This is a genomic window from Enterococcus raffinosus (assembly GCF_019175485.1).
In the GTDB taxonomy this organism is placed as follows: Bacteria; Bacillota; Bacilli; order Lactobacillales; family Enterococcaceae; genus Enterococcus_A; species Enterococcus_A raffinosus.
This window is the reverse complement of the sequence record NZ_CP072888.1, coordinates 57,672-115,342: the sequence shown is the minus strand read 5'-3', so window position 1 is coordinate 115,342 and position 57,671 is coordinate 57,672. Positions and strand designations below refer to the sequence as shown.

At 42.0% G+C, this 57,671-nt stretch carries 60 protein-coding genes and 1 pseudogene (2 of these 61 cut by a window edge); 11 read left to right on the top strand and 50 right to left on the bottom strand.

All coding sequences use genetic code 11. From position 1 onward, the window contains the following. From J9537_RS00575 to J9537_RS00565, 3 genes are all read right to left on the bottom strand, one after another. Window positions 1-377 carry the start of an SWIM zinc finger family protein gene (locus J9537_RS00575; protein ID WP_218256335.1) on the bottom strand. 448 nt of this gene lie to the left of the window's left edge, so 377 of the gene's 825 nt are visible here — the first part of the coding sequence; the start codon lies at window positions 375-377; its stop codon lies off the left edge, out of view. An 87-nt stretch (window positions 378-464) separates the two neighbouring features. After that, window positions 465-758 carry a hypothetical protein gene (locus tag J9537_RS00570; protein WP_245001266.1) on the bottom strand — a complete coding sequence of 98 codons (294 nt, stop codon included), beginning with the start codon at window positions 756-758 and terminating at the stop codon, window positions 465-467. Between the two features lie 852 nt (window positions 759-1,610). Beyond that, window positions 1,611-2,693 (bottom strand): glycosyltransferase family 1 protein, encoded by a 1,083-nt coding sequence (locus J9537_RS00565; RefSeq protein ID WP_218256334.1) that lies wholly within the window; start codon window positions 2,691-2,693, stop codon window positions 1,611-1,613. A 307-nt stretch (window positions 2,694-3,000) separates the two neighbouring features. On the opposite strand from J9537_RS00565, the gene J9537_RS00560 reads away from it, so the two are divergent. Next, window positions 3,001-4,008 carry a thermonuclease family protein gene (locus J9537_RS00560; protein WP_218256333.1) on the top strand — a complete coding sequence of 336 codons (1,008 nt, stop codon included), beginning with the start codon at window positions 3,001-3,003 and terminating at the stop codon, window positions 4,006-4,008. Between the two features lie 83 nt (window positions 4,009-4,091). On the opposite strand, the gene J9537_RS00555 is transcribed toward J9537_RS00560, so the two are convergent. The 4 genes from J9537_RS00555 to J9537_RS00540 all read right to left on the bottom strand — a co-directional run bounded on the left by J9537_RS00555 (window position 4,092) and on the right by J9537_RS00540 (window position 8,844). Further along, window positions 4,092-5,756, bottom strand: coding sequence for an SWIM zinc finger family protein (locus J9537_RS00555; protein ID WP_218256332.1), 1,665 nt, complete (start codon window positions 5,754-5,756; stop codon window positions 4,092-4,094). Window positions 5,757-5,897: 141 nt separating this feature from the next. After that, a complete protein-coding gene (locus tag J9537_RS00550; protein WP_218256331.1) occupies window positions 5,898-7,442 on the bottom strand; it encodes a zinc ribbon domain-containing protein in 1,545 nt (514 codons plus the stop codon). Between the two features lie 149 nt (window positions 7,443-7,591). Beyond that, window positions 7,592-8,359, bottom strand: coding sequence for an SDR family NAD(P)-dependent oxidoreductase (locus tag J9537_RS00545; protein WP_010747312.1), 768 nt, complete (start codon window positions 8,357-8,359; stop codon window positions 7,592-7,594). Between the two features lie 107 nt (window positions 8,360-8,466). Beyond that, window positions 8,467-8,844, bottom strand: coding sequence for a carboxymuconolactone decarboxylase family protein (locus J9537_RS00540; protein WP_218256330.1), 378 nt, complete (start codon window positions 8,842-8,844; stop codon window positions 8,467-8,469). Between the two features lie 99 nt (window positions 8,845-8,943). Between J9537_RS00540 and J9537_RS00535 the strand changes: the two genes are divergently transcribed. The 6 genes from J9537_RS00535 to J9537_RS00510 all read left to right on the top strand — a co-directional run bounded on the left by J9537_RS00535 (window position 8,944) and on the right by J9537_RS00510 (window position 13,614). Beyond that, the gene (locus tag J9537_RS00535; protein ID WP_218256329.1) at window positions 8,944-9,309 is read left to right on the top strand and encodes a MerR family transcriptional regulator; all 366 of its coding nucleotides are present in this window, start codon (window positions 8,944-8,946) and stop codon (window positions 9,307-9,309) included. Between the two features lie 135 nt (window positions 9,310-9,444). Next, complete coding sequence (locus tag J9537_RS00530; protein ID WP_010747315.1) at window positions 9,445-9,645, top strand: DUF4177 domain-containing protein; 201 nt, start codon at window positions 9,445-9,447, stop codon at window positions 9,643-9,645. A 267-nt stretch (window positions 9,646-9,912) separates the two neighbouring features. After that, window positions 9,913-10,860, top strand: coding sequence for an ABC transporter permease (locus J9537_RS00525; RefSeq protein ID WP_245001265.1), 948 nt, complete (start codon window positions 9,913-9,915; stop codon window positions 10,858-10,860). Beyond that, the gene (locus J9537_RS00520) at window positions 10,857-11,825 is read left to right on the top strand and encodes an iron chelate uptake ABC transporter family permease subunit (RefSeq protein WP_218256327.1); all 969 of its coding nucleotides are present in this window, start codon (window positions 10,857-10,859) and stop codon (window positions 11,823-11,825) included. Before J9537_RS00525 ends, J9537_RS00520 begins: the two co-directional genes overlap by 4 nt. Next, the gene (locus tag J9537_RS00515; protein ID WP_218256326.1) at window positions 11,822-12,580 is read left to right on the top strand and encodes an iron ABC transporter ATP-binding protein; all 759 of its coding nucleotides are present in this window, start codon (window positions 11,822-11,824) and stop codon (window positions 12,578-12,580) included. The genes J9537_RS00520 and J9537_RS00515 overlap by 4 nt, the downstream gene beginning before the upstream one ends. 65 nt (window positions 12,581-12,645) lie before the next feature. Further along, window positions 12,646-13,614, top strand: a complete 969-nt coding sequence (locus J9537_RS00510) for a siderophore ABC transporter substrate-binding protein (protein WP_218256325.1) — start codon at window positions 12,646-12,648, stop codon at window positions 13,612-13,614. A 37-nt stretch (window positions 13,615-13,651) separates the two neighbouring features. Here the strand turns inward: J9537_RS00510 and arr are convergent, their stop codons facing one another. The 7 genes from arr to J9537_RS00475 all read right to left on the bottom strand — a co-directional run bounded on the left by arr (window position 13,652) and on the right by J9537_RS00475 (window position 18,915). Beyond that, the gene (gene arr, locus J9537_RS00505; RefSeq protein WP_218256324.1) at window positions 13,652-14,062 is read right to left on the bottom strand and encodes an NAD(+)--rifampin ADP-ribosyltransferase; all 411 of its coding nucleotides are present in this window, start codon (window positions 14,060-14,062) and stop codon (window positions 13,652-13,654) included. Between the two features lie 65 nt (window positions 14,063-14,127). Beyond that, window positions 14,128-15,702: a hypothetical protein gene (locus tag J9537_RS00500; RefSeq protein ID WP_245001264.1), complete on the bottom strand. Its 1,575-nt coding sequence runs from the start codon at window positions 15,700-15,702 to the stop codon at window positions 14,128-14,130. A 91-nt stretch (window positions 15,703-15,793) separates the two neighbouring features. Then, window positions 15,794-16,684, bottom strand: coding sequence for a sulfite exporter TauE/SafE family protein (locus J9537_RS00495; RefSeq protein ID WP_218256323.1), 891 nt, complete (start codon window positions 16,682-16,684; stop codon window positions 15,794-15,796). Window positions 16,685-16,870: 186 nt separating this feature from the next. Then, window positions 16,871-17,236, bottom strand: coding sequence for a VOC family protein (locus J9537_RS00490; protein ID WP_218256322.1), 366 nt, complete (start codon window positions 17,234-17,236; stop codon window positions 16,871-16,873). Next, on the bottom strand, window positions 17,229-17,579 hold the full coding sequence (locus J9537_RS00485; RefSeq protein ID WP_218256321.1) for an iron chaperone: 351 nt from the start codon (window positions 17,577-17,579) through the stop codon (window positions 17,229-17,231). Before J9537_RS00485 ends, J9537_RS00490 begins: the two co-directional genes overlap by 8 nt. A gap of 74 nt (window positions 17,580-17,653) precedes the next feature. Further along, on the bottom strand, window positions 17,654-17,962 hold the full coding sequence (locus J9537_RS00480) for a hypothetical protein (protein ID WP_010747325.1): 309 nt from the start codon (window positions 17,960-17,962) through the stop codon (window positions 17,654-17,656). Continuing rightward, window positions 17,962-18,915 (bottom strand): helix-turn-helix domain-containing protein, encoded by a 954-nt coding sequence (locus J9537_RS00475; protein ID WP_218256320.1) that lies wholly within the window; start codon window positions 18,913-18,915, stop codon window positions 17,962-17,964. Before J9537_RS00475 ends, J9537_RS00480 begins: the two co-directional genes overlap by 1 nt. Window positions 18,916-19,093: 178 nt before the next feature. Here J9537_RS00475 and proC point away from each other — a divergent pair, with 178 nt between their 5' ends. Further along, on the top strand, window positions 19,094-19,906 hold the full coding sequence (proC, locus tag J9537_RS00470) for a pyrroline-5-carboxylate reductase (RefSeq protein WP_218256319.1): 813 nt from the start codon (window positions 19,094-19,096) through the stop codon (window positions 19,904-19,906). Between the two features lie 42 nt (window positions 19,907-19,948). Here the strand turns inward: proC and lpdA are convergent, their stop codons facing one another. The 11 genes from lpdA to J9537_RS00415 all read right to left on the bottom strand — a co-directional run bounded on the left by lpdA (window position 19,949) and on the right by J9537_RS00415 (window position 31,616). Then, complete coding sequence (gene lpdA, locus J9537_RS00465) at window positions 19,949-21,340, bottom strand: dihydrolipoyl dehydrogenase (protein ID WP_218256318.1); 1,392 nt, start codon at window positions 21,338-21,340, stop codon at window positions 19,949-19,951. Window positions 21,341-21,352: 12 nt separating this feature from the next. Next, the gene (locus tag J9537_RS00460; RefSeq protein WP_218256317.1) at window positions 21,353-22,567 is read right to left on the bottom strand and encodes a dihydrolipoamide acetyltransferase family protein; all 1,215 of its coding nucleotides are present in this window, start codon (window positions 22,565-22,567) and stop codon (window positions 21,353-21,355) included. A 12-nt stretch (window positions 22,568-22,579) separates the two neighbouring features. Further along, on the bottom strand, window positions 22,580-23,557 hold the full coding sequence (locus J9537_RS00455; protein WP_010747330.1) for an alpha-ketoacid dehydrogenase subunit beta: 978 nt from the start codon (window positions 23,555-23,557) through the stop codon (window positions 22,580-22,582). A 22-nt stretch (window positions 23,558-23,579) separates the two neighbouring features. After that, a complete protein-coding gene (locus J9537_RS00450) occupies window positions 23,580-24,584 on the bottom strand; it encodes a thiamine pyrophosphate-dependent dehydrogenase E1 component subunit alpha (RefSeq protein WP_010747331.1) in 1,005 nt (334 codons plus the stop codon). A 16-nt stretch (window positions 24,585-24,600) separates the two neighbouring features. Then, a complete protein-coding gene (locus J9537_RS00445) occupies window positions 24,601-25,557 on the bottom strand; it encodes a sugar-binding transcriptional regulator (protein WP_010747332.1) in 957 nt (318 codons plus the stop codon). Between the two features lie 636 nt (window positions 25,558-26,193). Continuing rightward, window positions 26,194-26,466 carry a PTS sugar transporter subunit IIB gene (locus J9537_RS00440; RefSeq protein ID WP_218256316.1) on the bottom strand — a complete coding sequence of 91 codons (273 nt, stop codon included), beginning with the start codon at window positions 26,464-26,466 and terminating at the stop codon, window positions 26,194-26,196. Window positions 26,467-26,476: 10 nt separating this feature from the next. Continuing rightward, window positions 26,477-27,214 (bottom strand): SDR family NAD(P)-dependent oxidoreductase, encoded by a 738-nt coding sequence (locus J9537_RS00435; protein WP_218256315.1) that lies wholly within the window; start codon window positions 27,212-27,214, stop codon window positions 26,477-26,479. Window positions 27,215-27,312: 98 nt separating this feature from the next. Continuing rightward, the gene (locus tag J9537_RS00430; RefSeq protein ID WP_010747335.1) at window positions 27,313-27,591 is read right to left on the bottom strand and encodes a PTS sugar transporter subunit IIB; all 279 of its coding nucleotides are present in this window, start codon (window positions 27,589-27,591) and stop codon (window positions 27,313-27,315) included. Then, window positions 27,584-28,996 (bottom strand): PTS galactitol transporter subunit IIC, encoded by a 1,413-nt coding sequence (locus tag J9537_RS00425; protein ID WP_218256314.1) that lies wholly within the window; start codon window positions 28,994-28,996, stop codon window positions 27,584-27,586. Before J9537_RS00425 ends, J9537_RS00430 begins: the two co-directional genes overlap by 8 nt. Before the next feature lie 21 nt (window positions 28,997-29,017). Beyond that, on the bottom strand, window positions 29,018-29,482 hold the full coding sequence (locus J9537_RS00420) for a PTS sugar transporter subunit IIA (RefSeq protein WP_218256313.1): 465 nt from the start codon (window positions 29,480-29,482) through the stop codon (window positions 29,018-29,020). Beyond that, window positions 29,475-31,616 carry a BglG family transcription antiterminator gene (locus tag J9537_RS00415; RefSeq protein ID WP_218256312.1) on the bottom strand — a complete coding sequence of 714 codons (2,142 nt, stop codon included), beginning with the start codon at window positions 31,614-31,616 and terminating at the stop codon, window positions 29,475-29,477. Before J9537_RS00415 ends, J9537_RS00420 begins: the two co-directional genes overlap by 8 nt. A 188-nt stretch (window positions 31,617-31,804) precedes the next feature. Between J9537_RS00415 and J9537_RS00410 the strand changes: the two genes are divergently transcribed. Next, a complete protein-coding gene (locus J9537_RS00410; RefSeq protein WP_218256311.1) occupies window positions 31,805-32,836 on the top strand; it encodes a zinc-binding dehydrogenase in 1,032 nt (343 codons plus the stop codon). 123 nt (window positions 32,837-32,959) lie between these two features. On the opposite strand, the pseudogene J9537_RS00405 reads toward J9537_RS00410, so the two are convergent. From J9537_RS00405 to J9537_RS00360, 10 genes and pseudogenes are all read right to left on the bottom strand, one after another. Next, a pseudogene (locus J9537_RS00405) lies at window positions 32,960-34,504 on the bottom strand (IS1182 family transposase); the annotation flags it as partial. 181 nt (window positions 34,505-34,685) lie between these two features. Then, window positions 34,686-35,333, bottom strand: coding sequence for a class II aldolase/adducin family protein (locus tag J9537_RS00400; protein ID WP_218256309.1), 648 nt, complete (start codon window positions 35,331-35,333; stop codon window positions 34,686-34,688). Continuing rightward, window positions 35,333-35,839, bottom strand: coding sequence for a hypothetical protein (locus J9537_RS00395; protein WP_010747341.1), 507 nt, complete (start codon window positions 35,837-35,839; stop codon window positions 35,333-35,335). Before J9537_RS00395 ends, J9537_RS00400 begins: the two co-directional genes overlap by 1 nt. A gap of 29 nt (window positions 35,840-35,868) precedes the next feature. Continuing rightward, a complete protein-coding gene (locus J9537_RS00390) occupies window positions 35,869-37,242 on the bottom strand; it encodes a PTS galactitol transporter subunit IIC (protein ID WP_010747342.1) in 1,374 nt (457 codons plus the stop codon). A 38-nt stretch (window positions 37,243-37,280) separates the two neighbouring features. Continuing rightward, complete coding sequence (locus J9537_RS00385; protein WP_010747343.1) at window positions 37,281-37,565, bottom strand: PTS sugar transporter subunit IIB; 285 nt, start codon at window positions 37,563-37,565, stop codon at window positions 37,281-37,283. A gap of 13 nt (window positions 37,566-37,578) precedes the next feature. Further along, the gene (locus J9537_RS00380) at window positions 37,579-38,052 is read right to left on the bottom strand and encodes a PTS sugar transporter subunit IIA (protein WP_218256308.1); all 474 of its coding nucleotides are present in this window, start codon (window positions 38,050-38,052) and stop codon (window positions 37,579-37,581) included. Next, window positions 38,053-39,996: a BglG family transcription antiterminator gene (locus J9537_RS00375; protein ID WP_218256307.1), complete on the bottom strand. Its 1,944-nt coding sequence runs from the start codon at window positions 39,994-39,996 to the stop codon at window positions 38,053-38,055. A gap of 318 nt (window positions 39,997-40,314) precedes the next feature. Beyond that, on the bottom strand, window positions 40,315-42,039 hold the full coding sequence (locus J9537_RS00370; RefSeq protein WP_218256306.1) for an ABC transporter permease/substrate binding protein: 1,725 nt from the start codon (window positions 42,037-42,039) through the stop codon (window positions 40,315-40,317). After that, window positions 42,032-43,231, bottom strand: a complete 1,200-nt coding sequence (locus tag J9537_RS00365) for a quaternary amine ABC transporter ATP-binding protein (protein ID WP_010747347.1) — start codon at window positions 43,229-43,231, stop codon at window positions 42,032-42,034. The genes J9537_RS00370 and J9537_RS00365 overlap by 8 nt, the downstream gene beginning before the upstream one ends. 221 nt (window positions 43,232-43,452) lie before the next feature. After that, entirely contained in the window at window positions 43,453-44,091 is a 639-nt protein-coding gene (locus J9537_RS00360) for a GntR family transcriptional regulator (RefSeq protein WP_010747348.1), read from the bottom strand. Between the two features lie 470 nt (window positions 44,092-44,561). Here J9537_RS00360 and J9537_RS00355 point away from each other — a divergent pair, with 470 nt between their 5' ends. After that, window positions 44,562-45,737, top strand: a complete 1,176-nt coding sequence (locus J9537_RS00355; protein WP_218256305.1) for a NupC/NupG family nucleoside CNT transporter — start codon at window positions 44,562-44,564, stop codon at window positions 45,735-45,737. A gap of 57 nt (window positions 45,738-45,794) precedes the next feature. Here the strand turns inward: J9537_RS00355 and J9537_RS20560 are convergent, their stop codons facing one another. From J9537_RS20560 to rbsR, 14 genes are all read right to left on the bottom strand, one after another. After that, on the bottom strand, window positions 45,795-46,613 hold the full coding sequence (locus J9537_RS20560) for a PTS sugar transporter subunit IIA (RefSeq protein ID WP_280640430.1): 819 nt from the start codon (window positions 46,611-46,613) through the stop codon (window positions 45,795-45,797). Continuing rightward, window positions 46,561-47,652 carry a BglG family transcription antiterminator gene (locus J9537_RS20555; protein WP_280640429.1) on the bottom strand — a complete coding sequence of 364 codons (1,092 nt, stop codon included), beginning with the start codon at window positions 47,650-47,652 and terminating at the stop codon, window positions 46,561-46,563. The genes J9537_RS20560 and J9537_RS20555 overlap by 53 nt, the downstream gene beginning before the upstream one ends. Window positions 47,653-47,735: 83 nt before the next feature. Further along, complete coding sequence (locus J9537_RS00345) at window positions 47,736-49,040, bottom strand: PTS sugar transporter subunit IIC (protein ID WP_218256304.1); 1,305 nt, start codon at window positions 49,038-49,040, stop codon at window positions 47,736-47,738. Window positions 49,041-49,046: 6 nt separating this feature from the next. Further along, on the bottom strand, window positions 49,047-49,337 hold the full coding sequence (locus J9537_RS00340) for a PTS sugar transporter subunit IIB (RefSeq protein WP_028020403.1): 291 nt from the start codon (window positions 49,335-49,337) through the stop codon (window positions 49,047-49,049). 43 nt (window positions 49,338-49,380) lie between these two features. Further along, window positions 49,381-50,775, bottom strand: coding sequence for a glycoside hydrolase family 1 protein (locus J9537_RS00335; protein ID WP_010747353.1), 1,395 nt, complete (start codon window positions 50,773-50,775; stop codon window positions 49,381-49,383). Continuing rightward, window positions 50,775-51,104, bottom strand: a complete 330-nt coding sequence (locus tag J9537_RS00330) for a PTS lactose/cellobiose transporter subunit IIA (protein WP_010747354.1) — start codon at window positions 51,102-51,104, stop codon at window positions 50,775-50,777. The genes J9537_RS00335 and J9537_RS00330 overlap by 1 nt, the downstream gene beginning before the upstream one ends. Before the next feature lie 157 nt (window positions 51,105-51,261). After that, the gene (locus tag J9537_RS00325) at window positions 51,262-51,576 is read right to left on the bottom strand and encodes a hypothetical protein (protein WP_218256303.1); all 315 of its coding nucleotides are present in this window, start codon (window positions 51,574-51,576) and stop codon (window positions 51,262-51,264) included. A 9-nt stretch (window positions 51,577-51,585) separates the two neighbouring features. Next, on the bottom strand, window positions 51,586-51,915 hold the full coding sequence (locus J9537_RS00320) for a hypothetical protein (RefSeq protein ID WP_218256302.1): 330 nt from the start codon (window positions 51,913-51,915) through the stop codon (window positions 51,586-51,588). A 192-nt stretch (window positions 51,916-52,107) separates the two neighbouring features. Then, complete coding sequence (locus J9537_RS00315) at window positions 52,108-52,410, bottom strand: DUF5960 family protein (protein WP_010747357.1); 303 nt, start codon at window positions 52,408-52,410, stop codon at window positions 52,108-52,110. A gap of 59 nt (window positions 52,411-52,469) precedes the next feature. Next, window positions 52,470-52,871: a hypothetical protein gene (locus J9537_RS00310; RefSeq protein ID WP_218256301.1), complete on the bottom strand. Its 402-nt coding sequence runs from the start codon at window positions 52,869-52,871 to the stop codon at window positions 52,470-52,472. 159 nt (window positions 52,872-53,030) lie between these two features. Next, a complete protein-coding gene (rbsU, locus tag J9537_RS00305; protein WP_218256300.1) occupies window positions 53,031-53,918 on the bottom strand; it encodes a ribose/proton symporter RbsU in 888 nt (295 codons plus the stop codon). A 24-nt stretch (window positions 53,919-53,942) separates the two neighbouring features. Then, entirely contained in the window at window positions 53,943-54,338 is a 396-nt protein-coding gene (gene rbsD / locus J9537_RS00300) for a D-ribose pyranase (protein ID WP_010747360.1), read from the bottom strand. Window positions 54,339-54,354: 16 nt separating this feature from the next. After that, window positions 54,355-55,260 (bottom strand): ribokinase, encoded by a 906-nt coding sequence (gene rbsK, locus J9537_RS00295; RefSeq protein ID WP_218256299.1) that lies wholly within the window; start codon window positions 55,258-55,260, stop codon window positions 54,355-54,357. 108 nt (window positions 55,261-55,368) lie between these two features. Beyond that, window positions 55,369-56,361: a ribose utilization transcriptional repressor RbsR gene (gene rbsR / locus J9537_RS00290; RefSeq protein WP_218256298.1), complete on the bottom strand. Its 993-nt coding sequence runs from the start codon at window positions 56,359-56,361 to the stop codon at window positions 55,369-55,371. A 227-nt stretch (window positions 56,362-56,588) separates the two neighbouring features. On the opposite strand from rbsR, the gene J9537_RS00285 reads away from it, so the two are divergent. Beyond that, on the top strand, window positions 56,589-57,515 hold the full coding sequence (locus tag J9537_RS00285) for an alpha/beta hydrolase (protein ID WP_218256297.1): 927 nt from the start codon (window positions 56,589-56,591) through the stop codon (window positions 57,513-57,515). 32 nt (window positions 57,516-57,547) lie between these two features. On the opposite strand, the gene J9537_RS00280 is transcribed toward J9537_RS00285, so the two are convergent. Next, on the bottom strand, window positions 57,548-57,671 hold the 3' portion of the coding sequence (locus J9537_RS00280; RefSeq protein WP_010747364.1) for a sugar-binding transcriptional regulator. 839 nt of this gene lie beyond the right edge of the window; 124 of the gene's 963 nt are visible here — the last part of the coding sequence; its start codon lies beyond the right edge, outside the window; it ends in the stop codon at window positions 57,548-57,550.

Genomic DNA, 57,671 nt, shown 5'->3' with positions numbered 1-57,671 from the left:
TTTTTATCTTTTTTTAAAAGGTCAATTAGAAAATCACGAACCACTTGCTCTTCTGCATTCGATACTAATTGTTCGATTTTTTTCGAAGCAACTCGTATATCTTGCCATTGATCTTCGTTTTTTCCATCTTCATACTCGTATAAAACCGCTGCCATATGTTTGCAATACTTATCTACACCTGCATAAGGACAATCACAATAAAACCTCGGAAAATCATATTTGATACCTTCAATCACAACTTCGTAATCATCCGTTCCGGCAACAGCTGCCTGAATCAAATCGTCTTGTACCTGAATATCAACAACGCGTTCTTCTAAAAAATATTCGTATCCCCGATCTAAAATATGTGGTTTAAACAGCCTTTCCCAATTCTCCATATTTTTCTCCTTATGTAACTCTTTTTATCCAATCCTTATGCAGCCTTGTCGTAATACCTTGTATCGTTCCCGGTTTTTCGTGCCTTTTCAGTTGAAAAATCTCTTCATATCGTTCGTCTTCATCTGAAAAATCTCTTCATATCGTTCGTCTTCATCTGCGACTCCTTCCCATAATCGGTTCAAGACCTCATGCCAACTAATAAAATTAGACCATAAAATCATTTTTTTGTAGTAAGCTGCAGGGACTTCAAAGGTGAAAAGAGCATGTCTCGAAAAATCAATGTCACTTTTTTCTGAAAGATACGCATAGATATCCGGCCAAACCCAGATTAAATCACGATCTAAAGGCATGTCTATCCGTTTTATAAATTGCCTTTTCATCCATTCTAATGCCCACAGACAATTTTCTCCTTCTTCGTCATCCGTAAAGATAGAGTATTCTGGATCTCTTTTAGGAATTATAAATCCTTGTGAATCAGTATATGTCAGAAAATCTCTCTCACCCTCTTAAATTCAATAATTCCGTTCGTTTTTACTATTCAATTACTTCTTAAAACAGTTTTCGCATTAAAAAAGTATTTATGGAAATCATCTTATTATTTTAGATATAAGATTTACATTTAAAACTGCTCTAGCCACAAAAAATCGTTTCTACTTTTTTAGATTTGAACAAGAAGAAAGTTCCGCAAACGTGATCAATAGCATATTTACATTCCACTATTTTTAGATTTGAACCGAGCAAAATCAATATTTAAGATCCAATCATTCACCATTTACACTCCACTATTTTTTAGATTTGAACGATTACGGAATCGTACACGGTCAGCCGAACTTACTCGAATTTACATTCCACTATTTTAGATTTAAACCCCACCCTAAATTATACCTGTTGCCACTAGGTCTTAGAAGCACTTTTCTGTCGATCACAGGGTTACACCCTCATAGCCGGACAATCATAACAACGATTTCCAGTACAATCTCTTTGATTTCAATCATTTTGTGCTACTGTCGTAACTATGGGGATTTCTAAATTTTTCGGGGCGACAGATTTTTTCTACTACCCACTCAAGTTTTCACTGATTCGGCTTCAATTGAATGTGAAATAGCCATCCGCATTGTTTAAAAAAACGGATGGCTGTTTAGTTATTTCATTCCATGACAAATAAACCTTCAAAAGGGGATTTTTTTAATTTTGCAGTTTGAAGAGAGTGTCTCTAGATGATTGTAAACAATTTATTTTCGTTTGCGTTTCCTCTTTTTATCTTCTTTAGCTTTCTTCGTCCCTTTTTTGGCTTTCCTGATCAGTCCGTCCTTATATTCGCGTTCTTTTTGCTTCTCGCTTTTCGGCTTCTTGTAGCTCTCATAAGGCAGCTTCTTTGCTGCAGAAAGTGCCATGGGTCTTGGTGTAGAGGATTTCTGGGATTTAGTCTTGGGTGGTTCTTTTACTGTGGCAGTTGCTAAATCGCTGATTGATTCGGCTTTTTGCGTTGTCTCAGCAGGAATTTCAGTAGGGGCTTCTTTTGCTTCATCCTTTTTAAGTTCTTCCATCCGAGTATCAGTCAATACAATTCCTTCTGGCAATAATGCCTTTACTAAGTTCAATTTTTCGTCTTCTGTCATATGGCTAAAGTCAAACTCTGTTAGCGCTTCCTCTTTTGAGCGGACGGTCTCAACTTTTACAGACTCCTCCACGACTTTGCCTTTTCTGATTTTTGGATGACGGGTGCAGTTTTGAATATCAGAATTTTCTAGCTTAACAAAACGGCGAATGCCTTCTTTCTCAAAAATAGTTAACGAACTCATTAACTCTAAGACGGCATCAATCTTCATCCCAGAGGAATTTGAGTCCGCATCCCGTAAGCTCCATGTATGAAGCTTGCCAACTGCATCTTCAAATGTGGAAAGAATTTTGTATTGCTGACCATCGGTTTCCTCCACAGGTGTTGTTGGGGTGAATAAGTATTTTTTGCAGTCGCTCAAGCGATTGTTAAAACGATGGTATTCATTTTTATTTTTGTATAAACGGTTTTTGACCTGTGTCCACTCTTTCTCCTCTTTAAAGTAATTCTGGAACAACGGACCACATTTGCGCAGAACATCTGTTGGCTCCGCAAATAGAAGAAGTTCTCTGACTAAATCACTGCAGAAATCAGAAAAATCACTGATGCACAAAGAATGCCGGATCAGCACCGCGACCAAGTATTGAATAACAGTATCTGAATCAGATGAATCTGCATAAAATTTTGAAATTCGTTTTTCAAGATTTTCTCTTCCCATAGTATAGATAGTTATTTGTGATAATGGCTTTGTTAACATCGTTTTTCTCTCCTTCTACTTCTAATTTATACATACTCTTTTTTGTTTCCTTTTAACTTCACCTCTATATTATATAACAAGAACAATCTTAAAAAGTTGCCAACATTTTTATTTTTTCAATAGGAAAAGAGTTTTTTGAGTTCCGTTTTACGTTTTACTTCCACACAAAAAACCGTTTGTTTTCCAGAATGACAAAACAACTATTTTAGTTATTTGTTTAATTTATTTTTAGATATATAGTATTATTTAAGTACACACATATTTATTAATCATTATTTTCAAACAATAGGGAATTGGAGGGATCTTAGTGAAAAAGAAGATTGGGGTAAAGCTAGGTATTACATTCGCTGTCTTGTTTAGCTTTCTGTTCGCTTCACCAACGCAACAATATCAGGTAGAAGCAGCGAAAACAAAGACCGAGAAGAAAGCGAGCATTAAACGAACAGCAAACAAAAAAGTAACGGTAAAAGTGAAGAAGTATATTGATGGGGATCGAACACGTTTTAAATTGAAAAATGGCAAGACGGTCACAGCAAAATATTTATTGATCACGGCACCTGAGCTGAAAAAGGAAAATCCTTATGCACAAGAGGCGAAGGAACGCACCAAAGAATTGTTGAAAAATGCCGAAAAAATTCAGATTGAATACGACAAAGGTGCGAAACGCGATAGTAAAAAACGTGAGTTGGTTTATGTTTGGGCTGATGGAGAATTAGTGCAGGAAACGTTGGCAAGCGAAGGTTTGGCAATGATGACGAGCACCAAAGGCAAGAATACGAAATACCTCGATAAAATTAAAAAGGCCGAAAAACAGGCAAAAGATCAAAAACGAAATATCTGGAGTATCGAAAATTATGCTCAAGGTGATAAAGGGTACAGTCAAGCCGCGGCAGATGAGTATAAAAAGGCTCAGTCAGAAGCGTTAGCGGCAAAAAAAGCGGAAGAAGAACGGCTGCAAAAGGAACAGGCTGCAAAAGAAGCGGCGGAAAAGCAAGCCGCAGAACAAGCGGAAGCGGCTAGAAAAGCCGAACAGAAACGACTCGCTGAGGAAGCAGAAGCAGCCAAGAAAGCCGAGGAGGAACGGCTTGCCCAAGAGGCAGCTGCTCAACAAGCAGCAGCACAGGCGCAAGCAGAGGCAGAAGCGCAAGCCCAGCAGCAAGCACAAGCGGCGGAAGCCGCACAGGGGCAGACCGTCTATGTCACTCCAACCGGTAGTAAATACCACACCCATAAATGCGGCAATGGCACTTACTCGCCTGCCACACTAGAAGAAGCACAAGCTCGTGGGTTAACGCCTTGTGCCAAGTGTTATTAAAAGCGATCTTTTAATAAGGAACATTAATAAACGGCCAAATCCGATAGACTCCATCGGATTTGGCCGTTTCTCTTTTTTTCTGTTTAATACAGAGATTTTAGCTTACTTAGTTCATCCAGCATCGCTTTTCTTCTCGGATAATTCGTCTTGAATTCCTGCATCAGCCGCTTTCCTCGAAGATTTCCGCCAGAAATCTTCGTCATCCCCTTCATTAGATTAGCGATCGCACGATACTTTTGACGATTCGATACAGGGGCTGCTAATTGCCGTAATTCTTTCTCATATTTATCTAGCATTCTTTCAGGAAATCTGTCTTTCAATAAGTCAAAATGCTCACGTACCTTATACAATTCAAAGGAATCTTCAACATACGTCATTAATCGCTCATAATCTTTTTCTTCTAAATAGAGACGATCCATAAAGTCTTTTCCTTCTAACGCTGAATAAATTCGTTGCCTAGCAGCTGGCCATTCTTCTTTTGTATAATTTGCCTTTAATTCACGGAAAATTTCGATATTCCCTGGGTCATCGGTTAGCAAAAGCTGCCACAATTGGTCAAGATAGCGATCCTTATCGCCTAAGGTATTATAGATTGCTTTCAGCACATGGCTATATTCACTGACCAACCCTGGATAAGAATGATCCAATTTAATGCTTTCTTCCAATGTCTTGATGGCCGTTGAATAGTCCTTTCGAGCGAGTGCATTTGCGATATATTTTTTACGAACTTCGCTAAACGCCCAGTAGCGAGTATACTGTTTCCTTACCTCTACTTCATATTTTCCCTCTTGTTCCATCATTTCTATAAGGAAAACAGCCCACTCAGATAACTGAAACTCCCTTCGCCAGCCTTCCATCGCCTCTGCTTCTTCAATCATTTTTTTAGCGAACCGCAGCTTAACCTCTACGAAGCTAGCTTCAGGAAACCCAACACGAATAATTTCCTCAACATATTCCTTTGAGTACTCATTATCAGAGGTCGTCAGTTGCTTAGTGAACCAATCAAACATTCGTTTCTTTTTGTTTAGCTTCACCTCTGCTAAAATCGTTTGCCATCTTTCAAAGCATTCTGACAGGATCATGGTGATCTCTCCACCAGAATCATCCATTTCAACAGTGTCGACTCGATTAACCAAATAGCCGAGAACCTCAAAAGCAGCTGAATAGTCGTTCGCTTCAATCAGCGGATCGACTTCATTTGTTAAGAGCCCTAAAATATCCCCGCCAAAGGTAAAAGCGTTATGATAATCAATAAACCCACTATAGTCTTCATAGGTATCAAAAATATCAGCGATTTGATTTATAATATAGCGGACACTTTCCGCTGAATAATTAGACAAAAATTCTCGAGCAAATTGATGAGCTAATTTTTCATCGTTAACGATTGCGGACAATAAAAAAGAGCGAATCATTGTTTCATCTGCCGTCATCACAATTTTTTCTAATTCCTCTGCTGTATCTGAACGTTGAGCTGAATTCTGCCCATGAAAAACATTTCGTTCCTCACACATGAACAAAACAGCCACCATATGTTTACAATTATTTCCCTCAGCCGCATAGGGACAATCGCAATGCAGTTCAGTGATTTGATCTTCTGTATGTTCTATCGTTACTACATAATGCTCTGAACCTTCAACGACCGCATTGACTATTGCTTCACGAACCTCAAAATCATCGACTGCTCCCGCCATAAAATACTCATATCCCCGTTCAAGGATGCGCACAGGGAAAAGATCTTGCCACATCATTTAGCTCACACTCCTTTACCATCAGTCTAAAATAAATCTGAATAAAAAGCACGAATACTTTTGATGCTATTTTCCTCCAGCACGAAAAAAGAGGCTTCTTAAATTAAAAGCCTCTTTTTCGTGTATTGACATTGAAAAAGCTTAAGCATCGCCACTGTCCACTGTCTCGAAGTTCTCCGCGCCTCCAAGATTATCGATTTGGAAGGTTGCATCGTCTTCGTTATAACGTAAGGTGGCCTTTTTATAGCGGAAAACTTGACTCACGTCATCCGTGTCGTCGGTGTAGACCGTGTCATAATAGATCAGGTATTGGACCGTATAGACGTCTTTGCCTGTCAGACTGACCGATTCGACCTTCGCTTTTGCATTGACCCGTGCTTTTTTATCACTGGTACGGATATCGGCGATAAATTTCTCAAAGTCCTTTTCGTCTGCATTGCCCAGCCCATCGACAAAATACGCTGCTAGTTCGCTTCTTTGTGAGGAGCCAAAGCTGCCGTATCTAGACGTATAGCCTGACAGATCACTATATAAATTATCTAAGAAATTCTGCACATCTGCTTCCGATTGGACATGATCAAAGTTCAGGTTAATCTCTGAGGCATAGCTGTCTGCGTTATAGTCATCCGCCAAAAACTCGTTGGCTGCGATTTGATACGTATCACTTTTTAATGAATCACCGGCTGTCTTAAAGAGCAGCTGAACCTCCATCCCCTGATGCCAAACGACATCCTTGATCTCCGCTTGCCCTTTTTCGATCGTGGCGACCTCCTTGTTATTCAGCAGAACCTTTGCCCCATCGATATTCGAGGTAACCTTGAAGGAAATTTTGTGGAGATTCATCGCTACATGGCTATCGGTTTCAAATTCAGGATTGTGATAGCGGATCAGCGATTGCTTCGAAACGGACTTCTCGCTGTCTAATTTTCCTTCCACCTGATAACTTCCCGGAGTCAACGGACCCCAAGTCGTCTGATAATTGGTGCCCTTTGACGTCGCCAGCTTTTTATCATCTAAAGATAAATCCATCCCTGCTTGATCTGTCGTGACCGTCAAGTAGACCGGCTGAATCACTAGCTGATAGCGAGGAAACAGACCAAGATATTTTCCTTTCGTTTTAACGGAAAAGTCTTCTAAATGTCCGGGATTATGTTTTAAGTCCGCCAAAAAATCAGCGAAATCGGCCTTGTGGCTGCTTTCTTGGTAATAACTGATAAATTTTTTCAAATTTGCCGCAGATACCTTATAGTTGGGATCTTCCGAGGTGATGACCTCCGCCATTTTTTCAGGATCTTGTGTTTTGAAGGTTCGCTCCAAACGGCTCAGCTGCTGAGGATAGCTGTAATAATAGCGACTAAACATAAAGCCGCCCACTAATAATACGATGAGCGCTAATCCCGTGCCGATCCCGATTTTTTGCTTCTTTGACAACGGCTTTTTAGCTGCAGGGGTTTTTACCACCGTGGCTTTTAACCGATGCCCGCAGTTCGGACAAAAATCAGCGTCTTTCGGAACTGATTCGCCACAGTTTGGACAGAAGCGGTCGTTTTTCGATTGTAGTTGCTGTTCTTCTTCAGTGAAAATTTCCGATGTTTCAACGCTTTCTGACGCAAAAGGATGCCCACATTCCTCGCAAAAACGCGCATCTTCCAAATTTTCATGACCACAATTTGGACAATTCTTCATTTGTACCCTTCCTGTTCTGTTGGTTTTCACCATTGATTCAAGTCTTTGTCTTTCCTATTGATTGTAGCAAAGATCCCAATAAATGAGGATAGTAATTTAAAAAGCAAAAAGCACTTCCTCGATTTGAGAAAGTGCTTCGACTATTATCCTTATACGATCGACATGCCGCCGTCAACAACGATGAATTGACCGTTGGTATAGCTTGACGCATCGCTGGAGAAGTATAGGATCGTCCCGTTTAATTCCCCATGCTTGCCTGGACGGCTCATTGGGTTCAAGCCTTGATATAGATTTAAGAAGTCATCGGATTTGAATAAGGTATTTTCGGTCATTTCAGACTCAAACAGTCCTGGTCCGATGGCATTGGTTGTGATATTGTATTTCCCATAGCTGGCCGCCATTCCTTTAGTTAGCCCTAAAACTGCCGCTTTGCTGGCATTGTATGAATGACGAATGAACACGTCCTCTTTATCTGCCATGATCGCGTTAATGGACGCCACATTGACGATTCGCCCATAGTTATTGTCCATCATATGCTTAACAACATACTTGCTAACGAGGAAGATTCCCTTCACGTTAACGTCCATTGATTTGTCGAAGTCTTCTACCGTTAAGGAGTCGACACCGCCCCCTACTGCGATCCCCGCATTGTTCAGTAAAATGTCCAGATGTCCAAAGTGGTCAAATGCTTGTTGGATTCCAGCCTTGACGTTCGCTTCGTCTGTTACATCCATCTTAATTGCTAGAACATCACGGCCCATCTTTTTGATTTCTTCCGCTAATTCTTCCAATCTTTCCAAACGTCTAGCTAATAACACCACATCCGCGCCAGCTTCCGCATACGCAATTGCCGCGTCACGACCTAACCCGCTGCTGGCACCTGTTACTACTGCTACTTTTCCATTTAAATCAAACATATCCTTACCTCCTCCTTTTTGTTAGCGCATTCATCCGTGCTATCCTAACGGTACCGAAGATGGTAGGGTAATGTCAATAGCTTGTTAAAAAAGAGCGGATTTACTCATTAAAGCTTTCTGGTTTCGAAAATTTCCTTAGCAATCATAATCGCGTTTAGTACCTTAGGAAAGCCAACATAAGGAATACAATGGGTAAAAACCTCGATGATTTCTTCTTTAGTGATACCGACATTCAATGACCCGTTAATATGGACGATCAATTGATTTTTCGTGTCGCCTTGTGTTAACAGACTTGTAATGGTGTTGATTTCCCGTTCTCTAAAGGAAAGAGTATCCTTTTCATAAATATCCCCAAAGGCAAATGCCAAAATGTAGCGGCCAACATCTGGGGCGATCCCTTCCAGCGTCTGGATGACACGTTCCCCAGCCTCACCATCGATCGCCTTCAAATTTTTCATTCCCTGTTTCAATCTTTTATCATACATAGCAGCTTTCGCCTCCCTTATGGTAAAGTACTATAAACTATCAAGTGGACTTTATAGCAAGGGATTAAGTAAAAAAAAATCGAACGAAGGAGAGAACAGATGTATAAAATCAGTGAGGTGTCGAAAATGATCGGCTTCAGTGTGCCGACACTACGTTACTATGAGGAACTGGGAATCAGTGCTCCCGCCAAAAATAAAAGCGGCTATCGTGAATACAGTGAGGCCAATATCGAGTGGCTACGTTTCATTCACCGCCTAAAACAAACCGGGATGGATTTGGAGTCGATCAAAAAATATTCTCAGTTGCGCAGCCAAGGCGATCAAACCATCGAGAAGCGTATGAAGCTTCTGGCTGCCCAAAGGAATCGCCTGCTAACGGAAAAAAGAAAAATTGAGCAGCATCTGACCTTTTTAGAAGAGAAACAAAAGACTTATAAAGAAATGCTGGCAGACAGAGACCGCTGATAGGAAACTATAGTTTCTTATCAGCGACGAAAATAGTCTCACTTTCGTTCCCAGCGCTTCTTTTGAAACAATTCTTTCGATTTTTCTTCTCATTGTTCTTTTATTTTATAATGGAAGAAAAGGAGGCATTTAATTATGTGGGTATACAAAAGCGAAGTATTGGAAACATCGATAAAATGGTTTAAGGATAGTGCAAGTGTGGAAGATCTGGATCGGTTAGATGATCTAATCAATACTCGATCAGCAGAAGGATGGGAATTTGTTACCCATTCTTATATGCCGAATGTGATTGCGACAAGAAGCGCGATCCTCGTAACATTTAGAAAAGAAAAATAGCAGCTTGGACTTAAAGACTGGGAAAAATCCTAGTCTTTTTTTCTATGACTAAATTCAGTTTTACACAATCCTTCTCAAACAAATTTCTCCCTCCCTAGCTTCGTTTGTACACCCGTAGGAATAAGAAAATGAGTACTGTCCTTCCTTGACAAAGTTATTTTTACAATAATTATTCTTAAAAATTAACTTGCATTTGTTTTACTTTTCACCTAAACTTTATAAACAGAGAGAATGAGAATCATTATCACTTATCTAAGGGGTGAGTTCTTGAAAAGAAAAGGAATTATACTTGGTCTACTTTTGTTAAGCGCTCTCTCTTTATTTATCGGAGTCAAAGAGTTGATGCTGCAGGGGTTGCTTCGAGGCGATTCTGAGCAATGGCTGATCCTAGCCACTACGCGTGTTCCGCGAACCGTCAGCTTGCTTTTAGCCGGCGCGACAATGAGTATTTGCGGTCTGATTATGCAGCATCTCACACAAAATAAATTTGTTTCACCAACAACAGCGGGCACGATGGATAGTGCTCGATTGGGGATTTTACTGGTAATGCTTTTTCTGCCAAATGCCTCTACCAGTGTTCGAACGCTTGCCGCCTTTGTTTTTGCTTTTCTCGGAACCTTAATCTTTTTAGGACTAAGCCGGCTGCTTCCAAATAAAGATCCAATATTTTTGCCTTTGCTGGGTGTGATGTTCGGCAATATCGTTGGTTCTGTCGCGACCTTTTTTGCTTATCAGTTTCAACTGATCCAAAATATGTCCTCCTGGCTGCAGGGAAACTTTTCGTTAGTCGCCAAAGGCAGCTATGAGCTGCTCTATCTGACGATTCCTTTATTTTTCATCATTTATCTATTTGCCTATTCCTTCACAATTGTTGGCTTAGGGGAAGATGTGGCGGTGAATTTAGGTGTCAATTATCGGTTGATGCAAATGCTTGGGATCGGTTTGGTCGCTGCCGCCAGTGGATTGGTATTGATCATGGTAGGGACAGTGCCTTTTTTAGGCGTGATCGTTCCAAATATCGTTTCCCTGATCTATGGGGATCATGTAAAGCAAAATCTATGGATTACCGCGTTGAGCGGCAGTCTGTTTTTAATGGCCTGCGATATTATTTCCCGCATCGTCATCGCCCCCTATGAAGTGCCTGTCAGTCTAACGGTAGGGATTTTAGGTAGTCTGATATTTATTTATCTATTGGTTAGGAGGAGACGTGCATGAAACGATCTCTGCCAAAAAAGGAGCTGCTTTTAGCTAGTCTTGTCCTGATCGTTCTGCTCTTGTGCGGTCTTTATCTGACATATAACACCTATGGGAACTTTCAGTTTGCATGGATGCTGCGAGGGAAAAAAGTGGCGGCCTTTTTACTTGTTGCCCTGGCGACAGGAATGGCGACCATCAGCTTTCAAACTATGACACAAAATCAATTTTTAACCCCAAATATTTTGGGCCTGGATTCCTTATACGTGTTGATTCAAACCTTGCTGTTTTTCATTGTCGGCGGGGTCAACATGCTGTCGCAGGAGCAGACCTCCACCTTTTTGATCAGCATTCTTTTGATGGCGCTGTTGAGCTTACTGCTAGCGAAGGTCTTGCTGAAGCGGCAGCAAAACGATCTATTCATCCTACTGATGCTGGGGATGATCTTTGGAACCTTATTCAGCAGCACCAGCAATTTTTTACAGGTCATGATGGACCCCAATGAATACGATCTGTTGCAGGGACGGCTCTTTGCCAGCTTTGGAAATATCAATACGACGCATTTAGGCTTGGCGGCTGGAATCATTATCCTAGGGTCCCTCCTTTTATTTGCTGCCAATCGTTACCTGGATGTCTTGCATTTAGGGGGGGATCAAGCGACCAATCTAGGAATCTCACTAAACAAATTTCAAATTCTGATCTTATTTTTAGTCAGTCTCTTGACTGGAACCGCGACGGCATTGGTGGGCCCTATTACCTTTTTAGGCTTTATTGTCGCCAACATCAGCTATCAGCTGATGCCCACCTATCGCCACAGATATCTGTTCCCGACCGCCGTTTTACTAGGAATGATCTTTTTGATCGGCAGTCAATTTTTAGTCGAACAGGTCTTCCAGTTAAAGACGACGGTCAGTGTGGTGACACAATTTATCGGCGGCTTGTATTTTATCTGGAAAATCATTTATGAGAGGAGACGGCAAAAATGATCGAGCTAAATGACGTATCAAAGAATTACGGGATGAAGAAAGTCATCTCTGAAGTGAGTTTACCCATTAAAGAAGAGAAGCTGACGGCTTTTATTGGACCAAACGGTGCTGGCAAAAGTACCCTGCTGTCGATGATCAGTCGGTTGATCTCCATTGATGCCGGGCAAATCTATCTCGATCACAATGAGGTAAAGGCTTGGCGTTCCAATGAGCTATCGCAAAAATTATCGATCTTAAAGCAAAGCAATGGCGTCAATCTGCGGATCACTGTCCGTGAGCTTGTAGGCTTTGGCCGCTTCCCCTATTCAAAAGGCCGCCTAACGAGAAACGACCTGGAGATGATCGATTACGCCTTAGAAAAACTAGGACTAGTGGAAATGGCGGAGGAAAAAATTGATACGTTATCTGGCGGGCAATTACAGCGAGCCTATATCGCGATGATTCTAGCCCAAGATACGGAATACATTCTATTGGATGAACCTTTGAATAACTTAGACATGAGTCATGCGGTACAGCTGATGAAAACCTTGCGTCGCTTAGTAGAAGAAGAACACAAGACCATTTTATTGGTGATCCATGACATTAACTTTGCGGCGACATACGCGGATGAGATCGTTGCGATGAAGGCGGGAGAAATTTTTGCCCACGGAACGATGGAGGAGATGATCCAGCCACAGATTTTGAATGCCCTATACGATATGGAGATCAAAATCTGCGAGCTAGATGGTAAGCGCTTCTGTATGTATTTTAATTAGACATTTTTTAGGTATCAAACTCATCAACCTTGAGTTTTTTAACAATAAATTAGGAGGAAGAAGGAATGAAAAAATATATAGTTGGTTTATCATTGGTATTGTTAGGGGCAGGTTTGGCGGGCTGCGGCTCAACGAACGGTGAAAGTACCAGTGCTTCTACCGACAAAGACGCGACAAGCAGTACGGTTAAAGAGGCAAAGACGATGGAGGTTCAAGATTCGAACGGCAAAGTCACCGTACCAAAGAATCCTGAAAAGGTCGTTGTTTTCGATAATGGCTCGCTGGATACTCTGGATGCTCTAGGTGTCGGCGATAAGGTGGTAGGCGCAGCTACGGACAACTTGCCTGAATATTTAGCAGACTACAAAAAAGTGGACTCTGCTGGCGGAATCAAGGAACCCGATCTAGAAAAAATCAATCAAATGAAGCCAGACTTGATCATCATTTCTGGTCGTCAAAGCGACTTTTTAGATCAGCTGAAGGAAATTGCTCCAACAATGTATCTGGCGGTAGATTCTTCTGATACCTGGAACTCTATCAAGCAAAATGTCGAAACGCTAGGAAAAATCTTCGGCAAAGAAAAAGCCGCCAAAGAACAATTAGCTGAATTAGAAACTAGTATAAAAGAAACCAAAACAAAAGCTGAAGAGAGCAAAGACAAGGCCTTGACCGTTTTAGTAAATGAAGGGCAGCTTTCAGCTTACGGAAAAGATTCTCGCTTCGGCATTGTTTACGATACCTTTGGATTTGCACAAGCCGATGATGCTATCAAAGCTTCTACCCATGGTCAAAGTGTTTCTTACGAATATGTGTTAGATAAAAATCCAGATGTACTATTCGTCGTTGACCGTACAAAAGCAATCGGTGGTGACGACAGCAACAATAATGTCGCTGATAACGAACTCGTCGCTCAAACAACTGCCGGCAAAAATAAAAAAGTGATTTCTTTACAGCCAGACGTATGGTACCTAAGCGGCGGCGGTCTGGAATCAGTCAAAATGATGCTAGAGGACGTTAATAAAGTCTTTGAATAGCAGCAAAAAAGCCTTGAGATCAAGGCTTTTTTTATTGCTATTCATTGATTGCTTCAATTCCTTGCTGCTTCATGTTCTCTACGTGAGCCATCATCGCTTTCAATTGTTCGGGTGAATGACCAGACCATTCTGCAACCTCGCCGACAATTTTCAACGGCTGCTGCGTCCGATAGGAGCGTGTCGGATTTCCCGGAAATTTTTTATCCGTCAGATTCGGATCATTTTCAAATTCGCCTGTCGGCTCTACTTGATAAATTCGTTGCCGATTCTCACCCAGCGCCAATTCAGCGCCCCAGATTGCCGCCTCCATTGTTCCGGTAAAATAGACAAAATTTGCTTTGACTTGTTTGCCGTAATTGGAGTTCTTTCCTGCTGTGATCAACTCACCTATCTTTAGATCCGCTTTGGTTCCGTGATAAAAAGGGCCTTTGTCCAATCGTTTTTCCATCAAATCACTCCATCTTCGTTTTTCCTGTAACGGAACAGTGTAGCAATAAAAACGTTGCCTGTAAACTATTCCGTCGACTGAACCTGCGACAACTGCTCCGCAAATTGCCAGGTCTCGCCATTGTCGGAAGAACGATAGAGACAAGCGAACATCTTGCCTTGATCGATTCCCTTCATTTTCAATAAGTAAAATTTCGTCTCCAATTGATTGGTACCGACCTGTGTCACCTCGTTGGGGGATTGGAACAGATCCAGCCCGCCAGTTTGATACTCCGCGGGAATGGTTACGATCGCCTCCTTGAAGGAGCTGCCGCTATTATTGGTGTAATACAATTTTTCTCTTGTTGAAACAAACCCTAAAGCCGGATTCACAAAGCTGACATTTTGGACCGGTTGACTGATGGTCGTGCCATTACTTCTAAACCATGTCTTGCCGAAATCATTGGTTTGGTAGATTTCCAAGCCTTCAGAAGAGACCTCCGGCGATGCATTCGAATAAACGAGTACGCCACTGCCGTCAGCGAAAAACTGCGCCTTGCGATAACGCATTCGTTGCGCATTTTCTGAGACAAGTGATTTCTGCCACGTCTTACCATTGTCACTAGAGAATAAGAAATACAATTCCTTTTCATTCTCCGAATAGATAAACCAAGAGAAATCCGATGAGACATTGTACGTCTTATCCATCCAATACCCCATGGGAATCTCCCCACTAGTCAGCAAATAGCTGCCTGAACGCAGCCATTCTGGTTTTAATGGGACAAATGACCATGCGCTGCCGCCATCCGTCGTCAGGTACAATTCCTGCGTCTGCTCATTCAAATCCAATTGATTGGTCTGGCTGGTTTTTTTAGTCGGTGCCGCGCCTTGCTGCGTCAGTAAATCTTCACTCGTTAGCGGAGCCGCTTCACTGGAACTGGTAACAGTTGAACGCCTCGGCTCATCAGTCCCGCCATAAAGCATTTGATGCCGTGTCATTCCATCGTAAGCAAACACTCCTACTCCCGCAAAAAAGAGCACGCTAATCAATAGGAAAGATCCTTTTCGATTCATTCCCTGTGTTTTTGGAAAATGGACGGGCAGTCGTGGCGGTTCCTCATTCAGGACAAATAATTGAATCCCGGAAAATCCCCAGAACTCTTGCCGTTCACCTAAGAAGACCTTCGCGCCGTCAAATGTCGTGGTCAATTCGACACAAGCCGTCTTCAATAGCCGCAGCGCCGGTTTTCGTGCTTCTTCCGCTAAGTAATAGGCTTCGCGATCCTGATAAACAATCGGATACTTGGCCGCCCTCTTAACATGGTGTGCTAAAAAACGTTGAAAGGATTGCCGCAGTCGGACCTCTTGAATGCCATTCATTATAAAGAAGGTCACTACTGCGATGACACTGAGGATTCCCAGCACTAATGAAAAATGATAAAATCCCCGCAGCCAATAGCCGCTGTCGATCGAGTAGACACGCATTTCCAACCGCTGATAGACAAAGGTACCGATTCCGAAAAATACTACCAAAGCAGCAATTAAAAACAAAAATGCTGTGCGCAAATTTCGCTGTCGATTTTTTCGAACACGCTTATAGATCGCCTCGCCTGCCGAAAGCAAATCGATGATTAATAACTCCTGATCCATAAATTCTCCCATCTGATAAACTCGTTTCACTTATTATCCGTTAAAAACAAGCAGGTGAATAGACCGTTGCCACTATCTTAAAAAAAGTCCTAGAGATTGCTCTCTAAGACTTTTTCAACGTGCCTGTTACTTCATGCATTCCTTTACGGATATACGTAAATCCTGAATAAAGAACCACTACGATAACGATCCATGTCAATACCGTCATGTTCAATCCTGTAACAAAACGGGTCGCGATAATCACACCGATGACTCCCCCGATCGTGATCCCTAAGCTGACTTTGCGCGAATAATCACCAGATTTGATAAAGTTTGTCCCCGCCACAGGCATTAATCCTGCACAAGAAGCCATCATAATTGGAAAGGCCACTAGCGGACTTAATCCCAGCATATACACCAATGCCATACACGGCGCGTATAAGCCAACACCAATCGTCATCAATGCACCTAAAATGAAGTTGCCGACAATTCCGATGATCAATTTCACACCCGTCAAGCCAGTTAAATGATTGCCTGTTCCTAATAGATCAAGCATCCCTAATTGTTTCAACGCCATCAATGCGGCTGTAACGATCAAAGCGATTCCCATATAGAATTGCACTTTTTTCTCAGGCAGCTTGCTGACTGTTTTCGAACCAATGTAAGACCCGACGATTGCCGCAATAACTAATGAGAATAACGTCAGCGGCGCTACTTTTACAACGGTAATAAAAATAAATGCTTCAATAATAACCGGAACAGTATGAGAAACGTTCAAGGTTCCTGGTAATTGACGGTCGTTGTCCAGCTGCTTTGTCATCTCCAGCAGCATTGTCGTCGGCGCAAAACTGCCGATTCCCAGCGTATCCATCGCGTCCGTGATAAAACCGATCACACCCGAAACAACCATATTTCCGCCGCCCCAATTGCCACGTTCAGCGAGCAAATCGCGAATAAAATAAAACAGATAATAAACCAATAGGACACCTAACAGTCCCAACAAAATTTGTACCATAGTTCTCTCCTCTAAAAAAATAATCAATGAAAGCTCTTTTTCCTTTTAAGATAATACAACAATTCACAAGGATTTTGACTTAAATCACCTAACAGTTTGATGATATTCGTCCTATAAACAATAGAGGATTCTATGAGTAGCATTCAGAAACCGCGCAATAAAAAAATAACCCTCAATTCATGAAGGTTACTCACTCAAAACAAAATAATGATTTTCAGGATCAGCGAAATTAAACAGCCGTTTTTCGCCCTGTTGGACAATCGGATTCACCGTTGTCCCTAATTTTTGCAATCGTTCATGGTAAGCCTCCAGATCCGATACCTTCATAAGCAGTGATGGAACATTATCGACGACTTCTGGAGAATATCGTTCGATAAATCCGCGATCAAACAATACTAGATGTACTGAATCGAACAATTCCACCGTCACCTGCAAGGAATCATCCGGCATTGTTTGCTGAGAAATGATTCTTTCTTCTAATCCCTCCTGCCAAAAGGCCGCTGAGCCTGCCACGTCATTGACATATAGCATGATCTCTATTTCCTTAAGCATTTTTCTCCACCACCTCCTGCAAACGAAAGCGAACCATGTCTTTGATCAACTTTTTCGGCAGCTCCTGTGTGTAGGGGATCTGCAAGGCGCCCTTTGAGGTTTTGTAATCAGATAGCTTGTCCGCAAAAGCGGTCATCGCGCTAGGCGTTGGATAAAAACCCAGATGCTTTTTCATTGCGCCAAAATGAACGAGATTTTCCTTCAAATAAAATGTTGGCATCCCATAGGAAAGCTTTTCGGTCGTTTCTGCTGGAAGCAGCTCTTTGATCAGCTGATAGATGTCTTTTAGCATCGGCTGCTGCTCCTGCTCCGCGTCATTTATATATTCTTCAATCGGTGACATAAGTTTCACTCCTTCATCGTGTTGCATTCAGTCTATCGAAAAGTATTGAAAAGGTATACAAACTTGCTCTGTTTCTATTCATCTTTCAATAAATCGCTCAATGAAAAGCCGTCGAAGGTTTCGCCATCGTAATATTTCAACAATTGATCCGCTGTTAATAGTGAAGAGGTCATCTCCTCCTCCTTATCCTCCATTTGATTCAACGCGACATATTCCTGATATTGTTCCGCCAACTGGCGATACATTGCTTTTTTTGAGGGACCTTCCCCAGTGATAAAAGGCAATTCCTTTAGATGCCCCCGATAAAGCGGCAGCTCCCCCACCCATTCAATCGGTTGTTCAACGACTGTTAAATGAACCTCAGCAAAAATCTCTTCATACATTAGTTTTCTTCCTCTCGCATTTTTCGATACTGTCGTGGCGTGACACCCTCAATCTGCTTGAACCGTTTGTAGAAAAAGGCCTTGTCCTTATAGCCTAGACGCTCAACGATTGTCTGGATGGTCAGATCTGTCTGCTCCAAATAGCTCTTGCAGCGCTCAATTCTTTTCACTAAGACAATTTCCGTATAAGAATGACCCGTCTTTTCCTTTAATAAGTTGGATAAATAATTGGGATGGAAATGAAACTTTTGTGCGACCTCTTCCAAGGTTACCTGCTCCAAGCGAGCATCGATATACGCTAAAATTTCTTCGGTCAGCTGTCCGTTCGAGACAACGCTATCCTTCGCGATCAACCGTTCAGGAGCGGCCTGACTGATCTCCACGATCAAAAGAACAAACGCCGATTTAGTCACCTTATTATTGAAGTACGCCATTTTAACCACCTGCTTTAAGAGAAGCAGCGCGTAAAAATGCACATCGGTGACCTCAACAAAATCATAGACCAGAAAACGTGGAATTCCGTTAAACTCGTCACTCAATGCCTCTACAAAAAAGCGGTAAAGCAACGGCTCTTCCAAAAATTGACTTAACAACGATTCGTTAAAGTAGCTTCGCTTAAAATAAAAGGCAATCACTTCGGCCTCGAAGTTGCCGCGATAAGAAAGGCTGGTTACGGCATTGGCTATGACTAGACCGCCAGCATCCAGCACCTGCTCCGTATCCTTGATTTGAACGGCCACCGTTCCCTTCATTACATATATTATGCGAATAAAATCAGCAGGAACCTCTATTCGATCAGACGTTTCTTTCGTTACAAAGGCTGCGATCTCCCGCCGCGGATTAGCAGAAAAACGCTGTACCTCCCCGACCATTTGCCCATCATCACCCAAGTAACAATCCAACGTTTTCAAAAATTGATAAAAGCTAACATACTGCTCTGTCGTTACATCCATTTACCCACCGCCTTAGAATCGAACACTTTCTTCTTTATCTAAACTATTTTAAATAAAGTCCCTTCAGCATATAATCTCTTTAGTGATTGTACCACCTTTTTAACAATTAAACATTTGATTGAAACACTTTGCTCAAAATTAAGCAGACCTATAGAAATAGAAATTAGGAGGAATCAGTATGAAAATTGGTTTTATTGGTGCCGGGAATATGGCATCTGCAATCGTAGAAGGCATTGTTCAAAAGGGATTCAGCAAGCCTGAGGATATTTATTTATATGATATCTCAACCGAAAAGGTACAGGCGTTTGCGGATAAAGTGGGCGCACATGTCTTGAAAGATCCTCAGGAAGTCATCAAAACCGTCGATACCTTGATTTTGGCAGTAAAACCCAATGTCATTAAAGGAGTCTTGCTGGAGGCGAAAGACGCCATCCTGCAAAATGATCCTTTGATCGTTTCCATCGCGGCTGGAACAAGTACCGAAGCTATCTATGAAGTCTTTGAAACGGATCAGCCGATTCGAATTGTCCGCGTCATGCCGAATATGAACGCGATGGTGGGCGAAGGTGCGGCCGCTGTCTGTGGAAACACCAGCGCTACCAAAGAAGACGTGGCAGTAATCATTGATCTATTCAATGCCGTCGGAAAAGCCTGGCCACTAGAAGAGAAATATTTTTCTATCTTCACAGCAATCGCCGGCAGCTCTCCTGCATATACATTCCTATTTATCGACTCCATCGCACGTGCAGCCGTGAAAAATGGTTTGCCAAAGGACCTCGCGTTAGAAATGGCGACCCAAGCGATTCTAGGCAGCGCACAAACCTTAGCCAACAGCGATGAAAATCCATGGACTTTAATTGATCGGGTAAGTTCCCCTGGTGGAACAACGGTTGCCGGGTTCGTAGAGTTAGAAGACAACGCCTTTATCTCAACGGTGATTAAAGGGATTGACGCGACAATTCGTAAAGATGAGGAATTAGGTAAAAAATAGCATGAAAAAGAAGGACCGCCGATTGCTTGGCAGTCCTTCTTTTTACATATGAATCGGCAATCCTAGTCCGACTTCACACGCATCCATCACCATTTCTGAAAGTGTCGGATGTCCATGAATCGTTAGAGAAATATCCTCTAATGTGAGATAGGATTCGATCGCCAGAGTGATCTCAGCCACTAGATCACTGGCGTTCACACCAACGATTTGAGCACCTAGAACCAACTCGGTCTCTTCCTCAAAGACTAACCGAACAAACCCTTCTGTAGCGTTCAACGACAAAGCACGTCCATTGGCCTGCATTGGGAAATTCGCTGTCTTGGCTTTGATTCCTTCCGCCTTTGCTTCTGCCAAGGTATAGCCAACTGTTGCCACTTCCGGGTCGGTGAAGCAGATTGCTGGAATCGCGCGATAATCCTTCGCCACATTTTTCCCGCCAATCACTTCAGCCGCAACCTTCGCTTCATAGCTGGCTTTGTGGGCCAGGGCCAGACCTTCCACGATGTCGCCAATGGCAAAAATCGTTTTCTGAGAGGTCCGGTATTGCTCATCTACTTTAACCAAGTTTCGTTCAGTCAGTTTAACGCCGGCTTTTTCCAAACCTAGACTTTCCGTATTGGGTCTGCGCCCGACTGTGACCATCACATAATCTGCTTCGATGGTTTGAGTCTTGCCTTTGACCTCAAATTCAACCGCTACGCCATTTGCAGTCTCTGTCGCTTTCTTCGCTTTTGCGTCTGTGAAAATAGACACGCCGTTTTGTTTAAAGCGTTGAGCAACCAGCTTTTGAATATCCGCTTCAAAATTCGGCAGGATATTCGGACTGCCTTCAATGATCGTGACCTCTGAACCGAGATTGCGATAGGCGCCGCCAAGCTCTGAGCCAACGATTCCTCCGCCGATAATCACCAGCTTCTTCGGTATTTCCTTTAAATTCAAGCCGCCAGTAGAGTCCAATACCCGTCCGCCAAAAGCAAAACCGGGAATTTCAATTGGCCGGCTGCCGGTTGCGACGATCGCATGTTTGAATTCCAGCTTTTCTTCCCCTTTTTTTGTGGTGATCGTTAAGCTTTGCGGTCCAGTAAAGGTGGCCCTGCCCATGATAACGTCCGCGCCATTTTTCTTCAAAAGCATCCCAACACCAGAGGTCAGCGTTTTGACGACCTGCTGATCCTTCCATTGCTGCGTCTTGGCAAAATCTAAGGTTGCCTCCTTCACACTCAAGCCTAAAAAATCAGAGTGCTGGGCTTCTTGATAACGGTGTCCTGCTGTAATCAATGCTTTGGATGGGATACATCCTACATTCAAACAGACACCGCCAATATGTTCAGCTTCTACCACTGTTACCTTTTGTCCTAATTGCGCCGCACGAATGGCCGCTACATAACCGCCAGGTCCTGCGCCGATTACGACTGTATCTGTCTTTTTCGTCATGTTCAGCCCCCTCTACAGCAACAAGCTCATTGGATTTTCCAGCAGGTCAACAATCATACTTAAGAATGCCGCGGCAGGTGCGCCATCAGCAACTCGATGATCAAAGGACAGACATAAGTTCAACGCCGTGATCGTCGCAACCTGAGGTCCTTCTGGTGTATTCTCAACAACTAATTTGTCATAGCTGCCGCCAACACCTAAAATCGCCACTTCCGGTAAATTGATGATTGGATTGAAGGTTTGAACCTTGCTGCGGCCTAATGAACTGATCGTAAAGGTCCCGCCGCTCATTTCTGCCGGCATCAATTGCCCGTCACGCGCTTTTTTCGTCACCGCTTTTACGGCTGCGGTCAGATCACTTAACCCCTTCTGATCGGCTTGCTCCACAACAGGTACCACCAATCCTTCAGCAACCGCCACTGCAACACCAAGATTGACATGCTCGAACCGTCGGATGCCATCCTCATAGGCATTAGCATTAAATTCAGGATACGCTTTCAGCGCGACCATCGCGGCTTTTGCGATAATTTCTAAGAAGGATAACCGTTCGTCGGTACGTTCTTCCACCATCGGCAATAATTGCTTCCGCAGCTCGATTACCTTCGTTAAGTCAACTTCCGCATTCATGGTCACATGAGGAATCGTGTGCTTGCTTTCTGACATCTTGTCGGCAATGGCTTTACGCATCCCGCTCCAAGGAATCAGTTCGCCTTCTGCAGCTTTTTGTGCTGGCGCGGCTGCAACTGGTTTTTCTTGATATTGCTTCACATCTAAAGCTTGAATGCGCCCTTTTGGACCCGTTCCTTGAACTTGCTGCAGATCAATTCCTTTTTCTCGTGCGATGCGTCGAGCCGCTGGTGTTGCCCGAACTTTCGTTGTCGCAACGGTTGTTTCTTTGGCAGGTTCAGCAGCTACTGTCGTTTCCTCAGCTGGTGCTTCTTCCGCTGCTTCTGTTTCTGCTCCCGGCATTTCCGCGGGAACGTCTTCCCCTGCTTCACCAATGTAGGCGATCACGGAATTCACCGGTGCGCTATCTCCGTCGCCAATATATTTTTTGAGTAAAATTCCTTCATCATAGGCTTCCACTTCGATCGCGATTTTATCCGTCATTACTTCAAAAATCACCTCACCGATTTCCACGGAATCGCCTTCATTTTTTAGCCAAGTCGTGATCGTTCCGACATCCATCGTGGAACTTAACTTCGGCATCAATACTTCATTCGCCATTTTTTATCCCCCCTACGCCATCAATCCACGACAAGCTTCAACAATATCCTCTACTTGAGGAACCGCTTTCTTCTCAAGCTCTGGATGATACGGCATCGGGATTTCTTTACCAGCTAAACGTACGATCGGTGCATCTAAGAAGTCGAAGCATTCCTCTTCGGCGATCACACTTGCCAGCTCAGCACTGAATCCGCTGCGTTTTACTGCTTCAGTCACAACAACAGCTTTTCCTGTTTTAACAACAGAATCAATAATTGCCTGTTTATCTAGCGGTACCAGCGTCCGTGGATCAACCACTTCGATTTGAATGCCTTCCTCCGCTAAAATATCTGCGGCTTCCATGGCTTTGTGAACCATAATTCCAGTCGCTACAACTGAAATGTCGGTTCCTTCTCGTTTGATATCTGCGACTCCGATTGGAATCGTGTATTTTCCTTCCGGTACATCTGAACTCGTCCGGTAGCAAAGCTTGTGTTCATAAAACATGACTGGGTTATTGTCTTCGATCGCTGCATGCAGCAAACCTTTCGCATCATAAGCCGTCGCTGGTTGGATTACCTTCAATCCAGGGACGTGGGCTGTCCAGTTTTCTAAGCTTTGCGAGTGCTGCGCCGCCGCGCCTGTTCCCGAACCGCCTGGTGTGCGCATCACCAATGGAATTTTCGCTTTTCCACCGTACATGTAGCGGATTTTTGCTGCTTGATTGACGATTTGATCTAAGGCGATCGTAATGAAGTCTGAAAATTGAATTTCAAAAATCGGACGCATTCCTGTCATCGCCGAACCTACAGCCGCTCCCGCGATCACTGATTCAGAGATCGGTGTTGAACGCACCCGTTCCTCACCAAATTCTTCCACCATACCCCGACTCACACCGAAAGCGCCGCCATAAACACCGATGTCTTCACCTAACATGAAAATATCTTCATCTTCTCGCATCGCTTCAGACATTGCTTCTCTGACCGCTTCCGCGTACGTGATTTCTCTCATTATTTGCTCCTCCTAATTCTCTCTAGTCTGAATAAACGTCTTCGTACATGCTTTCAATCGCCGGCATTGGGCTTTCTTCCGCGAAGGTTACCGCATCTTCAATCGCCTGTTTCGCTGCTAAGCGAATTTCCTCTGCTTCCTCTTCCGTGAAGATCCCCGCCGCTACGAATTTTTCACGAGCCAATTTGATTGGATCGCGATTCTTACGCCAATCTTCTTCCTCTTCCTTCGTACGATATTTCTTCGCATCAGATTTCGAATGGCCTTTCCAGCGATAAGTCATCGCCTCAATAAGGGTTGGGCCTTCTCCGCGACGCGCTTTTTCAACCGCGTCATAGGTAGTATTAATGACTTCGATCACGTCATTTCCTTCGATAGTAATTCCTTCGATTCCATACGCTTTTGCTCGTTCAGACAAACGCTCAACGTTCATCATTGTTTTAAACGGTCCGCTCATTCCGTATTGATTGTTTTCAATAAAGAAGACGACAGGCAATGCCCAAATGGAAGCCAGATTCAAGGATTCATGGAAGCTGCCCTCATTTGTTGAACCATCTCCGGCATACGCTAAAGCAACCGTGTCATTTTTTTTCAATTTTGACGTCAGTGCCGCACCTGTAGCGATCGGGAAGCCGCCGCCTACGATCCCATTTGCGCCAAGATTTCCCGTATCCAGATCCGCAATGTGCATTGAGCCGCCTTTTCCATTGTTCGTTCCTGTTGTACGACCAAACAACTCTGCCATCATTTCATTGATATTTGTCCCTTTAGCAATTGTTTGTCCATGTCCACGGTGAGTCGCGGTGATCCAGTCGGTCTTTCTTAAAACTGCTCCGCTACCTGCGGCTGTCGCTTCCTGTCCCACTGCCAAGTGAGTGGTTCCGTGAATCAAACCTTTAGCAAATAGCTGGTCCACCTTCTCGTCAAAGAAACGAATTTCCCACATTCTGCGATAAAGCTCTACCAAATCCTCGTCCGTCAAACCTGCTCGATTCGGAATCGAGATGTTTTTCGTTGCTGTCATCATTTATGCGCCTCCATTTTTATTTATCTTCATCTAATAATGTTTTAGCTGTCTCTTCATCGGTAATTAAAACATTGACTAATTTTCCCTTTAACGCTGCTCGTATCCCGCTGACTTTCTCTTTTCCGCCAGATACACCGATCCGTTTTGGAATCTGCTTTAATTCCGACAGGCTGATGGCTAAGACCCGATCATTCCAAGTGCAATCTGTTAACTCGCCCTCCTCATCAATAAAGTTGTAACAAATATCTCCTGACACATTGCCAGCAGACAATTCCTTTCTTAGTGGTACTTCTTCATTCGGCAGATAAGCTTTAGTCATCGTGGAATATGCGGGCAATCCGCCAATTCCCACTAATGCGACATCCGCCTTTTTCCCTTTGTCAAACACGTTCTTGATAAAGGATTGTGCCATAAACACCTTTTTAGCTTCAGCTGAATCGACGGTGATTGGCGCATGCAGCTCCAATACTGAACCGCCGCTCTTACGGGCAAAAATTTCGCAGACCACATTTGCCTGCAACGCTGTATGCTCTTGTCCCAATCCGCCTACTAACGGAATAAATCGAATATTTTCCATTTGGTTTTTCGGCAAAAAGTTTTGAGCCGCCTCGTGAACGACCATCCCCGCGGAAACGCCAATGGTTTCGTCGCCTTTTAAAACGCGTGACAGGTATTTTCCAGCCGCGATCCCAATCCGTTTGTTCAGCATTTCAGCTGCGGCTGGCGCGATACAAATGACCTCCGTCAATCCAAATTTTTCAATCAATTTCTCTTCTAACATGCGATAGGGATGGACAAGATCGTCATGAATGATAATCTCTACCAGACCTAAGGAACGTGCCTTTGCTAAATACTTGGATACCAGCGAACGACTAATATTAAATTTTTTCGCCACATCTGATTGCTTTGCTCCCTCTTCGTAATACATGGAAGCAATCTCGGTTAACAATCGGGCATCGTCGGAATAACTCATTTTTATTCCCTCCTAGTTCGTGCCAATGAGCTTCTTTTTGAAAAAGAGAACCTGTATAAAGGAACTCTTTCTTAATTTAGACTCATTATTATCATATGTTCTTATATTTAACATATGTTACACACTCATCATAAGAGCCTTGCTTCTTAGTGTCAACGCTTTCACCAAATGATTTTTTTCACAATGTCATCTTTACAAAATGTTCCAACGACGCGGTTTTCGTAACATATGTCACAGCCCTTCACATTCTTTTGTGTTTACTGACTTTTGAATAAAAAGATCATAGTAAAAACCATGTATTATTGGGTTCTCGCGAAAGGACCAATAAGGTTGATTTTCACTATGATTTTTCCAAATGCTTTACGGTACTCGATAAATGCAGGAGAATGTTTCTTCTATTCGTTCCTAGAGTCCTTTAGTATCTCCATAGTGAAAGAACAACTTACTCAGCTTAAAAACAAAAGGTACATCCTCGCTGAGCCTCTGATTCTGCCCTATTTCTCATCTCCATCATAATAAATCTGTGCCTTTGTTTATAGTCATCCTTTTTTCATCATTAATCATGAAAGAACAGCTTTTCATTGCTCCCTCAACACTCGACTCATTAATCGGCTTCACACTATAAGGATCGCCGCGTTAGAGCTTTTCAAGCAATTGCTGGCAGCATGTATCCATGTTGAATTTCGTAATAAAGGGGGTGCCGTCAATGATCGGCAGATCCGTCGTGAATTGCGGCTGTCCAATAGCTACAATCGCAGAAATATCTTCGGCTACCTCCGTTACATCATAAATACTTTCTCCAACAACCTCTGCCTCTACTTCTTTTTCCTTCATAAACTCCGCAATATAGTTCACGGTAAAGTTCCGTTTATTGTCGGAGGTACCTGTAACAACTAAAATTTTTTTCATAAGCGCTCCTTTAATAAGTTCTTCCACCATCAGCTAACATAATTTGTCCATGAATATACGAACTTTCAGGACTTGCTAAAAACAGCGCCAGATTCGCAATGTCTTCTGGCTGACCGATCCGCCGAAGCGGAATTTTTTTCACCAGCTCTTCTCGACTAGCCGCATCTGGATAAAGCGTATCTAAAATATCGGTCTGAATGACTCGCGGTGCAATCGCGTTGACGTTGATCCCTCTTGGTCCAAGCTCCTTTGACGCCGCTCGCATTAAACCGTGTTGTCCTGCCTTTGAGGAAGCATAGTGCATCCCGCCGCCGGTGCCCGTAATAGCTGATCCAGAGGTGATAAAAATGACTTTTCCTACGTCATCGATAAAATAATCATAAAAAGCCTTCAAGGTATAGAAGGAGCCGTCCAAATTAATATGCAGGACACGCTGCCATTCTTCGATCGAGATTTCATCTATGGAATGTAGATAGCTGATCCCCGCGTTGATCACCAAAATATCCACTTGATGAAAATGTTCAAAAACCTGCTCGCTTGCCCGCTGCAGCGACTCTGGATTTGAGACATCGGTTTGGATAAACAAGGACTCCGAAAAGGACTGAGAAAATTCCGCCGCTGTTTGTTCCCCATTCACTTGGTCAAAATCTAAAATCACTGTGTACGCACCCGCTTCCGCAAACTTTTGGGCAATCGCTTTGCCGATTCCTTTTGCCCCGCCAGTGATTACCGCAACTTTTCCTTTCATGGGTTCGCTCCTATCTCTATTTTATATGTTCGAACATATGCCTTTCGTTAGATACGCGCTTCTTTTCCTATTTATTCAGGAAAAGAAGCGCGCATTGTCTAACTTAAAATATCAATAATTTTCTGTACATCTGCTTCAATTCCAACACCTGTTAAAAAGGACAAGGCACGAATAACAGGGATGTTCTCGCTCTCATAAGCCGTCGTCGTAACAACCAAATCCGCTCCTTGTATTTTCGAAGGCAATTCTGCTACCTTACACTGTTCCACTGTTGCTGGAATATTGTTCTTTTCCAGCTCTTCTTTTACCCGCATACACACCACCGTTGATGTGGCTACACCTGTTCCGCAGGCAATAAGGATATGTTTTTTATTCATTCATCTCAGCTCCTTTAATCGTACTGTTGGGATCGTCTTTTCCAGTTGGCAATCCATAATGCTTTTTAATATCATTTCGTGTCCAGAACCACAGCGCTCCATACATAACTAGCGCAATGGCCCCTGCCATGAAGGCCGGAAGATTCGATGGATCAATCAGCTTCAGCATGATCCACAAGGTGATGTGACTGCTCATATCAATCCCTGAGATCATCGTTGCCCCTTCAGGAAAAGCAAAGCCCACTGCATGTGCCATTGTGGTCGTCAATGCCCCTAAATTCGTTGCGATAAAGAAGACGATACAAATGGATGCGATTGAATTTAGCAATCCTCTGAAAATATTTCCTTTTGATGCTGCGACTGACCAGATGACCGTGAAAGGCAATACCGCTAAATCAGCGAAAGGTAATAAACGATTGAATGGCAGAATTGCCGCTAATAAGATCGTGATTGGTACCATCAATAGTGCTACGGTGATAATTGCCGGATGGGCTGTTACAACCGCTGCATCTAAACCAATGTACACTTCTTTTCCTGGGAAACGTTTTTGAATAAAGGTTTTAGCCCCTTCAGCAATCGGTGATAGCCCTTCCATCAATAAAGCTACCATTCTCGGCATTAAGATCATTACCGCTGAAGTTTGCACACCTAATTGGATAATTGCCTGAGAGTCGTAGCCTGCCAGCAAGCCCATTCCAACCCCTAGTACCAAACCGATCATCATCGGTTCACCAAAGATCCCTAAACGCTCCTTCAAGTTCTTCGCGTTAATATCAATTTTATTGATGCCTGGAATCTTATCCCATACACGGTTCAACGCATAGGTCAACGGCGCAAAGTTTACCGTCTCCCCGTGGGGTAAGGAGATGCCCGGCAAGCCAAAAAAATGCTCGACTGCTGGTGCCGTCCAATCGGCTAATTTGAAAATGACAAAGGAATTGATCAAGGCACAAACAATGGCGATCCAAATTGAATCGGTCGCATAATAAATCATTGCTCCCGGGAAAATCAAATGCCAATAGTTCCAAAGATCCACGTCCATCGTTTTGGTTTGATTAAATCGCAGCAGGATCATATTAAAAATAAAGATTACCGGAATCAAAATTACTGCGATTGGTGTGGCGAAGGTGATCGCTGCTCCAATCGGCCAACCAACATCCAAGATATCCAATTGCAAACCTAAACGTTCAATCATCGCTTGAGAGGATGCTCCGATCGAATCCGAAAGCAACCCAATTACCAAATTCAATCCAGTGAAACCAATCCCGACGGTTAAACCAGCTCGAAAAGATTTACTCAGCTTTTGACCTAAAACAACCCCAAAGACGGTCAAAATGATCGGCAGCATCGCAGCTGCTCCAAGGTCCAATATATAGTTCACACCTGCTTTAAGTATATCTAACATTTTTTCTCCTCCTTGTTTCCATTATTGAATCGTCTTCAATAACTGCTCCACCTCAACAACCTTCTCTTTTGACTTAAGCAACTGTAAGTTTTTCTCATCCTGACATAGCAGCATTAATTTTTGCAGCATTTCCAATTGATTTTCTGGCTGTTTGATCGCCAGCATAAAAACAAGTTCTACTTCTAAAAAAACATCTTTGCTGGCCATCATTTCAAAGGTTACGGGCTTTTCCAACACGCCTACCAAGAACCCTTCCTTTTTTACATGGTCAGAATCTGTATGAGGGATCGCCACATTGATTCCCTGCGTGGGTAGTCCTGTAGGAAAAACCTGTTCTCGTTCAATTACCGCCTCTGAGTAGCTCTCATGGACAAAGCCGGCATCGATCAGCACTCCGCTCATTTCTCTTAATAGTGCCTCTTGGTCCTCTTCATCGAAGGAATAATACAAAAATTTCTGATCTTCTTTTCTCAATAGTTTATTCATAAGGATATCCCATCACTTTATCTTCTAATTTTCTTAACTGATTCATGACCGCTTCTTCCGATTGACATTGATCCATCAACGCTAAAAAATTTTCGGTTGCTAAAATTTCTGTAAAATAATACAAACAGGTGCCGATTGAAACCCCTTCAGGTAAAGAAAAGGCAATAACATACTTCACTGGATCGTTTTTCTGATGGTTAAAGGAAACCGGCTCTGCTAAACGGACAAAGCTTGCGCCAATTTTTTTGGCTCCATGTGAGAATTCCGCATGGGGAATGGCCACTCCTGGTGAGATTACAATGTAGGAATCATAATCAACGACCATTTGAATCATCGCCTGTATGTATTCCGATGTGATTAGTTCATCTGCCAGCAAGAGCTGCCCTGCCGCCTCCACTGCTGATTGCCAGCTATCACAGCTTTGATCCAGTTTGATCCGCTCAACCGTCAGGATCGCAGTCAATCGGTTGATTTCCTGTGTTTCCTCGGCTAGTCGTTCGTTTAGACGATTGAAGGATTCAATATCGCTTAAGAAGTTTTGATACTCACCGTCATCCATGTATTTCTGAATTATCGGTAGAAAATCTTCAATCATCGCCTCTTCTTTAGTAATTAAATAATTTTGATCAATAAAATGCCGCGGTTTGATCTTATATAACACCTTTTGAATACGGACAATGTCCTGTTCTGTAAGAATCGGGTTTACAAGCACAACTGGCGACTGGTCAAATTTCAAAGGAACCGTGCTGACGATTAAGTCTTGATCCTCCGGCTGAACCTTTTGCAACGCATGAGAGGAATCAACTGAGACGACTTCAATTTGAGGAAAGGCTGATTTCAGCTTTACCTTGATCAATTGAGCGGTCCCGCTGCCAGAGTTGCAAACAATTCGCAAGCGTATTTGTCCTTTTGATTGTGTATTGCTGCTGTTTTCTAAAATCGCCATCACATACATGACAATAAAGGACAACTCATTCGGCTGAATCTCCACATCTAAGTAGTTCTCAACCTTGTTCAAATTCCGTTTTACAATCTCAAACATATCCGGATAGGATTGATAAATTTCATCCAGCAAAACATTTACCACACTGTCATTCAAAGAAAGACGATAGATTAAGAGCTTCAAGTGATTCTCTAATAGATCAAATAGATCGCTGTTCAAGTAGTATTTAATATCCATTTCCTTTGCCAGATTGAAAATAAATTCATTAATCAAAATTTGAGTCTCGATCGAATCAATTTTGCGTCCATTATTCTTGATATAGCTCTTCCTGCGTAAAATCGAGATCAAATACCCCAGCTCGCCGCCTTCTGCTCGAATATCATAGGATTGTTCAATTTTTTCAATGATCGTCTGAGCAAAATGAGCCTTAGAGCTTTCCTGCAGCTCAGCCAAATTTTCAGTCACATCAATCCGCTGATCATGCTTGATCCGTTCAATCATAATAATCAAGTAGCAAACCATTTCATGATATGAAAAATCAGATAGTTGCAGTTGTTCTTCCTTTTCAGCCTCCATCAGCAGCTGGCTGACTTCCTGATAGCGTGTATCAGGATCAATGATCTCTAACAATAAATTCTGAAAAATGTTGTTTTCCCAACCAAGTGCATAATCATAACTGTAATCGAATAACCCGTTAAAAATGACGAGTTTCGTCATCGCCGAACGAATATGAACTTCATTTCCCGCCACCTTGTAGCCTTTCCCAATATGAGAAAGCAAGGATAAATCATTTTTTTTGAACCATTTCTTTAACGCTTCAATATCGCTGACTAACGTATTGCGACTGACTAAGAGGTATTCAGAGAGATAGTAGGTCGTCACATAATCATGACTTGTGATCAGAAGCAGCGCTAAAATAGTCCGTCTTTCATCGAGGGTTAAATGATAGTGCTGAAAAGACGCATACGTTTGAAATAGTTCCTTTAAGTCAACCTCCTTCGGTATTTTTAAATAGCCGTCTTCAAAATACAGTGCTTCGTTTTTTTCATTGCTTTCCAATTGGAAATTGATTTCCTTGATGTCATTGCGAATGGTCTGTTCAGAAACCTTAAAGAGCTTGGCGTAATTAACCAAGGATTCTTCCTTCTCATGCAAAACATCCAATAAAATTTTATTGATTCTCCTGTTCATCACTATCACCTCTACACGTTTAATTGTATCTGCCTCCTATTATTTCACAAGACCAATCCTTTTGGTGAACTTCTCAAAAGAATTGTGATAGATACCTAAAGAACTTCTGTGCTACGCTTGGCATACTAGATAGAAGCCGTCTTTTTATAACAATTTTTAATAAATAAATTCTCAAGGAGCGGATCAAATTGAAATCATTAAGGAAATTAGCTAGTGGTGTCGGAAATGTTGAATTATGCGATATTGACAAACCTTCTGTTAAAAAAGATGAAGTATTAATAAAAGTATTATTTAGTGGTATTTGTGGATCGGATATCCATGCGTTGAAGGGTGAATATAACAAAAAAATACCATTAACTCTCGGCCATGAATTCATTGGTATAGTCTCTGAAAAAGGGGATAAAGTAACACAGCTGGACATTGGTGATCGAGTCGTCAGTGAGACAACCTACGAAGTTTGTGAAAAATGCCCTTACTGTTTAAAGGAAGAATATAATTTATGTAGTCACCGAAAAGGACTAGGAACACAGGTGGATGGCAGCTTCGCAACGTATGTTTTAGCTAAGGCTGATCGCTGCCATCACTTGCCAGCAGAGCTGCCAAGTGAAGTAGCCGCTTTAATGGAGCCACTGGCCTGCTGCATCCATGCCGTAATGGAGAAAACAATCGTTCAGCCTAATGAGAAAATTGCTGTCTTTGGACCTGGGCCGATTGGTGTCTTACTCGCCCTGGTCCTTCAATCACTGAACGCGAACGTGACCCTCATTGGAATTACCAAAGATGCCCTACGTTTAGCAAAGGCACGTGAGCTGGGGATCACAAAAACATTTGATAGTCAAAAGACCTCCTTAGAAAACTTAGTCGAACAAGAAACAGACAGCTTGGGCTTTGATCAAGTTTTCGAATGCTCCGGCAGTTTTCAGGCACTTCAGCAGTCCTTAGAAATTGTCAAAAAGAAAGGAACGGTTATTCAAGAAGGACTTTTCGCAAAGAATCCTGTCCCGCTGGATATGAGTCTGCTGCTTAATAAAGAAATTCAGCTCATTGGCTCACGTACTCAAAAACCTAGCTCTTGGAGAAAAGCATTGGAGTGGTTAGCAACTGCTAAAATTGATTTATCACCTATGATTACCAGAACCCTTCCTTTAGACCAATGGGAGGAAGCCTTTAAACTAGCCATGAATGGCAAAGAGTTGAAAATTCTGCTAAAGCCCGAATAATTCCACGAACGAAAAGAGGCCGTGACATAAGTCATAGTCTTTAATAGGAAAAAATTGGCGTCCATAAATCAGTAAATGATTTATGGACGCCAATTTCTATGTACCCAAGGTGCCCAGCCGTTTCATTGCCGCTAACTTTCTCATATTCAATGCCATGATAAGGATGCCCGTTTCCTTTTTCACCTTTTCCATGCCTCGAACATGGTACCGAGTGAAATGCAAACAAGCCTTCATCCATCCAAAAACAGGTTCTACGTCAATTTTTCTTTGTGCGTAGATTTTTCCATTTTCAGGTTCTGAAAGCAAGGTGCGTTGTTTGGCTTTAAAATATTCTAACGAAGGATTGACCTTAATGATGCGTGTATTTCCCCCTTGGGTCAACGCTTCTTGAATCACTTCTTTGTTTTCTGTGTATTTCTCTGCTTTGTATTCTTTAAAATCTCGGACAAACCCATCGACTTTATCCGTCTCTGTTCTGTACGCATTGAAATTAAAACGAACACCTTTTGGATCAAGATAATAATCCTCTTGTTCGTTGTACGTCCAATTCATCACTTTTCGTTCGTCCGATTGCCACTTCTTACTCTGTTCTTTCAACATCGTTGAGTAAGGGATCAATGCAGTGTGGTTCGGTAGTTCATCTTCAAGGTACCGATAATTTTGTTCTGAACCATACCCTGCATCCGCGACAATATGCATTGGGAGGCGATTCGCCACGTTCAATTTTTTTATAAACGTGGGAAAGGTTTTGGTATCCGTTGGATTTTGATAGACATCATAACCCAAAATGAACTGATTACTGGTGGCTATTTGAAGATTGAACGCAGGTTTTAATTGCCCATTGCGCATAGGATCTTCTTTGACACGCATAAATGTGGCATCGTTATCTGTTTTTGAATAGCTATTGCGGGCACCACAAATAACTAAGCGCTGTTGATGATCGACCATTTTTTCACGCCGTTCATTTAGTTTTCGTGTTTGTGCTTTTAATAAACGGCGCTGCTGTTTGGCTGGATTTGGTGAAACCTTTCTGGTTTCAAGTACTTCTTGTTCCAATTCTTCTAGCCGTATTTCCAACCTCGTCAGTACTTCATCTATCATATCTAATGTGAGTGAGGTTCCTTCAGGAACGTGACTCGCTAAATGTGCCTCTTTCAGTTCAGACATCAAAGAGACGATCTGCTCACGATTCATTTTGTCATAGTTGAGCGTGGTCTTTTTCCAAACAAAACTGTATTTATTGGCATCTGCGAGGAGCTTCGTTCCATCGATAAAAATCGAATCATTAATCAATTGTCGCTCTCTTAAATAATGGACCAACGAATCCAACCCTTTTTCGATCAATGTTTCTAACTCATTGGAAACACGAAAGCGGGCAATGGTTCGATAGGTAGGCATCTGTTCTTGGGTCAACCAACGAGCCGGTAGGCTTTCTTCTGCCAACTGTTCAATTTTCCGACTGCTAAACACACTACGGGTATAGGCAAAAAGAACCAGTTTTAACATCGCACTCAAATCATAGTTCCGGGGACGACCAAAAAGATAGGAATCCGTGATTTCAAGAGATTCAACGAGTTCATTAATAAACCAAGCAGTGCTGTCTTTTTTTGGAATATAAGAAGTTGTGATATCTAAAGTGAGTTGATTCATGTTATAATTTGTATGCATGATTTTGATCCTTTCGGGGATTGAATGATTTAGAGTACGGGTGCTACCGTACTCTTTTATTTTACCCAAAAAGCACTAGAAAAGGACGTTTTTACGTCGTTTCTAGTGCTTTTTTTTGAGACTTATGTCACAGCCTCCTCTATAAAGGGCGTTCCCTTACACTTTCTCAGTGCTCACTGATTCAATTTTTCACCTGACCATAATCTTTGAACACCTCTACAGCCGTTTGAATCTGTTCAGCAGACAGCTTTGCGATTTTCCCACCATAAGAATGAGCGACGTATAGTGTTTTCGCTGCTTCTTCTAAATAGACGGCAGCATACAACGCCTCTTTTAAATTTTTGCCGATCGTGACAACGCCGTGATTTTTCAGTACGACTGCCAGCTGATCTCCGATATGATCGACTACCGCATAGCCCATATCAATACTCGCCGCCGAACTATACGGAGCGACATTGACTGGACCCTTAGCGGTATTGGCTAATGTCGTCACATCACAATCGATCCGATCCACGACTAAACCGATTCCGGTCGCATATGGCTGATGGGTATGAATGACCGCATTCACTGCAGGCATCTGCTGCAGGATATAACGTATCGCAATCGTATCAACACTTGGACGGCGGATTCCTTCGATAATTTCTCCTTCGATCGTCATCACGAGAACATCCTCTGGGACCATCTCTTCATACATCATTCCACTAGGTGTAACCAACAGGGTTTTCGAATCGATTCGCATACTCACATTTCCACCTGAAAGTGAAATCAAGCCATAGCGGTCTAGCATTTTCCCGGCTGTGATAATCTCTGCTTTTTCTTTCTCAAACATCAGCTCGCCTCTTTTTTCTTTTTGACTTGAGCGTTATACTCCGTGTTGACTCTTCTAGCACGAGCCTTCAATGATTCTGGATGCTTTTCATATTCCATATCCAGCAACAACCGAAACAGCTCCTGCCCGTCATTATAATTTCTTGTATTCAACCAATAGCGCCCTTTTAACAGTCCACCGCCGTTCATACGTAAATACATCTTTCCAGCAGTTGGAAACTCACGAATCTTGAAGCTATCCAGCTGCGGCAAGTTATAATCATCCACTCGTTTGAAGGAACGTAGAGTCAACGTGTCTCCTGCGATCGCTACTTCTTTCGGGGTCACTCTTGCCACCAGCGCGTTCCAAAAACTGTAAAAGGCGACAATTCCTACCATACCCATCAACGCCGGCAAACGATTCGTGATCATGGCACCGATCGCAATGAGGAAAACAATCAATGAGACGACTCCGGTAACAGGGACATCTAAGAAATACAATGTTTTATCGTATTCAAACCGTTTCATGTGTCCTTCCCCCTTTTCTTACTGCAGAATTACGCTGCTTCTCCGCCATCATGCAGTTGTGATGCTTCTTTTTTGATTCGATTGCGGTTCCAAATCGCCATCACCAAAGCCACCGCAGCGCCAATTCCAGTACCGATATATCCGAGACCATTTAAGCGAACAAGTACCCAAGTCAATGGATTCGCTCCATCACAAATAGATGAAATCTGAGAGGCCCCTTCCGGCATTTGGAAATTCACATTTTTTGCTGCCGTCGTAATCATTGGTGCCAGATCCGTAGCGATCCATAGCCCGAATACTAATACGACCAACCCAACAATCAGCCCTCTAAAGCCGTTTTCTTTTACAATCGGTGTAATCAATACAAACATCCATGGGATAACGGCCAAGTCAGCGAATGGTAAAACGGTATTTCCTGGTAGGACAACCGCTAAGAAAATCAATGTTGGCACTAAGATAAATGAAATTGCCAATGTCACTGGGTGTCCAACCCCAATCGCTGAATCTAACCCAATATAAATTTTCCCACGATTTTGAAATCTTTCTTGAATGAATTCACTGGCAGCATCGCTGATCGGAATCAAGCCTTCCATCAATAAAGCCGCCATTTTCGGAATCAACACTAAAACAGCTCCTAAAGAAACCCCTAAGGTTAAAACATTTGTCACATCGTAGCCGGCAATTATACCGATAACGATCCCCATCACCGTTCCAACTAGAATCGGTTCACCGAAAACACCGAAACGACGTTGAACCGTATCCATATTAATATTGATATCTCTCACGCCAGGAATCATATCGATCAATTTATTGATGACCATCGCAATTGGCGCATAGGCCGTCGTGAAGCCATGGGGCAGTGAAACGCCCGGCAGATCCAGTGATTTCTCCACTTCTGGTGCGGTAACATCGCCTAATACCATGATGATCACCATATTCACGACAGCCGCCACAATCCCTAGCCATAATGTATCGGTAATAATTGCTACTAAAGCTCCAGTAAACGCAAAGTGCCAATAATCCCAAATATCCACATCAACCGTTTGTGTCGTATTGGTAAGGAGCATCACAATATTGACTACTAAGCCTAACGGAATAATAATCAATCCAACTGTTGAACCCATGGCGATCGCCGCTGCCGCTGGCCATCCCACGTCGATCGTTGATAGGCTCAAACCAAAACGATCGATCATCGCCTGTACGGCTGGCGAAAGACTGGTTCCTAATAGCGAATTAATGACCAAATTCAACCCAATAAAGCCGACCCCTACCGTTAACCCTGCTCGAAGACTCTTCCCAACACCTGTTCTGAAGGCACAACCAATAATAAAAATGACAATTGGCATTACAACGGATACACCCAATCCTTGAATAAATTGAAACACTCCAATAATCGCATCCATGATTAATCCCTCTCCTTACTCGTATTGTTTTATACAGGCTACTTTTCCATTAACTCCATAATTTTATCGATCGTTGGTTTTGTATTAACGCCAGTCAAAAAGCATACTCCGGAAACAGATTCGCAAGCCAAACCTTTCGGAATAACCGTTGTCGAAATCAAAAAATCATAGTTAGAAGCTTTATTCGGTGCTTCCGAAATTTTGCATTGGGTAATTTTATACTTTCCTTTGTACCCATTTTCATCTAAAATTTTTGATATTTTTCCATTTACTGCTGTTGATGTCGCAATGCCAGAACCACATGCTAATAAAATATTTTTCATCTTTTCCACGTCCTTATTTTAAATTCTGTTTGATGCTTTTTACGACTTCTTCTGCCGTATTCGCTTGAATAATTGCTAAGACCTTTTCATCTGTTTGAAACATATCGATCAACGCCTGTAAAAATTCCAGTTGCTTTTTCGGTTCCTTGATCGCTAGCATAAACATGATTTTTACTGGAACGAGAACCTCCGGTGACCCCATCATTTCAAACATTACCGGATTCTTTAAAATGCCGATTGCCATTGATTGCTTGAAAACATATTCAGAATCGGTATGAGGAATCGCCACGCCGATATGCTCTAAAGGCAAACCAGTCGCAAACTCCTTCTCTCGCTCCTGAACCGCTGAGCTGAATTCACCATTCACACACTGATTGGCCTCCAGTCGACTGGCCAACGTCGCCAACGCTGAAAAGTTATCGGGTTCATCCATTGCTAAATCAACCAACTGTTCATCTAAGTACATTTCATCCCAAAAGTCAGCCACTTAAATTGCACTCCCTTCCCCCATCACTAAATCCAAAAGTGCTTGCTTATCTGTTACTTGAATCAGTTTTTCCACATTCTCCTCCTTTTCGATAAACTCAAGTAAACCTGTGATTTTACTCTTTGCCGCATTGATATCTGTATCTGAAATAGCGAAAAATAAAATGACATTCACATTATTGATGCCCCAATTGATCTTCTTATCTAAAGTCATGATCCCAATAGAAGTCTGATTCACCTCACTCGGGTCCGCATGGGGAATCGCCACACTGACAGAAAAACTAGTATCTCCTAACTTTTCCCGGGTCCAAACAGATTCGCCAAAGTTCTCCTTCGCGATCCCTAACGCTTGATACCTTTCAATCATAAAATTCAAACACGCCTCTTTGTTCTCAACATGTTGTTGAAGAAAAACAAGCTCTGGATTGATCCATTGCTGATTTACCTGTGTTTTTTCTTTTGCTGTCGCGTGATACCGTTTGTAATAGGTATGAACGATTCGGCTGATTTCCTCATCTTTGATCATGGGTGAAATATAAACCACATTTCTGGCCTTCACACTAGGATCGGTCGTGACCACGACATCTCTTGAATTCAACGTCACTTGTTCAAATTCCTTGGTCGTCAATTGAATCACTTTATCGGTATGGGGAATGATTCGCCGAATTTTCGTATAGATCAAATCACTTGTGATCAACCCTCGTGAAAGAACGACATAGATATTACGAAAACTTACCCCATACTTGCGCTCCAAAGCGACTTGGAAGTAAATCACTAGAAAAGAAATCTCATCGCCGGTCACTTCGATCGAAAATCGCTGACCGATACTGCTGATGGCGTAGCACATCATGGAATACAATAATAAGTAGCGATTTTTAATGTCCTCCATAAAAGGATTTTTGATCAAAATATTGCGACGCAGCCGATAAATCATCGGAACAATATGGCTCATAAGTGAATCATGTAATTCCTGATCGCCAGAAAAATCGATATTTAACAGGTTTCCTAAATCGGCGATTAATTCTTCCACCGCCTCTTGATAGCTGTCATTGTACGTCTTGGTTGATTTGTAGAAGGGTTTTACGTTCATGGCATATAAGGTTTCAGATAGATGATAAATATCGGGATACCAAAGCTCGATCGAACTATTCGTAGAAATGAAGGCACAAATCTCATAGGTTTGCGTATATAAAGCCAAATCCTCTAAGTCGCTTTTCTTTTTCTCTTCGATCGTCATATGACAGCCGTTTTCCGCTCGCGTAAGTAAACATAAAAAAGTAAGAAAAATTGCTGAAAAATATTTATTGGAAATATTGCTATAAAACATATCGGAAAACTTCTCTAACGTATCTTTGACTAATTGGATCAGGGCGACAGGGAAATAGTTCTCTAATTGGATGAGCAGCTCTTCATTGTTTACTAGTAGAGCATCGGGAAACTTTGTCATCAAAAAATTTTGATACGCCTGTTGGATGTCCGCCTCCGCCCCACGCAAGGAAACCTTCCGTCTGCTCTGACAGATTTTGACATCAAAATGCCGCAGATAGCGCTGTAGATAATCTAGATCTTTTTTCAACGTTGAATCAGAGATAAAAAAATCCGCTTCTAGCGTCTCTAGTAACTGTCCTTCGGGCGTCATAAATAATTGACGAAAAATACCTTCTCTTCTGCCTAATACGTCATAAATATCTCTGTCACTTTCCACCGTAAGATCTGTAATTCTGTTGATTTCTCCTTCTGTTCCGATTAATTTGATACCATGTCTTGGCACCTTAACAATCTCTATCGCTTTTCCCGCCAATTCCTTGTTCAAAAAATTTACATCGTTCAAAATCGTTCTCGTTGACACTTCCAGCTTCTCACTAAAATAATCCGTTGTTTTGTAATCGCTTTCAGAAAGAAGTAAGGATAACAGTTGATTGCGACGCCGCATCGTTTTTTCCATTTTCACACCTCCTCGTCTTAAGCATTCGAAGTATTCGGCTGTCAGCCCTCTTCGTTAAAGAAAAATAAACAACGTTGAGCAGCCAACCTCGCTATCTCCTATATTCATCATAGTAAATTTTCAACTTACTTAAAAGGTCTCCTTTTTTCAACATTAATCATGAAAACTCAAATTAACAGGAATCATTCTTTTTTGAAAGTATTTATGAAATTTTTTGATGAGTGGAAAAGCCAGTTTGTAAAGGGACTTTTGCAGCTTCCTTCTTTTAAATACAAAAAAATTGCTGACCTCTTACGATCAGCAATTTTTCTAGTTATTCTATTTCTTCCACTCATCGACTTCTTTTTGGTGGTCTTTAATCCAGTCCTTTGCTGCTTGAGAAGGATCTTTTCCTTCATTGATCGCTAGCATGACACTTTCCATATCCTTTTGGTTCCAATGGAAATTATCCAAGACTTTATACGCTTCTGGTTGATCTTCCTTCAAACCTTTACGTGCCATCGTATGAATGGCCTCTTCTGTTCCCATGGCCCCTTTAGGATCTTCTAAATATTTCAACCCATATTTAGCGAACATCCAGTGAGGAGACCAGCCAGTAATAACGATTGGTTGTTTCTTTTTAATCGCTTGGCCAAGAGCAACTGTCATTGCACCAGAAGAAGAGGTTGAAACTTTCCAATCAGATAAATTCGGATAAGCCTTCAATGTATTTTCAGCGGCATTGACCACACCGGCACCAGGTTCGATCCCGGTGATTGTTTTATTCGCTTGATCAGTCAAATCTTCGATAGAGTTTACATCCATATAATCAGGAACAACCAGACCAACTTTTGCTCCTTTTAGGTTCACACCTAAATCATCAACCTGATCCTTATACTGAGCAAATTGTGACTTGTGTGTATTAGGCAACCAAGCAGCAACCATGGCATCTGATTCACCTTTTGCAACAGATTCCCACATAATCGCATTATCCAGCGGAGTCATGTTGACATTGTAGCCCATTTCCTTTAGAACCTCTCCGATGACATGAGTAGAAGCCACTTCTGTATCCCACTCTACATAGGTCAGGTTGATCGTTCCTTTGCTTTCATTAGATGAACCGCCAAAACCAAACGAAGCCAGTAAAACAACTGCAGCAACAACACCAGCGGCAATACCGATTTTTTTCTTTTTGGTCTTCGGCATTTTTTCAGCTGCCTGTTGTTTTGGCTTGTTGATATTTTGTGTGAATCGATCGATAATGATCGCCAAAATAACTAGCGCCAAGCCATTCACAAAACCATTACCGACTTGCGCACGTTGCAAGGCTGAGAGAACTCCACGGCCTAGACCCGGCGCTCCGATCATTGATGCGATAACTACCATTGATAAAGCAAGCATCGTTGTTTGGTTGATCCCCGCTAAAATGGTACTTTTAGCTAATGGTAATTCCAGTTTAAACAATTTTTGTTTGCCGGTACCGCCGAAGGAATCAGACGCTTCGACCAATTCTTTTGGAATTTGACGAATCCCTAAATTCGTAAAACGTACGGTTGGCGGCAAAGCGAAAATAACTGAGGCAAAAACACCAGGAACCATCCCAATTCCGAAGAATGCAACCGCAGGAATCAAATACACGAACCCTGGCATTGTCTGCATAAAGTCCAGAATGGGAGTAATAATTTTTTTCGCAGTCTCATTTTTCGCCATCAGGATTCCTAAAGGTACCCCAATGATGATCGATAATAGACTTGATAAAAGAACCAGTGTGACGGTACTCATAAGATCCGTCCATAATCCTTGATTATAAATAAAGAGCAGTCCGATCAAGGTAAAGCTTGTCAGCCCCCATTTTTTATTGGAAATAAAAAAGGCGGCGATCGTTAAAACGAGAATCAATAATAATGGTGGGATCATCGTTAATATCCCTGTCATTCCATCCATCAAAAATTGTCCGGCATGCTGCAAGGCTGAGAACAAACCAGCAAAGGTTCCTGTCAGCCACTCTGTAAATCCTTCCACCCAGTCTGCGACGGGCAAGGCTTGTTGTAAAATACTAAACATTTGTGATCACCTCTTCAGTCTCTGTATCTGCTAACGCCTCTAACACACTACCACGGATGACGACACCGACTAAGCGGTCGCCTTCTACTACAGCCAGTGGTGCTGGCGAATCAAAAATCAGATTGAAAATGTCGGTGACCAGCATATCTTTCGGGATGCGGCGGACATTTTTATCAATGACATCTCTCAGCTCTAGATTATTTTTACGTGCTTCCCGCGCTTTGTCTGCTGTCAGGCTGCCCTTCAGCTTACGCTTACGATCAACAGCTAATAGCATACTGACTTCTTCTTTACGCATTCGATTCAACGCCACATTTGGTCCATCCACTTCAATATTCGTCGTCAACGCTGGCACCATGATATTTTGGGCAGTCAAGACTTTTGAACGATCCACGTCTTCAACGAAGTCACGAACATATTGATTGGCTGGATGCGTCAGAATTTCTTCTCCCGTACCGATCTGCATGATTTGACCGTCCTTCATTAACGCGATCCGATCACCGATTCGCAAGGCTTCATTTAAATCATGGGTAATAAAGATGATTGTTTTTTGTACATTCGATTGCAGATCCAATAATTCATCTTGCATCTCCCGACGGATCAATGGGTCTAAGGCGGAAAAAGCTTCATCCATCAATAGAATTTCTGGATCGTTGGCTAAAGCCCGCGCCAAGCCAACCCGCTGCTGCATCCCACCGGATAGTTGATCTGGATATTGATCCTTAAAGGTCAATAGCCCTGAGTTTTCTAATGCTTGTTCAGCCTTTGCCTGACGTTCCGCTTTCGGTACACCTCGGACTTCAAGACCGTATTCTGTATTTTCCAAAATCGTACGATGAGGAAACAGCCCAAAATTTTGAAAGACCATATTGATTTTATGGCGACGCACTTCCCGCAGTGCTTCTTTGTCCATTTGAGCGATATTTTCTCCATCGATATAGATCTCACCAGAGGTCGGATCGATCAACCGATTTAATAAACGAATCATTGTGGATTTTCCGCTGCCGGAAAGTCCCATAATAACAAAAATTTCTCCTTCATTGACTTCAAAACTTGCATCATATACACCAACAGTTGCACCTGTTTTCTCTACAATTTCGTTCTTGTCGCGATTCTCCTGAATCATCGCAAGGGCCTGTTGCTGTTTCTTACCAAAAATTTTAGTCAGATGTTCTACCTTAACTTTACTCAAAAAATATCCTCCTCTTTAAAAAGTGACCATACTAACTTAACACCATGTGGTCACTTTGTCAAAAAAGATGCTGAAAGTTTTCAGTAAATCAGCAAGTATGTCGTCGAAAACTCACTCTGCTACTTCGTAAAGTCAGAAATCGAAATTGCCCTTAAAATGAGATCGTTTCAGTGGTTAAAGGTTTAAAAAAAAGAAAGCCGCGGCTTTCTTTTTTGATGGAGTTATTTATCTGGATAAAACAGATGCTGCATCCGTTGAATAACGAATTCGTTGCCAACAAAGAATAAGGTATCTCCTTCACAAATTTTGGCGTAAGGTCCCGGCGACAGCAAAAGCTCGTTCTTTTGCTGAATAGCAATAATCGTCGCCCCCGTCTCGTGCCAAATATTTAAGTCATTAACCGTACTCTCCAAGTGTTCTGCCTCTCCCGTCAAAGTTAACTCGTACGGAACAAAAGGCGCGACATTATGAACACGCTTTGTCTGGGCTAATAATTGATTCAAAAGCTCACTCACATTGTCCAGTTCTTGTTTTTGTTTCTCAACGCTCGCCTGAAGCTCATTCTTTATTTCTTGAACAGACTGCACATCCTGATATTTCTCAAAGTAGACCTTCGCTTTTTCTCGCGAAAGCACATAGGCCCCGCTGCCATGGCGAACCTCCATGATTCCGAGATCCACTAGCACATTGATTGCTTTCCGCGCAGTTTCAGGAGAAACATTAAAATTACTGGCTAGCGTGGAACGTGCATGAATTTTTTCTCCCACTTGATACCGATTGTCAGCAATCCGTTCAGCAATCTCTACCGCTACTTGCTGATAGCGAGGCAGCAAGATCCGCTTCTTGTTTTCCCCTTCCATTCCGATCCCTCCAAGTTCATCTAACTGTGCTTCAATCTTCAAAAATCGAAAAACGAAGCTCATTTTCCCCGTATATATCATTCCGTTAAAGTGGCTCATGAATAGTGAAAGTATAGGGCTTACTATATCTTCTATCTACTGCGAATAACGGAACTGATATCTTTGTTGCAGAATTCTTTTTAAGCATAGCATATTTTTTTTAGAAAAGCTTTACTCATTGCAAGACAGATAAAAATGAAGTTGTTAGTGCTTTCGTCTTTAAAATTTATTCATAGAAGAACATTTTGCGTAGTTTTCCTTCGCAAATTCTTTTAAAAAAAGCTACGATATTTCAGATTATTTTTACCGACTGACGCTTCTTTTGCACTGCTTTTTATACATATACGATTCATTTTATTCTGAAAATTGTCTCAAGGAGTATCCGTTTTGGTAAAAGTCAAAAATCAGAAAGACAACTTAGGAGTGATTATTTGCATTTTGTGACAGGTATTATTGGGTTGATTATTGTTTTAGCTTTAGGCGTGTTAATCAGCAGTGATCGGCGTAAGATTCAGTACATACCCATTTTAGTTATGCTGATACTACAATTTTTATTAGGCTTCATTCTCTTACGAACAACGGTGGGAACCACGATTGTCGGCGGCTTAGCCGGTGTTTTTGATGCCCTGTTGAGCTTCGCCGGTTCAGGCGTGGACTTCGTTTTTGGCGGAATCGCTAATAAAGGCAGCTTTCCCTTCTTCTTAAATGTACTTATGCCGATCGTTTTTATTTCTGCGATCATCGGAATTCTACGTTATGTGAAGATCCTGCCGCTCTTCATGAAAGGCGTTGGGCTTGCCCTTAGTAAAATCAATGGTATGGGCAAATTAGAATCCTACAATGGAATTGCATCTGCGATCCTAGGGCAATCAGAAGTGTTCATCTCTATCAAAAAAGAGTTGCCTACCTTATCTGAGCAACGATTAACTTCCATGAGCATCTCTGCCATGTCTACCGTTTCTATGTCCATCGTCGGCTCTTACATGGCCTTGATCCAGCCGCGATATGTAATTACGGCGCTTGTATTAAATTTATTTGGCGGTTTTATCATTGCCTCAATCATCAATCCCTATCAACTGGAAAATGATGAGCTAGTCATCGAAGAGGATAAAGAGCAGACATTCTTTCAAATGTTAGGGGAATATATATTAGACGGTTTTCATGTAGCAGTCACTGTTGCTGCGATGCTGATCGGCTTTGTGGCCTTGATCGCAATGATTAATTTCATTTTCGCTAAGATTACCGGTCTAACCTTCCAGGAAATTCTAGGCTTTGTGTTTGCGCCTTTAGCGTTTATTACTGGGATTCCTTGGAAAGAAGCCGTTGATGCAGGAAGCCTGATGGCAACTAAACTCGTTACAAACGAATTTGTCGCGATGACAGAATTAGCGAAGGGCGACTGGACGTTCTCTGCGCGTACTACAGCCATCCTTTCCGTTTTCTTAGTATCTTTCGCCAACTTCTCTTCCATCGGAATCATTTCTGGTGCGATGAAGGGACTCAACGAAGAAAAAGGCAATCTAGTTGCCAAACACGGGTTAAAAATCTTATTGAGTGCCAGCCTAGTCAGCTTCTTAAGCGCCATTATTACAGGGCTAATTTTTTAAGCATTCAAAACAACCGCCAAGATCCCTCACAGGATTTTGACGGTTGTTTTATTTTCCTTAATTCTGGCAGATCGCCATAAATTCTTGAAAACTTGTTTGCCTTGAAAGCTTCTTTACTCGCGATGCATCATTTAGCATCTGTACAAGTTCTTCAAATAGCTGTTCAAAGGAGTTATCACGTTCTTCCTTCAAGGCAAGCAGGAGAACCAATCTAACCTTTTTTTCTTTCCATTGCAGCGGTTTTTCTAGTGAACAAATGGCTACCGCATTTTGTTTTGCCTCACGTTTGATGGCATGAGGCAACGCGTAAAAATCACCAAAGGCGGTACTGGACAATGCTTCTCGTTGCAGCACCTTCTCCACATAGTTCTTTTCACAATAACCTTTTTTATACAATTCCTGACAAAGAAATCGGATCACTTCATCTCTGTCTGTGAACGTTTCTTGGGGAAAGAACAGCTCTTCCTTCAAAAAGGTCGTCAAAACGGAAGGTGACTGATTTTCTTCGATCAATAGGTTCTGAATCTTCTTTAAATCAGCATTTGTCAAAAATGAATCATACTGATAAACCGGAACGGTTGTCGTTAGATTCAACTTCTCTGTCGTTAAAATCAATGATTTCTCTTCTGTCATCTCGTTGGTCACTGCGAATATAGATTCCGCAACGAATAGTTCGATCTCGAACTCCTGGATCTTATTCAATTGGTTTCTGACAATTCTCTGATTTCCCACACCATAAGGAGAGATGAGCAACACACGTTTCTTTTTATGGGCGCGAATATTTTCTAATGCTGAAAGAAAATGCAAGGATAGGTACGCCACTTCATCTTCTGGAAATTGAATGCTCAGCTTCTCTTGAAGATAACCCAGAGGCATAGACACTGACATTATAAACAAAAGGAAACTTGCTTTTGATTTCTTCAAGTAAGGGATTCACCAAATATTGTTTATGAGTAGCGCGCTTATACAATGCCGACACATGGGTCAGTAAATAATCCGTGATTTTCTTATCCTGCGTAAAATCAATGAAAAAAATCGAGTCGATATTTGTTAAGACGCCTTCAATCGCCTGCTTTAGTTTTTTATCGGCTAGGTCCTCATCAGAAACCAGCGAACCAGAATATAAGCGATAGATATACGCGTATTCTTCCTCTGGAATCTTAACCTCAAAATTACTTTCTAATTCCTTAACCATCGCCAGAGTCATTTGACGACTCTTAGTCTCTTTTAAAGATGCCTGAGAAGGATTCAAGTAGCTCTTTTTGCTGACTCTTTCCAACAATACTGCGATATGCAAAATAAATGAAATCGTTGAGAAATCATTGACGAAAAAGCCTTCCTTTTGATGAACATTTACGACCACCTTAGTTAATTTCGCTAGATCAAGCTGTTCAAAATAATCCGAATAATTGTCTAAGCTTAATTTATTGGTCTCAATCTCCTGATTTAAAAACAACGTAAACACACGACGTTTAGCCGCCTCATCCCCTTCAATCAAAAGTCGATTTTGTTTTCGTTTAATTATCAAGCGCTGATCCCTTTTCGCAATCAATCTATTAAGCTCTTTGACCATTCGATCAAGGGTGGATTCACTAATGAAGAATTCATCCGCCAGTTCGTAAAAGTCACAAGCTTTTTGGTCTAATAACCGCATGAGTAAATCAAAGGTCAAATTCGTCGACTGCTTATTAGACGTCAGCTGCTGAAGGTAGTTATTTTCAGGATTTATATAGAACCCTGTTCCCGCCTTCGATAGGATCATGGGTTGTTCAGAAAGCTGGTTTAACTGCTGAATGTCATTTCGAATCGTTTTCGACGAAACTCCCAGCTCTTTTGACAGTTGGCCAGCGGTAAAAGGCTGCTGGTTTAGGGATAATTTCTCTAGAATTTTTTCTTGTCTTTGAGAAATATTCACAATGATCCCTCCTATAATAAATAACTGATTTGTATCCCAACAAAAGCATAGAAGTTATTAAACTTCTACGCTTTATTATAACATTATGCCGATTCTGTATCGCTATCTTTTTCTAACTGAACAAGGTTTTTCTCATAAACTTTCAAGAACGGATAATACATCACACCATCAAGAATGATCAAAATTAAGACTAAGACAACTGCCCGCCAATCCATTGTGGATAGAAATGCGCCGATTGGTGACGGCATCTGCCAAGAAAAGACAGCGAAGGTTTTTCCGACAATTCCCCATGACATACACAGATACGTAACAATCGCGTTAAAGACGGAAGTAAAGATGAAAGGAAAGAAAAAAATCGGATTTAGCATTAAGGGTGTTCCAAAAATCATTGGTTCAGAGATACCGAAGAAAGATGGAATCAAACCGATTTTCCCAACAGTGCTCAACTGCTTCGATTTCGAGCGCATCATTAAGAAAGCTAAAGCCAACACGGAACCAGATCCCCCGATAATAACGAAATAGGTCCAGAATGGTGTCGTGAAAATATTGCTCAAATCACTGCCTGCCATTTTTTCCGCAGCATTGATCGATAGATTCCCATCACGAATCGGTCCAAGAATCCCTGCTAAGGCAGCATCATGAATCCCAAAGAACCAGAACAAATGGATCAAGAAGACACTGATAATCGTAAATGGTAAGCTGTCAGCTGCCTTGAAGCTTGGCGCCATAATATTGTAAAGGAACTGAACGGCTGTTGTATCAAACGCATGGAAAATGATAAAGATCACTGAAAAGAACGTCATCAAAATCAAGCCCGGCACTAAAGCAGCAAAGGTCTCTGAAAGAGAGGCCGGTACGCTATCGGGCATCTTGATCCGACCAATATTTCTTTTACGCATCCAATGGTACCCTTCCACCGTAACGATTGCGACAAAAAGTGACAGTAAGATTCCCCGTCCATCTAAAAAGCTGATCTCAACTTCCTTCCCATCCCAACCCATTTTTAGCGGTGTTAAGACAAGCATTAGAAAACCGACAAGTGAAAACATCATTGGACGTAAGACATCTTCTTTATAATGGCGACACAAGAAGTAAGTTACCCCTACACAGATGAATAAGGCCATGGCGCTCAGGGTTACCCCGCTGATCCAATTTAAAACCAGACTGTTCTTTTCCGCGAAGCTTGCCCAAGCTAACAAAAAACCATTTTTCGTATCTTCTGTCACAGGCGGTGCATTCAAAATAATTGGAATCGAACCAAACAATGTTATTGGCAGCATAGACATAAAGGCATCACGCGTCGCTTTTAAATGACGCTGCTGACTCAGTTTATTTGCCAAAGGTGAGATGTATTTATCCATCGTATCGCTAAATGTACTAAATCCCATGACTTCTTATCCTCCAATCAGTTTTTTGATATCCTCATAAACACCCTTGCCATCCATAATACCGTATTTCATTGGCGAAATGGCTTCTACTGGCACGTCCACAGCTGCTTCGATCTGAGGTTTTAAGAAACGAATTTGCGGACCAATCAAGACTAGATCCACCCCTTGCAGATAATCTTGATATTCTGATTCACTATAGGCGCTGACTTCTAGTGTGTGGTCAGAAGCGGCTTCGATTTTCTTCGCTAACATCCCTGTTGACATTCCAGCATTGCATACCAGCATGATTTTTTTCATTTTATTTCTCTCCTCTTCTTATTAGAAAAGCGATCGTTCCTTTTTAGTCGAAGGCTCTTCTTTGAATTTTTTGTCCTTGGCTTTCAATGATTTCTTTGAACCAATAGTAAGACGCTTTTGGTTTTCTGATCTGATCCTTTTCAAAGTCAACCGCTACTAATCCATAACGTTTCTCCACGCCATTTTTCCATGAATATAAGTCAAATGAAGCCCAAGCATAGTAGCCGCGAATATCTACGCCGCGATCCATCGCGTTCATAATCGCATTGATGTGGTCATTCATGAAGGAAATGCGATAGTCATCATTCACCTGCTCTACCGTCACATCTTCTCGGACACCCACACCATTTTCTGTTACATAGATCGGCAGGTGATAGCGATCCCAAGCTTCGATCAAGCCATCCTGCAGCCCTTTTGGATAGATTTCCGTATCCCAAGCAGTAAACTCACTATTTGGATCTTTGACTTGTTCAAACCAGCCTTTGATCACTACTTTGCTTTCACCTTTTTTCCCTGAATGGTTGAAGACAAGTTGTGTTTCGCCACCAGTATAGGGTTTCACCAAGGTCCGAGCGTAATAATTTAGTCCAATAAAATCAACGGTATTTTCTTTCATGATTTTCAACTCTTCTGTTTTCATAAAGCTGATATCATAATCCTGAGCTAATTTCGCTACTAGATCAATTGGAAATTCACCTAAAGCTGCGGTATCTAAAATCCAATTATTGCAATAATTATCGGCATAGCGCATAGCGATCCGAGTTTCGATCGTATCATCTACACCATTAACTGGGGTATAGCTGTGAACAATTCCTATCTGTCCTTGATAATTTCCTGCTCTAAACGCTCGTACACCTAAAGCACTCGCTAACATTACATTATAAGCACCAATCATCGTCTTCTGAACATCCTGCAGGCCTGGCGGATAATTCCCGATGAAGTAGCCGTTGGCAATAAACCATTTAGGTTCGTTAAAGGTCGTCCAATTCCGAACCTTCTCACCAAAATGCTCGAAGCAGACCTTTGCTAAATGTTCAAAAGCATAAGCGACTTGGGCATTCAGCCAGCCACCTTCTTCTTCCCAATATTGCGGCAAGTCCCAATGATAAATCGTTACGAAAGGCTCAATATCATACTTATGACAAGCATCTAGCAGGCGTTGATAAAAGGCGATTCCTTTTTCATTGATGTCCCCTTCTTTGTTTTTGATGATTCGCGGCCAAGAAAGAGAAAAACGATAAGAATTCTGTCCGCCTTCCTTCATCATCCGAATATCTTCTTCAAAATGATGGTAATGATCACTAGCGACATCGCCGTTCTCCAAATCGTTCTCATGTAAATAGCGATCCCACATTGATTCTGCTTTATCGTCTACATTCCAAGCACCTTCACACTGATAAGAAGCTGTTGCGCCACCCCATAAAAAATTTTTATCCATTACATCGTCTCCTTCCATTTATATAGCTCACCAAACTCACCGATCATATCGACTGCGATCGCTGTCGATGTTAAATGCCCTTCGGCGTGAACAAGCAGCAAATCAATTTCATCCATACGCTCTTCCGCAGAAAGCTTGCGTAGCATCTCTGCATGGGCTTTATGTGCCAGCTTGATTTCGCTCTTTGCCGATTGATATTTTTCTTCGAATGTCTGAAAGTCGCCTTGTTTTACTGCTTGCAATGCTTCATATGAATCACTTTTCGCATTTCCGGCATGCAAAATAATCGCCATCGATTCCATTTCCGTTCCAATTTTTGCTTCTCCCAAGAAACTCCCTCCTCTTCTTTCTATAGTCCAACTATAAAGCGTTTTCTTAATTGGTTAAAATTTTTATTTTCCACATTAAAGTGGAAATTCTGAGTTTTGCCATACCGCTATTGAGACGATTTTAGAAAAAAAGAGCCGCACATCTGTGCGACTTCTTTTAAATGGTTTTAATTAATTTTAGCTTGATAAAATACCCTTCGGTAGATTCCACAACTTGTTCTATTTTATAATGAGGCACAAAATTCAGTTCATCTAGTTCCAAAAGAGTGACTTCTTTTCCAAACCCAGGAACCCCTACGACTAAATTCTGAGTTTCTAAATGTAATTGCATCACGTTCTGCAGTTGTTCTGAAAATTCTAATAAAGCTTTTTTATCCTTGCTTTGGCGCCAAGAGTATTGATGCAGCAAACGCAAGCCATTCCGTAAAATCCTATTATGGACCGTCTTTTGTTGAATGACTTCTTTCCACATGTCTAATTACTAAGCTGCCTTTTCTTCTACTGTCACCGTTACTCGAACACCTAGGTTCCGACCCGCTTCAATCAGCTGCTCCGCTATTTCTGAAGAACAAGCCAAATAGAAAACAAAAGCTGTATAGTCTTTCGAGAACTTCTCTAAAAAATTTTTTCCTTCGTCCAGTAAAGCTTTTCCAGTTAAGCTCTCATAAAAAATAACTTGTTTATTACGTAAAAAAGTTTGCGGCAATTGTTTCTCTATTCCTACAACCGCTACTTTTTCGCCTTGGTATTGGCGTTTGATGTGATTCCATATTTGCTGCGTTGGTTCCGCTTTCTTTTCAAGAATGAACAATGTATTAACTCCCTTTCAGTTTAAAATCATCGCTTGCAGGAAATAGCCCTGCTGCTTGTAAATCATGCAAGACCATCACCTCCCATTCTTGCTAAAAAATAACAAACCATATTATATCCATCATACCAGCTTCTTTTTTTAAAGCAAGTAAAAAAAGACCTTCAAGCTTTTTACACTTGAAAGTCTCAACGATTACAATTGTTCCTCTTCAACCACTTCATATTCATATGGTGATCCTTCATAGAAGAATTGAGTAGAGACGGTCGCTTCATTATCCATCGCGATCAGCTCTTTACGGAAAGGAAATCTAACCGCCAGACCGTTGGCTGTCTCTTCGCCAGGTAGAATATAAAACAATTTATCATCTGGTGTCGGTTTGTTCAATTGCTCCATGACTTGATCGATCACTTGCTGCTGATTGATCGTCGCTGCCTTTGCGACCTTTTTATAATCCTCTAAAAATACTGCTTGTCCTTCAAAATACGTCATATCCATTTAATTCACCCTTTCAGCTTAACTGTACCATCTGTCATCAAAATCCTAAACTATCACGCTTATTCCGTTAAATCCAGACGCCCAGCTTCCGTTTGGAAAACCGGCCAGCTGCCTGTAAGCTCCAGACGAATCAGCGTCAATTCAGGATACTTCTGAATGGCTTCTTTTATTGATTCAATTAATTGCCTTTGCTTTTTTAAGTGCTCATCAAAGGACAAAAGCTTGTCTTGATCAAGAATCTCACGATACGCTTGATTTGCTTGGACAATCTCGTGAAAAGCGGCTTTGAAGACGCGCTCGATTTTTCGCGCGAACTTCGCTTCATTGTCAGTGGTATAAGCCACTTCTGTCTTTTCCACTAAAAATGTTGCGTAGACCAGCGGAACTGTGGAGACTGGTTTAACCGGCGACACGTAATAAAAGGCCTCCTCCAAAATATCTAATGAAACGGTCAGCTTCATGCTTCTTCCTTCTTTCTATTTTAAAAAAACGATAGTCTCTTTTCTCGTTTCGATTATAGCATTACCGCACGAATTTTTACTTTGATTTACCTCCAATAAGAAAGGCGAAGCCAACTCATGGATACGAAGCTCAAAAAAAGCTGTCGAAAATCGACAGCTTTAGATCATTACGGTCATCGCAGCGGCAGCTAAAATCAATACCAAGCCGATGATTGTAATCGTCATTTCTTTTTTTGTTTTCTTCTGTCCCAAGAACCAGATACCGGTTAAGGTTGCTAATACAACTGAAGTTTGAGACAAGATGAATCCTGTTGCCAACCCGTTCATATCTGGTTGAGCAGAAATCAAGTAAGTCAGTGCGGCAAAAGCGAAGAAAAAGCCAGAAAAAATATGCTTGTAGGATACGGCTTCTGCCAAGGCAGATTTTTCTTTGTCCTTCACGCTTAAAATCACGGAGTAAACAAGCGCAACTAAAAGCATACCAATCGCCTGCGGCAAGAATGCGTGCATACCATCAATACTCGTTGCCTGCGGTGCAGCTGAATAAGCCCAATAGCCGATTTCACCGACCGCTAATAATAGCACTGCTTTTTTCAAAATGCTGGCCTTTTCCTGTGTTTTTTCTTCTGTCCACACGGTCATCCAAGCACCCAAGATAATCAGTACCAAAGCCAACCCGCCTAATAGTTTCGCACCGACTCCTGGCCAATCACCTAAGGCAAAGACACCCCACAAGGAAGCACCAAATAACTGAAAAGCTGTTGTGATCGGCATCGCCCGCGAGGAGCCGACTAAAGTAAACGATTGAAAGGTAATGATTTGAGCGATGGCCCAGCCCACACCCGAAAGAATAGAGAAGACCAGATCCATTCCTGTTGGAAGCCCCATTCCATTAACTACTGCAAAAATTAACGCAAAGATCAAAGTCCCTAGAGTTGATCCAAGTATTTGATTTACTGGCCGTCCGCCAATTTTTGACGCGATGGTTGGGTATAGCCCCCAACCAAGTAACGGTCCTAGTCCAATCAAGATCGCTGTTGTATTCATCGTATTTCCTCCTTGTAGCGCTGCTTAAAAGACAACGCCGCTTTCCAATAAAATGTTGGCGTATGGCGTCATTTCCCCTGTCCGAATAAATGCTCGACTGTCATGCAGCGCTGCTTTCATTTCCGTATGAGGAATAAACGTTACAGGCGTTTCAGGTAAACGTTCTTGAATTTTTTTCAACATTTCAGGATTTTCTGTTTTGATTTCTTCCGCCAAATAAATTCGCTGAACCGCTAATTCTTCTAATACATTGTTCAACACATCCATAAAGCTAGGGATTCCGTTATCGACAGCCAAATCAATTTTTTCAGTGGTCATTGGAACCGGCATTCCAGCATCCCCGATGCTTAGTTGGTCAAAATGCCCCATTTGAGCGATAACGCGTGAAATATCTGAGTTGATGACTTTACTTTTTTTCATGATAAAGATCCTTTCTTTACTTCAATTCATTTTTGTAGGGAATAGATGGTTGTGCCCCAAAACGTTGGACAGTCACGGAAGAGGCTTTGTTTCCATATTTGATCGCTTCTTCTAAATTGCTGAAATCTTTTTCTAATACACTGCTCATAGCGCCAATGAAGGTATCTCCAGCCGCAGTAGTGTCGACTGCGTTTACCTTGAAGGCAGGTACAATGCCGCTGCGTCCTTGTACATCATAAAAAGCTCCTTTGCTTCCAATGGTGATAATCACTGCTTCGATGCCCAGTTGATGCAAATGTTCCGCTGCTGCTTTCAAGCTGGCTTCATCGGTCACTTGGATACCTGTCAAAATTTCAGTTTCCGTTTCATTTGGGATGATCATATCGGTCACTCTTAATAGTTCTTCAGGCACATTTTCTAAAGCAGGAGCTGGATTCAGTATCGTTTTCACACCTGCTTCACGAGCGATGGAAAAGGCTTCGATCGTACTTTCTAAAGTGCTTTCAAATTGAGCAACAACAAAATCACTAGCTTTGATTACCTCTGCATGCTCTTTTACTTGTTGCGGGGTGAAGGCATTGTTGGCCCCAGAATGGATCATGATACTATTTTCTCCTTGGTCATCAACAATGATATAGGCTTGACCTGTCGCCTGTTTTTCTAAGGTTTGAACTCCAGAGAGATTAATTCCTTCTTCTGATAAAAGCTCCCGCATCATTTCGCCTGATTCATCGTTACCAATTGCACCAATGAAATTAGTCACTGCTTCAGAACGTTTTGCCGCAACGGCTTGATTGGCTCCTTTTCCTCCACCAGCAGAAAAGATTTCTTTCGTATGCATGGTTTCACCTGGCTTCGGCATTTGTTTCACCCGAATCGTGCGATCAAGGTTGATACTTCCAATGACTGTAATCGTATTCATTTTATTCACTCCATTTCTTTTTCTTCTGAATCGCTCATTTAAGTTTAAATTAAAACGTTTTATTAAAACGTTTTAATTCGACACCAAAAATATAGCACAGCTTGAAAGCTATTTCAAGTGTGCAGTTGAAAAACGTTGAATTAATTGAACAGGCAATGTTTTTTCTTCCCAATCTTTCGACGGCTGCTCGATTCTTTCCAGCAATAATTCCGCTGTTGTTTGCCCCAACTCATAGATTGGTTGAGCAATTGTTGTTAGCTGCGGCGTCACATACTCGCTCATATCGATATTGTCATAGCCGATCACACTGTAGTCTTGCGGAATTTTTTTCTTAAGCTCTGCCAGACCTAGATACAAACCAAAAGCAATCTCATCATTAATCGCAAAGATTCCAGTCACATCGATTTTAACGATTTCTTTAGCTGCTTGACGGCCGCCAGTTTTTGACAATTCTCCGTGGATTCGAACGGCATCAGGATAAATCTCCTGAAAGCCCGCCAGTCGTGTGCTGATATTCTCGGTTGCATCTTCAGGTAAGACAATGGCTACCTTTTCGTGCCCTAATTGCTGCAAATGCTCGCCGGCAATTTTCCCTCCTGAAAAATCATCCGTCAAGACCGCATCACTGAAGCCCTCTGCTTTCTTTTGATCCAGCACGATATACGGCAGATTCTTTTTCCGTAAGGTTTCATTGATCGCTTGATTGGAGATCGCCGAACTAGCAATGATAAACCCATCAACGCCTCGACGACTCAGCTCCTCTAAATAATCGGTTTCTTTTTTTGTATCCAGATCAGCATTACAAAGCATCGTCACAAAATTTTCGCGATACAAAATACCTTCGATTCCGCGAACCAGCGTTCCGAAAAAAGGATTCGTGATATCTGGAATTAACACACCGATCGTTTTGCTTTTTTTCATGATCATGCGGCGTGCGAAATAGTCTGGTTCATAATTCAGCTCCGCTTTTGCTGCCAGCACTTTTTCGACGGTTTTGGGGCTGAATTTTTGTTCGTTGCCATTTAGGATCTGAGAGACTGTTGCGATTGATACCCCAGACTGTTTAGCAACATCTTTAATCGTGATTTTTTTATTTTTCATCTGATTTCTCCTGTTTCAAACTCTGCTACATTTTCTCATGGATAGTTGCTTCTGTAAATACACCTCTCAGCAACTTGCTATGGACTTGAATTTTTCTTATACTGCTTATGGTATCTTCATCAGGTATCAGATCCATCATATTCAATTTAACAAGTAGTCTACACAATAATATATTCTTGGTTTGCTAGACAGTGTTTATCAGCTTACCACAAGAAGAGAGGAAACAAATGAATAAATCAACGAAAATCATTTTAGGACTCATCCTAATCCTAGTAATAGTGCTCATTGCAGCAGGGAATTATTTTTATTCTTATGCCGTTGTTCCAGCGAAAAAAGATTTTCTAGCCAGTGGGTCGGAGAAAAAATCAGCAGAACGAATTCGTGCGGAAGACTGGTTCAATGATAAAAACAACCGCAGCGATTGGCAGCTTACCTCAAACGATGGCTTGAAATTATCGGCTTACTATCTACCTGCGAAAAAAGAGCAACACAAAACAGCGATTATTGCCCACGGATATATGGGACAAGCTACAGATATGCCGCAATACGCGAAAATCTATCATGACCTTGGTTATAATGTGTTAATGCCTGATGCTCGTGGACATGGCAAAAGCGAAGGGGATTACATTGGATTCGGCTGGGATGAACGAAAGGATTATCTCCAGTGGATCAATCGGATTATTAAAAAAGATCCTCAGTCAGAAATCGTTCTTCACGGAGTCAGCATGGGCGCTGCAACCGTCATGATGACCAGCGGAGAAAAATTACCGGATAACGTCAAAGCATTCGTTGAGGATTGTGGGTACAGCTCGGTGAAAGGTGAATTAGGCTATCAATTGAAGGAAATGTTCAACCTGCCGGCCTTTCCTTTAATTCCAGTGACTAGTTTGGTCACAAAAGTACGTGCCGGCTACTTTTTTGGTGAAGCAGATACAATTAAGCAATTGAAAAAGAATACTCGGCCAATGCTTTTTATTCATGGTGATAAGGACGATTTCGTTCCATATTTCATGCTGGATGAAGTCTACAAAGCGACGAAAGGACCAAAAGAACAGTATGTCGTTCACGGTGCCAAACATGCCGAAGCATTAAGCAGTAATCCCAGCATGTACCAGGAAAAAGTCACGGAGTTCATCCAAAAATATGTCCCTTAGAAAAATGGGCTTTTTACGAAAAAAACGAGACCTCAATGTGTCTCGTTTTTTGCTTGTTCCAATAAGTATTCCGCAAGACTATCTGTTACGGTAATATGAGTAAAAATTTTGGTCTTTGTGCCTACATACAGTACATCTTTTTTACTGTCCTCGTAG

Bases quoted from the DNA above. Each gene is read 5' to 3' on its own strand.
- J9537_RS00550 (WP_218256331.1), bottom strand. From the start codon at position 7,442: ATGAAGAATTGTCCAAATTGTGGTCATGAAAATTTGGAAGATGCGCGT.
- J9537_RS00530 (WP_010747315.1), top strand. From the start codon at position 9,445: ATGTGGGTATACAAAAGCGAAGTATTGGAAACATCGATAAAATGGTTT.
- J9537_RS00555 (WP_218256332.1), bottom strand. From the start codon at position 5,756: ATGATGTGGCAAGATCTTTTCCCTGTGCGCATCCTTGAACGGGGATAT.
- rbsU (WP_218256300.1), bottom strand. From the start codon at position 53,918: ATGAATACAACAGCGATCTTGATTGGACTAGGACCGTTACTTGGTTGG.
- proC (WP_218256319.1), top strand. From the start codon at position 19,094: ATGAAAATTGGTTTTATTGGTGCCGGGAATATGGCATCTGCAATCGTA.
- J9537_RS00315 (WP_010747357.1), bottom strand. From the start codon at position 52,410: ATGGATATGACGTATTTTGAAGGACAAGCAGTATTTTTAGAGGATTAT.
- J9537_RS00535 (WP_218256329.1), top strand. From the start codon at position 8,944: ATGTATAAAATCAGTGAGGTGTCGAAAATGATCGGCTTCAGTGTGCCG.
- J9537_RS00285 (WP_218256297.1), top strand. From the start codon at position 56,589: ATGAATAAATCAACGAAAATCATTTTAGGACTCATCCTAATCCTAGTA.
- J9537_RS00460 (WP_218256317.1), bottom strand. From the start codon at position 22,567: ATGGCGAATGAAGTATTGATGCCGAAGTTAAGTTCCACGATGGATGTC.
- J9537_RS00335 (WP_010747353.1), bottom strand. From the start codon at position 50,775: ATGGATAAAAATTTTTTATGGGGTGGCGCAACAGCTTCTTATCAGTGT.
- J9537_RS00520 (WP_218256327.1), top strand. From the start codon at position 10,857: ATGAAACGATCTCTGCCAAAAAAGGAGCTGCTTTTAGCTAGTCTTGTC.
- J9537_RS00395 (WP_010747341.1), bottom strand. From the start codon at position 35,839: ATGAAACGGTTTGAATACGATAAAACATTGTATTTCTTAGATGTCCCT.
- J9537_RS00565 (WP_218256334.1), bottom strand. From the start codon at position 2,693: ATGTTAACAAAGCCATTATCACAAATAACTATCTATACTATGGGAAGA.
- J9537_RS00510 (WP_218256325.1), top strand. From the start codon at position 12,646: ATGAAAAAATATATAGTTGGTTTATCATTGGTATTGTTAGGGGCAGGT.
- J9537_RS00435 (WP_218256315.1), bottom strand. From the start codon at position 27,214: ATGAAAGGAAAAGTTGCGGTAATCACTGGCGGGGCAAAAGGAATCGGC.
- J9537_RS00390 (WP_010747342.1), bottom strand. From the start codon at position 37,242: ATGGATGCGATTATTGGAGTGTTTCAATTTATTCAAGGATTGGGTGTA.
- J9537_RS00455 (WP_010747330.1), bottom strand. From the start codon at position 23,557: ATGAGAGAAATCACGTACGCGGAAGCGGTCAGAGAAGCAATGTCTGAA.
- J9537_RS00415 (WP_218256312.1), bottom strand. From the start codon at position 31,616: ATGAACAGGAGAATCAATAAAATTTTATTGGATGTTTTGCATGAGAAG.
- arr (WP_218256324.1), bottom strand. From the start codon at position 14,062: ATGGAAAAACGATTGGACAAAGGCCCTTTTTATCACGGAACCAAAGCG.
- J9537_RS00475 (WP_218256320.1), bottom strand. From the start codon at position 18,915: ATGGATGTAACGACAGAGCAGTATGTTAGCTTTTATCAATTTTTGAAA.
- J9537_RS00370 (WP_218256306.1), bottom strand. From the start codon at position 42,039: ATGTTTAGTATTTTACAACAAGCCTTGCCCGTCGCAGACTGGGTGGAA.
- rbsK (WP_218256299.1), bottom strand. From the start codon at position 55,260: ATGAATACGATTACAGTCATTGGAAGTATCAACCTTGATCGCACGATT.
- J9537_RS00515 (WP_218256326.1), top strand. From the start codon at position 11,822: ATGATCGAGCTAAATGACGTATCAAAGAATTACGGGATGAAGAAAGTC.
- J9537_RS00345 (WP_218256304.1), bottom strand. From the start codon at position 49,040: ATGGGATTTAGTACATTTAGCGATACGATGGATAAATACATCTCACCT.
- J9537_RS00570 (WP_245001266.1), bottom strand. From the start codon at position 758: ATGAAAAGGCAATTTATAAAACGGATAGACATGCCTTTAGATCGTGAT.
- J9537_RS00425 (WP_218256314.1), bottom strand. From the start codon at position 28,996: ATGTTAGATATACTTAAAGCAGGTGTGAACTATATATTGGACCTTGGA.
- J9537_RS00480 (WP_010747325.1), bottom strand. From the start codon at position 17,962: ATGTATGAAGAGATTTTTGCTGAGGTTCATTTAACAGTCGTTGAACAA.
- J9537_RS00445 (WP_010747332.1), bottom strand. From the start codon at position 25,557: ATGAGTTATTCCGACGATGCCCGATTGTTAACCGAGATTGCTTCCATG.
- J9537_RS00540 (WP_218256330.1), bottom strand. From the start codon at position 8,844: ATGTATGATAAAAGATTGAAACAGGGAATGAAAAATTTGAAGGCGATC.
- J9537_RS00545 (WP_010747312.1), bottom strand. From the start codon at position 8,359: ATGTTTGATTTAAATGGAAAAGTAGCAGTAGTAACAGGTGCCAGCAGC.
- J9537_RS00485 (WP_218256321.1), bottom strand. From the start codon at position 17,579: ATGTCACCGATTGAAGAATATATAAATGACGCGGAGCAGGAGCAGCAG.
- J9537_RS00495 (WP_218256323.1), bottom strand. From the start codon at position 16,684: ATGGTACAAATTTTGTTGGGACTGTTAGGTGTCCTATTGGTTTATTAT.
- J9537_RS00400 (WP_218256309.1), bottom strand. From the start codon at position 35,333: ATGTTTGAGAAAGAAAAAGCAGAGATTATCACAGCCGGGAAAATGCTA.
- J9537_RS00360 (WP_010747348.1), bottom strand. From the start codon at position 44,091: ATGGAAGGGGAAAACAAGAAGCGGATCTTGCTGCCTCGCTATCAGCAA.
- lpdA (WP_218256318.1), bottom strand. From the start codon at position 21,340: ATGACGAAAAAGACAGATACAGTCGTAATCGGCGCAGGACCTGGCGGT.
- J9537_RS00340 (WP_028020403.1), bottom strand. From the start codon at position 49,337: ATGAAAAAAATCATGCTGGTATGCAATGCTGGAATGTCAACAGGGATG.
- J9537_RS00385 (WP_010747343.1), bottom strand. From the start codon at position 37,565: ATGAAAAATATTTTATTAGCATGTGGTTCTGGCATTGCGACATCAACA.
- rbsR (WP_218256298.1), bottom strand. From the start codon at position 56,361: ATGAAAAATAAAAAAATCACGATTAAAGATGTTGCTAAACAGTCTGGG.
- J9537_RS00420 (WP_218256313.1), bottom strand. From the start codon at position 29,482: ATGAATAAACTATTGAGAAAAGAAGATCAGAAATTTTTGTATTATTCC.
- rbsD (WP_010747360.1), bottom strand. From the start codon at position 54,338: ATGAAAAAAAGTAAAGTCATCAACTCAGATATTTCACGCGTTATCGCT.
- J9537_RS00500 (WP_245001264.1), bottom strand. From the start codon at position 15,702: ATGGGAGAATTTATGGATCAGGAGTTATTAATCATCGATTTGCTTTCG.
- J9537_RS00430 (WP_010747335.1), bottom strand. From the start codon at position 27,591: ATGAATAAAAAACATATCCTTATTGCCTGCGGAACAGGTGTAGCCACA.
- J9537_RS00325 (WP_218256303.1), bottom strand. From the start codon at position 51,576: ATGTGGAAAGAAGTCATTCAACAAAAGACGGTCCATAATAGGATTTTA.
- J9537_RS00450 (WP_010747331.1), bottom strand. From the start codon at position 24,584: ATGATGACAGCAACGAAAAACATCTCGATTCCGAATCGAGCAGGTTTG.
- J9537_RS00490 (WP_218256322.1), bottom strand. From the start codon at position 17,236: ATGCTTAAGGAAATAGAGATCATGCTATATGTCAATGACGTGGCAGGC.
- J9537_RS00375 (WP_218256307.1), bottom strand. From the start codon at position 39,996: ATGGAAAAAACGATGCGGCGTCGCAATCAACTGTTATCCTTACTTCTT.
- J9537_RS00440 (WP_218256316.1), bottom strand. From the start codon at position 26,466: ATGAAAAAAATTTTAGTTGTTACAGGTACCTCCGACAATAAACGGAAC.
- J9537_RS20560 (WP_280640430.1), bottom strand. From the start codon at position 46,613: ATGCCTCTGGGTTATCTTCAAGAGAAGCTGAGCATTCAATTTCCAGAA.
- J9537_RS00310 (WP_218256301.1), bottom strand. From the start codon at position 52,871: ATGAAGCTGACCGTTTCATTAGATATTTTGGAGGAGGCCTTTTATTAC.